Source organism: Aetokthonos hydrillicola CCALA 1050 (assembly GCF_017591665.1).
In the GTDB taxonomy this organism is placed as follows: domain Bacteria; phylum Cyanobacteriota; class Cyanobacteriia; order Cyanobacteriales; family Nostocaceae; genus Aetokthonos; species Aetokthonos hydrillicola.
Window position 1 is genome coordinate 1 of sequence record NZ_JAAKGC010000049.1, and the last position, 57,671, is coordinate 57,671.

47 protein-coding genes, 3 tRNA genes and 1 pseudogene (1 of these 51 running past the window's edge) are annotated in these 57,671 nt (G+C 41.9%); 28 read left to right on the forward strand and 23 right to left on the reverse strand.

All coding sequences use genetic code 11. The features are described 5' to 3' along the window. Window positions 1–63: 63 nt before the first annotated feature. A complete protein-coding gene (locus G4P69_RS22215; protein ID WP_208339885.1) occupies window positions 64–882 on the reverse strand; it encodes a sulfurtransferase in 819 nt (272 codons plus the stop codon). Window positions 883–1,084: 202 nt separating this feature from the next. On the opposite strand from G4P69_RS22215, the pseudogene G4P69_RS22220 reads away from it, so the two are divergent. From G4P69_RS22220 to glmU, 3 genes and pseudogenes are all read left to right on the forward strand, one after another. Beyond that, window positions 1,085–1,645: pseudogene (locus G4P69_RS22220) on the forward strand (tRNA (5-methylaminomethyl-2-thiouridine)(34)-methyltransferase MnmD); the annotation flags it as partial. Between the two features lie 164 nt (window positions 1,646–1,809). Next, window positions 1,810–3,003, forward strand: coding sequence for a response regulator (locus G4P69_RS22225; protein WP_208339887.1), 1,194 nt, complete (start codon window positions 1,810–1,812; stop codon window positions 3,001–3,003). Window positions 3,004–3,188: 185 nt separating this feature from the next. Continuing rightward, window positions 3,189–4,553 (forward strand): bifunctional UDP-N-acetylglucosamine diphosphorylase/glucosamine-1-phosphate N-acetyltransferase GlmU, encoded by a 1,365-nt coding sequence (glmU, locus tag G4P69_RS22230; RefSeq protein WP_208339888.1) that lies wholly within the window; start codon window positions 3,189–3,191, stop codon window positions 4,551–4,553. A gap of 25 nt (window positions 4,554–4,578) precedes the next feature. Here glmU and G4P69_RS22235 read toward each other — a convergent pair whose 3' ends face one another. The 3 genes from G4P69_RS22235 to G4P69_RS22245 all read right to left on the reverse strand — a co-directional run bounded on the left by G4P69_RS22235 (window position 4,579) and on the right by G4P69_RS22245 (window position 8,820). Next, the gene (locus G4P69_RS22235) at window positions 4,579–5,538 is read right to left on the reverse strand and encodes an isoaspartyl peptidase/L-asparaginase (RefSeq protein ID WP_208339889.1); all 960 of its coding nucleotides are present in this window, start codon (window positions 5,536–5,538) and stop codon (window positions 4,579–4,581) included. Window positions 5,539–5,561: 23 nt separating this feature from the next. Next, window positions 5,562–5,732 (reverse strand): DUF2256 domain-containing protein, encoded by a 171-nt coding sequence (locus tag G4P69_RS22240; RefSeq protein WP_208339890.1) that lies wholly within the window; start codon window positions 5,730–5,732, stop codon window positions 5,562–5,564. A gap of 214 nt (window positions 5,733–5,946) precedes the next feature. After that, a complete protein-coding gene (locus G4P69_RS22245; RefSeq protein ID WP_208339891.1) occupies window positions 5,947–8,820 on the reverse strand; it encodes a GAF domain-containing protein in 2,874 nt (957 codons plus the stop codon). A 64-nt stretch (window positions 8,821–8,884) separates the two neighbouring features. Here G4P69_RS22245 and G4P69_RS22250 point away from each other — a divergent pair, with 64 nt between their 5' ends. Then, complete coding sequence (locus G4P69_RS22250) at window positions 8,885–10,024, forward strand: quinone-dependent dihydroorotate dehydrogenase (protein ID WP_390692849.1); 1,140 nt, start codon at window positions 8,885–8,887, stop codon at window positions 10,022–10,024. 117 nt (window positions 10,025–10,141) lie between these two features. Here G4P69_RS22250 and G4P69_RS22255 read toward each other — a convergent pair whose 3' ends face one another. From G4P69_RS22255 to G4P69_RS22265, 3 genes are all read right to left on the reverse strand, one after another. After that, window positions 10,142–10,882 (reverse strand): hypothetical protein, encoded by a 741-nt coding sequence (locus tag G4P69_RS22255; RefSeq protein WP_208339893.1) that lies wholly within the window; start codon window positions 10,880–10,882, stop codon window positions 10,142–10,144. Window positions 10,883–11,050: 168 nt separating this feature from the next. Beyond that, entirely contained in the window at window positions 11,051–11,401 is a 351-nt protein-coding gene (locus G4P69_RS22260) for a PIN domain-containing protein (protein WP_243903017.1), read from the reverse strand. Between the two features lie 97 nt (window positions 11,402–11,498). Further along, window positions 11,499–11,801 carry a hypothetical protein gene (locus tag G4P69_RS22265; protein ID WP_208339894.1) on the reverse strand — a complete coding sequence of 101 codons (303 nt, stop codon included), beginning with the start codon at window positions 11,799–11,801 and terminating at the stop codon, window positions 11,499–11,501. A gap of 98 nt (window positions 11,802–11,899) precedes the next feature. On the opposite strand from G4P69_RS22265, the gene G4P69_RS22270 reads away from it, so the two are divergent. The 4 genes from G4P69_RS22270 to G4P69_RS22285 all read left to right on the forward strand — a co-directional run bounded on the left by G4P69_RS22270 (window position 11,900) and on the right by G4P69_RS22285 (window position 15,339). Further along, on the forward strand, window positions 11,900–12,067 hold the full coding sequence (locus G4P69_RS22270) for a hypothetical protein (protein WP_208339895.1): 168 nt from the start codon (window positions 11,900–11,902) through the stop codon (window positions 12,065–12,067). Between the two features lie 314 nt (window positions 12,068–12,381). Next, window positions 12,382–12,510: transfer RNA gene (locus G4P69_RS22275), tRNA-OTHER, on the forward strand. A 200-nt stretch (window positions 12,511–12,710) separates the two neighbouring features. Beyond that, window positions 12,711–12,831 (forward strand) — tRNA-OTHER (locus G4P69_RS22280). Window positions 12,832–12,975: 144 nt separating this feature from the next. Next, window positions 12,976–15,339: a hybrid sensor histidine kinase/response regulator gene (locus tag G4P69_RS22285; RefSeq protein WP_208339896.1), complete on the forward strand. Its 2,364-nt coding sequence runs from the start codon at window positions 12,976–12,978 to the stop codon at window positions 15,337–15,339. 190 nt (window positions 15,340–15,529) lie between these two features. Here the strand turns inward: G4P69_RS22285 and G4P69_RS22290 are convergent, their stop codons facing one another. Next, a complete protein-coding gene (locus G4P69_RS22290) occupies window positions 15,530–16,657 on the reverse strand; it encodes an SPFH domain-containing protein (RefSeq protein WP_208339897.1) in 1,128 nt (375 codons plus the stop codon). Between the two features lie 602 nt (window positions 16,658–17,259). Between G4P69_RS22290 and G4P69_RS22295 the strand changes: the two genes are divergently transcribed. The 5 genes from G4P69_RS22295 (at window position 17,260) to G4P69_RS22315 (ending at window position 23,766) form a co-directional block, all read left to right on the forward strand. Further along, a complete protein-coding gene (locus G4P69_RS22295) occupies window positions 17,260–18,672 on the forward strand; it encodes a sugar porter family MFS transporter (protein WP_208339898.1) in 1,413 nt (470 codons plus the stop codon). 160 nt (window positions 18,673–18,832) lie between these two features. Beyond that, entirely contained in the window at window positions 18,833–20,185 is a 1,353-nt protein-coding gene (gene gorA / locus G4P69_RS22300) for a glutathione-disulfide reductase (protein WP_208339899.1), read from the forward strand. Between the two features lie 186 nt (window positions 20,186–20,371). After that, on the forward strand, window positions 20,372–21,751 hold the full coding sequence (gene gor / locus G4P69_RS22305; protein ID WP_208339900.1) for a glutathione-disulfide reductase: 1,380 nt from the start codon (window positions 20,372–20,374) through the stop codon (window positions 21,749–21,751). A 17-nt stretch (window positions 21,752–21,768) separates the two neighbouring features. Continuing rightward, window positions 21,769–22,404, forward strand: a complete 636-nt coding sequence (locus G4P69_RS22310; RefSeq protein WP_208339901.1) for a YqiA/YcfP family alpha/beta fold hydrolase — start codon at window positions 21,769–21,771, stop codon at window positions 22,402–22,404. Between the two features lie 204 nt (window positions 22,405–22,608). Beyond that, the gene (locus tag G4P69_RS22315) at window positions 22,609–23,766 is read left to right on the forward strand and encodes a histidinol-phosphate transaminase (protein WP_208339902.1); all 1,158 of its coding nucleotides are present in this window, start codon (window positions 22,609–22,611) and stop codon (window positions 23,764–23,766) included. A 2-nt stretch (window positions 23,767–23,768) separates the two neighbouring features. On the opposite strand, the gene G4P69_RS22320 is transcribed toward G4P69_RS22315, so the two are convergent. Together G4P69_RS22320 and G4P69_RS22325 are read right to left on the reverse strand one after the other, a co-directional pair. Next, complete coding sequence (locus tag G4P69_RS22320) at window positions 23,769–24,323, reverse strand: hypothetical protein (RefSeq protein WP_208339903.1); 555 nt, start codon at window positions 24,321–24,323, stop codon at window positions 23,769–23,771. Between the two features lie 656 nt (window positions 24,324–24,979). Further along, the gene (locus G4P69_RS22325; protein ID WP_243902195.1) at window positions 24,980–25,618 is read right to left on the reverse strand and encodes a GNAT family N-acetyltransferase; all 639 of its coding nucleotides are present in this window, start codon (window positions 25,616–25,618) and stop codon (window positions 24,980–24,982) included. Window positions 25,619–26,060: 442 nt separating this feature from the next. Between G4P69_RS22325 and G4P69_RS22330 the strand changes: the two genes are divergently transcribed. The 4 genes from G4P69_RS22330 to G4P69_RS22345 all read left to right on the forward strand — a co-directional run bounded on the left by G4P69_RS22330 (window position 26,061) and on the right by G4P69_RS22345 (window position 31,760). Next, window positions 26,061–26,390, forward strand: coding sequence for a hypothetical protein (locus G4P69_RS22330; protein WP_208339904.1), 330 nt, complete (start codon window positions 26,061–26,063; stop codon window positions 26,388–26,390). Window positions 26,391–27,024: 634 nt separating this feature from the next. Then, on the forward strand, window positions 27,025–30,450 hold the full coding sequence (locus G4P69_RS22335) for a response regulator (RefSeq protein WP_208339905.1): 3,426 nt from the start codon (window positions 27,025–27,027) through the stop codon (window positions 30,448–30,450). Then, window positions 30,443–31,642, forward strand: a complete 1,200-nt coding sequence (locus G4P69_RS22340; RefSeq protein WP_208339906.1) for a hypothetical protein — start codon at window positions 30,443–30,445, stop codon at window positions 31,640–31,642. The genes G4P69_RS22335 and G4P69_RS22340 overlap by 8 nt, the downstream gene beginning before the upstream one ends. A gap of 47 nt (window positions 31,643–31,689) precedes the next feature. Next, window positions 31,690–31,760 (forward strand) — tRNA-Gly (locus G4P69_RS22345). Between the two features lie 111 nt (window positions 31,761–31,871). Here the strand turns inward: G4P69_RS22345 and pstB are convergent. From pstB to pstS, 4 genes are all read right to left on the reverse strand, one after another. Continuing rightward, window positions 31,872–32,678 (reverse strand): phosphate ABC transporter ATP-binding protein PstB, encoded by an 807-nt coding sequence (gene pstB, locus G4P69_RS22350; RefSeq protein ID WP_208339907.1) that lies wholly within the window; start codon window positions 32,676–32,678, stop codon window positions 31,872–31,874. A gap of 32 nt (window positions 32,679–32,710) precedes the next feature. Continuing rightward, window positions 32,711–33,610: a phosphate ABC transporter permease PstA gene (gene pstA / locus G4P69_RS22355; protein ID WP_208339908.1), complete on the reverse strand. Its 900-nt coding sequence runs from the start codon at window positions 33,608–33,610 to the stop codon at window positions 32,711–32,713. A 15-nt stretch (window positions 33,611–33,625) separates the two neighbouring features. Continuing rightward, window positions 33,626–34,576: a phosphate ABC transporter permease subunit PstC gene (gene pstC / locus G4P69_RS22360; RefSeq protein WP_208339909.1), complete on the reverse strand. Its 951-nt coding sequence runs from the start codon at window positions 34,574–34,576 to the stop codon at window positions 33,626–33,628. A 74-nt stretch (window positions 34,577–34,650) separates the two neighbouring features. Next, the gene (pstS, locus tag G4P69_RS22365; protein ID WP_208351274.1) at window positions 34,651–35,850 is read right to left on the reverse strand and encodes a phosphate ABC transporter substrate-binding protein PstS; all 1,200 of its coding nucleotides are present in this window, start codon (window positions 35,848–35,850) and stop codon (window positions 34,651–34,653) included. 402 nt (window positions 35,851–36,252) lie between these two features. Between pstS and G4P69_RS22370 the strand changes: the two genes are divergently transcribed. Together G4P69_RS22370 and lspA are read left to right on the forward strand one after the other, a co-directional pair. Continuing rightward, the gene (locus tag G4P69_RS22370; protein WP_208345677.1) at window positions 36,253–36,840 is read left to right on the forward strand and encodes a biotin transporter BioY; all 588 of its coding nucleotides are present in this window, start codon (window positions 36,253–36,255) and stop codon (window positions 36,838–36,840) included. A gap of 245 nt (window positions 36,841–37,085) precedes the next feature. Then, window positions 37,086–37,559 (forward strand): signal peptidase II, encoded by a 474-nt coding sequence (gene lspA / locus G4P69_RS22375; protein WP_208345676.1) that lies wholly within the window; start codon window positions 37,086–37,088, stop codon window positions 37,557–37,559. A 72-nt stretch (window positions 37,560–37,631) separates the two neighbouring features. Here lspA and G4P69_RS22380 read toward each other — a convergent pair whose 3' ends face one another. Then, window positions 37,632–38,288 (reverse strand): hypothetical protein, encoded by a 657-nt coding sequence (locus tag G4P69_RS22380; protein ID WP_208345674.1) that lies wholly within the window; start codon window positions 38,286–38,288, stop codon window positions 37,632–37,634. Window positions 38,289–38,782: 494 nt separating this feature from the next. On the opposite strand from G4P69_RS22380, the gene G4P69_RS22385 reads away from it, so the two are divergent. Then, window positions 38,783–41,053, forward strand: a complete 2,271-nt coding sequence (locus G4P69_RS22385; protein ID WP_208344362.1) for a transglycosylase domain-containing protein — start codon at window positions 38,783–38,785, stop codon at window positions 41,051–41,053. Between the two features lie 118 nt (window positions 41,054–41,171). On the opposite strand, the gene G4P69_RS22390 is transcribed toward G4P69_RS22385, so the two are convergent. Together G4P69_RS22390 and G4P69_RS22395 are read right to left on the reverse strand one after the other, a co-directional pair. Continuing rightward, complete coding sequence (locus G4P69_RS22390) at window positions 41,172–42,674, reverse strand: DUF4335 domain-containing protein (RefSeq protein ID WP_208344363.1); 1,503 nt, start codon at window positions 42,672–42,674, stop codon at window positions 41,172–41,174. Then, on the reverse strand, window positions 42,674–43,300 hold the full coding sequence (locus G4P69_RS22395; RefSeq protein WP_208344364.1) for a DUF3038 domain-containing protein: 627 nt from the start codon (window positions 43,298–43,300) through the stop codon (window positions 42,674–42,676). The genes G4P69_RS22390 and G4P69_RS22395 overlap by 1 nt, the downstream gene beginning before the upstream one ends. A gap of 381 nt (window positions 43,301–43,681) precedes the next feature. Between G4P69_RS22395 and G4P69_RS22400 the strand changes: the two genes are divergently transcribed. The 3 genes from G4P69_RS22400 (at window position 43,682) to G4P69_RS22410 (ending at window position 45,805) form a co-directional block, all read left to right on the forward strand. Next, entirely contained in the window at window positions 43,682–44,194 is a 513-nt protein-coding gene (locus G4P69_RS22400) for an adenine phosphoribosyltransferase (protein WP_208344365.1), read from the forward strand. Window positions 44,195–44,322: 128 nt separating this feature from the next. Continuing rightward, window positions 44,323–45,375, forward strand: a complete 1,053-nt coding sequence (locus G4P69_RS22405) for an ABC transporter permease (protein WP_208344366.1) — start codon at window positions 44,323–44,325, stop codon at window positions 45,373–45,375. 148 nt (window positions 45,376–45,523) lie between these two features. Next, window positions 45,524–45,805 carry a hypothetical protein gene (locus tag G4P69_RS22410; protein ID WP_208344367.1) on the forward strand — a complete coding sequence of 94 codons (282 nt, stop codon included), beginning with the start codon at window positions 45,524–45,526 and terminating at the stop codon, window positions 45,803–45,805. A gap of 129 nt (window positions 45,806–45,934) precedes the next feature. Here G4P69_RS22410 and purF read toward each other — a convergent pair whose 3' ends face one another. The 3 genes from purF to G4P69_RS22425 all read right to left on the reverse strand — a co-directional run bounded on the left by purF (window position 45,935) and on the right by G4P69_RS22425 (window position 51,711). Then, window positions 45,935–47,443, reverse strand: coding sequence for an amidophosphoribosyltransferase (gene purF / locus G4P69_RS22415; protein WP_208344368.1), 1,509 nt, complete (start codon window positions 47,441–47,443; stop codon window positions 45,935–45,937). Between the two features lie 141 nt (window positions 47,444–47,584). Continuing rightward, entirely contained in the window at window positions 47,585–49,951 is a 2,367-nt protein-coding gene (gene purL / locus G4P69_RS22420) for a phosphoribosylformylglycinamidine synthase subunit PurL (protein ID WP_208344369.1), read from the reverse strand. A 1,274-nt stretch (window positions 49,952–51,225) separates the two neighbouring features. Then, window positions 51,226–51,711, reverse strand: a complete 486-nt coding sequence (locus G4P69_RS22425) for an allophycocyanin subunit alpha-B (RefSeq protein WP_208344370.1) — start codon at window positions 51,709–51,711, stop codon at window positions 51,226–51,228. A 169-nt stretch (window positions 51,712–51,880) separates the two neighbouring features. On the opposite strand from G4P69_RS22425, the gene rlmD reads away from it, so the two are divergent. Next, complete coding sequence (gene rlmD, locus G4P69_RS22430; RefSeq protein ID WP_208344371.1) at window positions 51,881–53,248, forward strand: 23S rRNA (uracil(1939)-C(5))-methyltransferase RlmD; 1,368 nt, start codon at window positions 51,881–51,883, stop codon at window positions 53,246–53,248. A 431-nt stretch (window positions 53,249–53,679) separates the two neighbouring features. Next, window positions 53,680–54,129 carry an ATP-binding protein gene (locus tag G4P69_RS22435; protein WP_208344373.1) on the forward strand — a complete coding sequence of 150 codons (450 nt, stop codon included), beginning with the start codon at window positions 53,680–53,682 and terminating at the stop codon, window positions 54,127–54,129. Window positions 54,130–54,157: 28 nt separating this feature from the next. Here G4P69_RS22435 and G4P69_RS22440 read toward each other — a convergent pair whose 3' ends face one another. Next, on the reverse strand, window positions 54,158–54,436 hold the full coding sequence (locus tag G4P69_RS22440) for a DUF6439 family protein (protein WP_208344372.1): 279 nt from the start codon (window positions 54,434–54,436) through the stop codon (window positions 54,158–54,160). Between the two features lie 126 nt (window positions 54,437–54,562). On the opposite strand from G4P69_RS22440, the gene G4P69_RS22445 reads away from it, so the two are divergent. Beyond that, entirely contained in the window at window positions 54,563–54,925 is a 363-nt protein-coding gene (locus G4P69_RS22445) for a hypothetical protein (RefSeq protein WP_208351283.1), read from the forward strand. A gap of 1 nt (window position 54,926) precedes the next feature. After that, window positions 54,927–56,318: an asparagine--tRNA ligase gene (gene asnS, locus G4P69_RS22450; RefSeq protein WP_208343156.1), complete on the forward strand. Its 1,392-nt coding sequence runs from the start codon at window positions 54,927–54,929 to the stop codon at window positions 56,316–56,318. Between the two features lie 54 nt (window positions 56,319–56,372). Here asnS and G4P69_RS40490 read toward each other — a convergent pair whose 3' ends face one another. Next, entirely contained in the window at window positions 56,373–56,516 is a 144-nt protein-coding gene (locus G4P69_RS40490) for a ribbon-helix-helix protein, CopG family (protein ID WP_208343153.1), read from the reverse strand. Between the two features lie 528 nt (window positions 56,517–57,044). Between G4P69_RS40490 and G4P69_RS22460 the strand changes: the two genes are divergently transcribed. Continuing rightward, window positions 57,045–57,356: an NIL domain-containing protein gene (locus G4P69_RS22460; RefSeq protein ID WP_208343145.1), complete on the forward strand. Its 312-nt coding sequence runs from the start codon at window positions 57,045–57,047 to the stop codon at window positions 57,354–57,356. A 115-nt stretch (window positions 57,357–57,471) separates the two neighbouring features. Here the strand turns inward: G4P69_RS22460 and G4P69_RS22465 are convergent, their stop codons facing one another. Then, on the reverse strand, window positions 57,472–57,671 hold the final stretch of the coding sequence (locus G4P69_RS22465; protein ID WP_208343142.1) for a response regulator transcription factor. The gene runs 478 nt beyond the window's last position; 200 of the gene's 678 nt are visible here — the last part of the coding sequence; the start codon falls outside the window, past its right edge; its stop codon occupies window positions 57,472–57,474.

Genomic DNA, 57,671 nt, shown 5'->3' on the forward strand with positions numbered 1-57,671 from the left:
CATGCCCCATGCCCCATGCCCCATGCCCTATGCCCCATGCCCTATGCCCCATATCCAATCCCTTCAATAGCTAATCCAATCACTCCAGCTACCAGCATAAAGCTTAGCCTTATGAATCCCAGCTATTTCTAAAGATAGTAAATTTACACAAGCAGTCACACCAGAACCACAATAAACAAAAATCTCTTCTGCATTTTTTAGCTCAGACCAATGATGGCGTTGTTCTTCTGGTGAACGTAGAGAGCCAGTAGCATCTGTAACTTCTAACCAAGGGTAATTTACAGCACCAGGGATATGACCAGCTATTTTATCAATGGGTTCTCTTATACCTAGGTAGCGATCGCTTTCACGTGAATCTACCAAAACTACTCCAGGATTATCTTTGCGACTTTTTACTGCGGTAATATCCACCACCATGTCCGTTTGTAGCTGAGGCACAAAGGTGGCTTTCCGAGATTTAGGAATTATGTCCGTGACGGGATATCCGGCGCTTTGCCATTCCTTAAAACCTCCATCTAGTACCGCCACTTGCTCATGTCCAAAATAACGTAATAACCACCATAAACGAGAGGCAAAGGCAAAACGAGAATCATCGTAAGCCACAACCAAAGTTTTTTGAAAATCAACCCCAATATCTGACAACTTATCAGCTAACCTAGCAGGATCAGGTAAAGGGTGTCTACCGCCGTGCTCAGTGATCGGACTAGAAAGATCCTCATTTAAGTTTAAATAGTAAGCTCCAGTTATATGGCCTAGTTGGTACTGTTGTTGTCCTAGTTGTGGCTCGGCAAGGGAAAAGCGACAATCCACAATAACTAATTGAGGATCCTCAAGGTGTTCAAACAGCCATTTAGTAGAGACAACATAAGGAATTTCAGTCATAGAAAAGAATTCAGAACTTAGGAGTCAGGAGTCAGGAGTCAGAAGTCAGAAGTCAGAAATTTTTCGTCTAGCCTCTAGACAAAAGCATTGTACTTCAGTTGCTGGGCGTGTGTTGTAAGTTGTTAATTGTCAGTAGCGCAAAGCAAAATTAATTTTAGATGGTAGCTTCATTATTAGGCTCCCTGTTATCTCAACACTGTTTATGTCTAATATAGAAAGCTTTATCCCAAAAGCCACAGCAGATGGTTCTTTTACCTTCTTTTCCCAAGAATTCAATGAATTATTTCATAGCCATTATGGCGCACGACAGGAAAGTTTGCTCAAGTTTGTAGATTCTACACAACTGGCAAAAGTAGCCACTCAACCAATGTTACGACTTTTAGATGTTTGTTACGGGTTAGGATACAATACAGCAGCAGCTTTGCAAACTATTTGGGCAGTAAACCCTAACTGTTATGTAGAAGTCATTGGTTTGGAAATTAATCCAGCTGTGCCGCAAGCTGCAATTAAACATAACTTATTCAACAGTTGGGCAAGCGAGTGTGGCGAGATTTTGGCGCAGCTTGCTCATGAGCAGTACGTACAAACAGAAAGATGTACAGCAAAGTTAATAATTGGTGATGCCAGACAATCAATCCAGTTAGTGAACCAATCTAATTTTCGCTGTCACGCTATTTTTCTAGATCCCTTTTCACCACCCCAGTGTCCTCAATTATGGACTATTGAGTTTATTAAACAACTCTCGCTTTCGTTACATCAAGATTGTTATATTTTAGGAAAAAATAAAAAAACTATGCTATGTATGATAAAAACATTAAGCATAAATATACCTTTTCCTGGGGAAAACTCAGAATGAAATATAGTCTAGTACTAAACTAGATTTAAAACTGGACATTTTTAACTGTTTTTCAAAATTGGAGTACCTTTGTGGTGCAATTACAATCCAAGTATACAGGCTCTACCGAACAAGTTATTAATGGGTTTAACGAGCCTATAGTATTCAAAAATGCAGCGGGTTATGCCTCAGATTTATCTGAGCCGGGCTTAACTCTAGCAAGCGATGAAGCTTCATTTCCTTTAGCAAACCCATGTGTTAATTATAGAAAGACTTCCTTATTTGCTAGAACAGTGCAAGAGAATGGTTCTACAGTAAATGGCTTTGATCTAGATGCGCCAAGGGTTTTAGTGGTTGATGACCATACCACAAGTCGTATGACTGCTGTTGCTCTCTTAAAAATGGAGGGTTATGAAGTTATAGAGGCAGAAAGTGGTTACTCCGCTTTAGAATATGTTAGGCAAAAGCAATTGGATTTAATTTTATTGGATGTGATGATGCCCGGAATGAATGGGTTTGAAGTCTGCCAGTTACTCAAGCAGAATGAGCAGACTAGACTTATCCCCGTCATTATCATCACCGCTTTGAATGATAGGCGATCGCGTATTCGGGGAATTGAAATAGGCGCAGATGATTTTATTACTAAACCATTTGACCGTGTAGAACTAGCAGCTAGGGTAAAGTCCTTAGTACAACAGAAGCGTCTAAATGAAGATTTAGATCATGCTGAACAAGTCTTGTTTTCAATTGCGCAAGCAATTGAAAGTCGAGATTCAAATACTGGAGATCACTGCGAACGTTTGGTAAAACTCGGACGGGCTTTTGCGGAATACCTCAACTTTTCACGTTCTCAAATTAGAGATTTAATGTGGGGTGGTTATCTTCATGATATCGGTAAGGTAGGTATTCCTGATGAAGTGCTACTCAACAGAGGTAAACTAACCGCTCAAGAGTGGGAAATTATGAGAGCACATGTTTTGATTGGAGAAAAAATCTGCAAGCCATTGCGTACCATGCGTGGTGTGATTCCTATTATTCGCCATCATCACGAACGTTGGGATGGATCGGGCTATCCTGATGGACTTGTTGGAGATGAGATTCCTTACCTAGCACAAGTTTTTCAAATAATTGATATTTATGATGCCCTAACAAGTGAGCGACCATACAAAAGAGCTTTCACTAAAGACGAAGCAATTGCGGTTATGCAGGAAGAAACAAGCAAGGGTTGGCGCAATCCTACACTAATGAGACAATTTATCGAATTTATTAACTCTTATCAGAGCTAAACGCCGCCCGAAAATAAAAAATCCCCTACAACGTCTGAAAGAAGGGTCCGGTACGGCTAGGTTTATTCACGCCATGTTGTACTAGCTTTTATTGAGAGTTTTGAGGATGAACTGGTATCATTATGGGCCTAAACTCAAATAAGTCAGCACATTCATCGCAATTCACTCAAAGCCAATAGCTAAGTATGATAATTGTAGCAATTTTAGCGGCAGGACGCGGAACACGGATGAAGTCAAATCTACCCAAGGTTTTGCATTCTTTGGGTGGACAAACGCTAATCGAAAGAGTTCTTAACAATTCAAAATCACTTTTACCTTTAAAACAGATAGTGATTGTAGGATATCAGGCTCTTGAAGTGAAAGCAGCTATGCAGTCAATCCTAGACATTGAGTTTGTTGAACAGACTGAACAACTGGGAACAGGTCATGCTATTCAGCAATTACTTCCTCATCTAGAAAACTATACCGGTGATTTACTAGTATTATCCGGGGACGTCCCTCTGTTGCGTACACAAACCCTCGAAGAACTTGTAAAAGTTCATCAAACCCATCAAAATGCCGCAACACTCCTCACGGCTCAGCTGAGTGAGCCTAAAGGCTATGGGCGCGTTTTTTGTGATAGTGATAATATTGTCCAAAAAATTATCGAAGATAAAGATTGCACTCCTGAGCAAAGACAAAATTGCCGCATTAACGCTGGAATCTATTGCTTTAACTGGCCGAGTTTAGCAAAGGTTTTACCACATTTACAGCCAAACAATGCTCAAAAAGAGTATTACTTACCTGATGTTGTAAGCCAGATGGAACCAGTTATGGCTGTCGATGTCAAGGATTACCAAGAAATTCTTGGAATAAATGATCGCTTACAACTGGCGACAGCTTACGAAATTTTACAAAAGCGAGTCAAAGAAAAATGGATGGCAGCTGGTGTTACTTTGATTGACCCTACCAGTGTCACAATAGATGAAACAGTAGAATTACAACCCGATATCATTATTGAACCTCAAACTCACCTACGCGGGAATACATCGATTAAAACAGGAAGTCGTATTGGTCCTGGGAGTTTAGTAGAAAATAGTCAGTTAGGCGAAAATGTTACAGTGCAGTATTCGGTGGTGACAGATAGTATTGTGCAAGAAGGAACTCGGGTTGGTCCTTATGCCCATTTACGTGGTCATGTTGAAGTGGGTAACAGTTGCCGTATAGGTAATTTTGTAGAATTAAAAAACACAAAGCTGGGCGATCGCACTAACGTCGCTCATTTAGCTTATCTAGGCGATACCACTGCTGGAAATCGTGTAAATATCGGCGCAGGCACAATCACTGCAAACTATGATGGTGTGAAAAAACATCGTACCATCTTAGGCAATCATACTAGTACAGGCTCCAATAGCGTTTTAATTGCTCCCTTAACTTTGGGGAATAACGTTTATGTAGCAGCTGGTTCCACAATTTCAAAAGATGTTCCTGATGATTGTCTAGTCATTGCTCGTGCCCGTCAAGTTGTGAAACCAGGTTGGAGCAAAAAGGATAAAACGAAGGAAAGTTGAGTTGGTTGTTGGTCATTTACAACCATTAATCATTGATACAGCCGACTTCTGTCCCAACAACAAGTTCCAAGGTATCACCTATTTTGTTACCGTTATGATAAGCGGCGAGGAGAGCTTGACTGGTTTTCCCCCAAGCGATCGCACCTTGTGCGTCAAGGGCGATCGCGCCAAAATCCCGATGATGTTTACTTGCTTCTGTAAACGTGCGCTCCATCGCCTCTTGGAGGGACATACCGTCAGTGACACGGACCACAATTCGTGCTGCTAAACACTCGTCAATAATGTCCTCTCCAATTCCCGTACAGCTCACAGCTGCGTACTCTGTAGCATAGTTTCCTGCTGGCATGGCAGAATCACTGACACGGCCAATTCGCTCAAATCCTTTGCCACCCGTAGAAGTACCAGAAGCAAGCTTTCCATTTGTATCTAAAGCAACAACACCGATAGTACCACGTCGCGCATTACTCGTTTCCAGTAACTCTTCTTCTGCGACCACTCCTGCCATAGTCCGTTTAAAATTGTCTTGACGCTCTTGTATCCACTCTTGCAATCGCAACTCAGTTAAACAGTTGTAGCTAGGAATTTGCAACTCACGAGCTAGTTCTGCTGCACCAAAATCTGACAAAACTCGATCAGGAGATGTTTGTAAAAATTGTGCTAAATCAATAGGATTTCTAACCCGCGATACATTAATCACACCACTAAAACTGCGAGAAACACCATCCATTAAAGAAGCACTCATACGGACTTGACCGTCTGATTGAAGCACTGAACCAGTACCAGCATTAAAGCAGGGGTCATCTTCTAACAATTGACAACCCCGTACAACAGCCTGTGTGGCACTTAATCCCGATAGTAGTAAAGAATACACTTCTTCAATAATTGGATAAAGTGAACGGCGCACTACCTCAACGCCTCCTTTACTTTTTAGGGAACTACCAGCCCCGCCATGAATAATTAATTTAGGTTGCACTTGTAAAGCCATTTCCCCTTGATATTGTTTGTGTATTAATCAGGATTTGTCTCATTTTTAGCTTCAGAACGTCTCCTTCGGCAACGTTCTGAGCAATATTTCACGTCGTTCCAACAATCTTCCCATTTCTTGCGCCACCTAAAAGGGCGTTGACATACCGGACAGATTTTTGTTGGTAGATCAGATTTAGAACGAACACGTCCCATGGTAATTGCAAATTAGGATTTTATTTCTGTAGTGTAGATAACAGTTACATCTGATACTCTTCAGCATAAAAATCTTACCAAAGAAGAATTTAGGATTTAGGATTCAATGCTGACTCCTGAATCCTGACTCATTTTCATGCTTTTCTAATAGTAGCTTTACTTAAGGCTGAAAACTTAGGCTGGTTTTAGCATACTTGTATGCTCCTATTCCTTGCTATACTTGAACTGCTAATGGTAGTAGCAATAAGCTGACAACTCGACCATCTGGTAACTGATAGAAATGTAATGATCCTCCAATTTGTTGCATGAGTCTTTGGCAAATTAGTAAATGTAGTCCTAGCGATTGCTCGAAAACGGAAGGAGTAAGCATATCTTGAAATGTTTGTTGCTGTAGCTGAGATAGTAGCTGCGGCTCAATCACGCCGTTGTCTGTAATTGACATTTCCAGTGAACGCTCATCGGCTCTGCGGCACCAAATATCAATTCTGCCTCCGACAGTGGAACGTTCACAAGCAGTTTCCAATAATTCATAGAGTATTAGTTCTATTTTGATGACATCCCCGGAGATAGCCAGCGCTTGGTATCTGGAATTTTCAGGTGAAGATGGCTTTTGTATATAGGTTTTTTCTGATACCTGATCTAGGGATTGTTGTCCCAAACCATGAACACCAACCCATAATTTTTTCTGTTGCAGTAAGTTCTCAACTCTTTCCAGTACTCGCTTAATTAAACTCCTAATTGGCATTATTTCCTGGTTAATACGAAACTGCCATTGCTCAAGTTTCATCAAGGTACTCATTGCGGCGGTTGTATTGTCTAATTGCCGTCGCAGTTGTTGGTAATGGACATAAGTCAGTTCTTTATCACGGATTCCCAAATTATGTATTTGTTCTACTAACAATGTTACCTTTGTTTCAAGATTCTCTAAACGACGGTGCTTGTACCAATTCAGTTGTTGTAATTCTTCAGTTTTTGACTGGAGAATTTGGGTAATTTGTAAATTACGGCGGAACCACGCTAGTTGAGTTACTAATGTTTCTATAGCTGTAAAACTTTGTTGTGGCCACTGACGTTCTAAATGGTCTGCTATTAGGATTAAACCAGTAGGTTCATAATTAGCAGCAGTACGTAATACCATAACCAAAATTTGACCAATACTTTGCCCACTCAGCCATTTTTTTGTATTGGGAGGTAAATCATTTATTGTTAGAGGTAATAAACCATCCGTGCTAAGTGTTCGCTGAATCAATACTTCACTTTTCAGTGGGATAGGTGTATCAGAAACAATAGTAAACTGATTATTCGAGATAACTCCAGGTATAATCTCAGCTACATCGTCTCCAGGCATCCAAGATAGCAGTACTACCAAAGGACAGTTAAGAACAGATGCTATTTGTTCCATCGTTGTGCATTCCAAGTGCCGTATAGGCTTGGTATTTGCACTTTGTGCGTGTTTAAGACTACTAAGGTTTTTGTGAAAGCTCAGCAAAATTTTCTGCTGCTGCTGATTGTGCTGGTGAAGTTGCCATTGACGGATAGTTACACCAATCTGCCTACTGATAACTTGTAGTAGTTGCTTTTCTAGCGTTGTCCAACAACGATTGACATCATTTCCAATCAGCAAAAGTGCTTCTGGTACTGGAATATAAGTTTGACCACAGTTACTAATCAGAAGCGATCGCACACCCTTTTCCAGCAAAGGAGAACGCCAGTTAAAAAACTGTAAATCTTCTTCTAAGTTTTCAATACTGACTGCTTCTTTTGTTTGTTGCAAAAGTTCACAATCTACTTGCTTTATCTCGTCGAAAGCAAATGTCAGAGGCTTTTTATTATACGGTTGAGTCTGGTAAAAAATGTCATACTTATTTTGTTGGTGATTGTACTGTAATAGTAAAAACCGTGTAGCGCTAAATCGCTCTAAAACTTTTGCTGCACAATTGCGTAAAACTTCTTCAAGGTCATGCTCATTATAAATAGCCTGAGCAATTTGACTAGTTAATTGAGCATCTTGCTTAATTTTTTTGATAGTGGTTTCCATTCCTTCACCAGGAATGGCTAAAGAGACTAACCCAGCAGCACCTTTGACAAAGTTTTTGTCAGCTTCAGTCCAAATCCTAGGTTCTTTAGATTCCATAGCAAGAAAACCAAGCAAGTCCTTTTGCCAAATGATGGGCGCTACTAAAATTGATCGCACTCGTAGGCGTTCTAAAAGCTTGCCTGTGAAATAACTTTTGAGAGAACTACGCCCTTCCCCAATTGAAACAATTTGATTAACTGATAAAGCATAATAAAAGTCGCTCAACTCCTGCACCGTCATTCCTGGTACTGCTTGTTGATTGTTGCTTCCCAATACCAAATTAGGAAGCTGATTACTTACTCGCAACCAAAAGTAGCGCTTTTGTGGCTCAAACCAGTAAATATTTGTACGGGTAGGTAGCACAAATTTATGAGTGGCTTGTACTACTGCTTCTAATTTTTGAGTTAGGTTCGGTAAAGTACGTAAATTTTCTAGTAACTCCAGTAACGGCTCATCAGCACGCCTAGTCTGCTGATGATGCAACTCTATTTCAATCCGGTAAAGGGCTGCTCCCAGTTCACCCAAAACCATCATTAGTCGTGCCTTTGCTTCACCAGCTAGTAGGTAGCCCCAGCGCCTCGAACCTAGCAGCACTAATCCTAAACAGCGGTCTTTATAGCGGATTGGTAAAATAATCGTGCCCTGAATATTAAACTTGTGTGCGAGATCTAGCCATTCTTGTGCACGCTTTTCGGTTCTTAAATCCGCTAATCCCAAAGGATTTTGGGATATAACCACTTGCTCTAATAGATCACCTGGACTAAGAACCAATCTTTGTTGTAAAACAGCGGTGTCCTTACTAGGTGTGATACCACCTTTCCCAATTAGTATGTGGTTGAGGCGATCATATAAAGCAATCCAAATGAGGCTGTAGTTAAAGTGTTCCTTGAGATAAGAAATAGTAGTTTCAATCAGAACGTCAACATGATCTTCTTCTCGCAAGCTTTGGAGAACACGTGCTAATGGAAGGATCTGTTGCTCGGCGGCGTCTCGCTTTTTTGGCTGCCCCATCTGATTATCGGTTAGGTTAACTTGTTACTATATAAGATGCCCAAAATAAACGAAATTGAATAATCTGTATCAACTTTTAGTTCGTCCACTTTTATTCTCTGTACTCAAAACAGATCCAGAGTGGTTACATCAGCAGACAATTCGTAGTTTAAGCTGGCTCGGACAGACGTCCTATCGTCCACCTGTTAGTTCGATCAAAAGCAGCTTACAGCGATCTTTATGTCTACGTGATTCGCGTTTGGAACAAAATCTTTTTGGCTTACACTTTCCTAATCCTGTAGGTTTAGCAGCTGGGTTTGACAAAGATGGTGTAGCAACTCCAATTTGGTCAAGTCTTGGTTTTGGTTTTGCAGAAGTAGGAACTGTCACTTCTCTAGCACAGCCAGGAAACCCTCGTCCTAGATTGTTTCGCTTACCTTCCGACAAGGCAGCACTTAACCGTATGGGTTTTAATAACGGTGGAGCCAATGCAATGGCAGAAAGGTTAGCACAGGTTAATAAGGAGTTAACCCTATCAATACCTATAGGGATAAATTTAGGTAAATCAAAGGTGACACCCCTAGAAGAAGCTGGAAAGGATTATCTGAGTAGTTTTCGCTTACTTAAAAATTATGGGGATTATTTTGTTGTTAATGTATCTTCCCCAAATACCCCAGGTTTGCGATCGCTCCAAGATGCGGCTATGTTAAGTTCTATCTTGAACGCTATACAAGAGGAAAATGATTCACACAAACCTCTATTTGTCAAGATAGCTCCAGATTTGGAATGGGAAGCGATCGCTGACATTCTAACCCTGGCTAAAAATTATCAACTAGCTGGCATTATTGCTACTAACACCACCATTCGCCGGGATGGACTGTTAACCCAAACAATAACTCAAACCGGTAAACCCGTCCAAGAAGAAGCTGGTGGTATTAGTGGTGCGCCGTTACGCGATCGCTCTACACAAGTCATTCGGTTTATTTGGGAGCAGACTCAAGGACAAATCCCAATTATTGGTGTTGGCGGTATTTTTACCCCTGAAGATGCTTGGGAGAAGATTACTGCTGGCGCTTGCTTAATCCAAGTTTACACAGGGTGGATTTATGAAGGTCCTCTCATGGTACGCCATATTCTTAAAGGTCTAATCTCTTTATTAGAACAAAGTGGGTTAAATTCTATTTCTGAGGCTGTAGGTATAAAAAATAAAACCAATATCGGTTAACCTTTTTGCTTTTAAGATTGGGAGAACGATAGAGTCGGATTGTTTACATAATCCGACTCTATCTCGGTATTTAGGGCTTTGTGCCATCTTTATGGAGTTGATAGCTGGGTTTGCCTTCTAACTTTTTTTGTCTTCTTGCGGAAAAAACTCCTTAGTTTTTCTAGAGTATGCCCAAGCAATGCCGTCTGGATCTTTACCTCGACTCCACTCCGGAAAATCTGGATCTTCTCTACGCTTATAAACTGTGCTTGAATAAACATTTAACCGTTTAGCAAGCTCAGATTGAATCAGAGAGCCAAAAACCAACTGTTTTTCCAGTGGTTGTTTTACTTCCTCGTAAGTTGTCTGTGGTGGTGGTGATTCTGTTTCTTGTTCTTGCTCTTGTTCCTGCTCGTGCTTAAGCTCTGGTGGTTCTAAAAGTGGTAAAACGCTAGCTACTGGATGAGGAGGAAGTTCTTTAGGCGGCTCACTACTATCAAGTATGCTGCCCAAAGCACTAGCAGTCATAAAGTAGTACACTTGACCGTCATTTTCAGAGCCAAGAGCGCTTGCGCCAAACTCCCTTGCCTTATTCAGTAGGTAACGTTTTGCTTTCTCTCCAGAAAAATTTCCCTTGATTGCCAAGTCAATTGGTGTAATCTTCCCTTGGTTTTCCCGAACCAGTTGGTTAAAGATCGGGTTAACTTCGACACACCATTTTTGCCATTTATAGTACTGCCAGAGGTTGAAAAATAAGACTAGTAGGATTCCCGCTAGCCAAATTTTCCAAGTGGCAACAAGGAAAATGATTAAAAACGAGATTGGCAAAAGTAGAACGAGAAAACCCTTGCCGTAGCTTTCTATTGTTTTTTCACTCATGCCGATTTTTGCCAAAAGGCTTCTCGGAAAATTATAATATCATCTTGGCAAAAATTGGCGCTCTTGTTTACAGCTTGTGATTTTTTGCCGAAATTTTCCTGGCAAACTTCCCAATCTGGAGTTTGGACTAAAAGCTTAGCTAATCAGCTAGAAGCCCGACGTCTCATCTTAGACGATGGATTGCCAGTCCAACGCTGTAACAAGGCGAGACAGATGAGACACGTTCGTTGTCGCAACAATCACTTCTTTTGCCTCATTGCATAGAAGGCGAGTCTGAGCAGAGAGAATTACATCCCCATCTAACGCTTTGGGATCTGCGGTGGGCTGTCCCGTTTTCCTCACCTGTGCCCACAATTCAGCCGCCAAAAGCATAGTCTCTGTTTGAATTGGGATGTAATCGAGCGTTTGCTTCAATTTGTCAAGCCTCCGCAAACTTGGCAACAGACCTGCGCGGAGAAGTTCACGACGAACTTCATAATCTGAAATCTCAGGAATAGCAACCCGCTCTCCCCGCCGCAAGAGGGATTTTAGCCATAGTTGGCAATCGAGGGGAAGCCTTTAGCTTTGGGATTCGTTACCATTCCGAGTGGTCCAGCATCCAGCAAAATCAAACGATTCATGGGAATAGGGGGCGATCAGATAATCGATCTTCGTCGAGAGCAGTTTTCAAAAAATCCCAAGCTTGCTGATGTTCAGATGCATCCTCATCTTCATCCAGCCAAGAATCTAGAAGATCGATTGCAGCTTGATTTTTCCGTGCTTGCTCAATATTGATCACAGGTGGGGCGGTTGATGTAATCTTTTGTCGAAACTGGCGCAAAGTATCTAGTAAATCTCCCCAGTACTCTCTAGGAGTTGCCTCAATTTCATGAAGCAGCAATTCAAAAGATGCTGGAGGTGAACTAGAACGATCTGCCATAGATGAGAATCACCGGTCTTATTTACAGCCTAATTTTAACGCATCATTATCGTGTCCGGTTGAATGCCCATAGTTAAGACCGACGCACACCTTAGAGGGTGATACGCTCACGCGAGCGCCTCAAAGTTGCTTACGTACTCCTGAGCCATGAGTCAAAAATCCCAACAGCCATGAAAGAACAGATAAAACCGACACCACGAACGGGCAACACAGCCAAGCCAACAGCATTTGGTGTGATTCGGCTGTTGCCCAGCAGCTTTCGCTAATTGACGAGAGCCGCAGCCCTCTCTGAGGATGACGTGCTTTTGCAGATTTGTAGCTTTACACATTTATATGTAGTGGGGAAGATGGAGCGGCATAATAGGCTATCTCGATCTATAATTTCCCACCCACTTGACACCAGGTAGTCTTATAATACATAATGTATTATAAGAAGGATATCAAGACTGAAATGCCTTAAGACTCGCTGCTTCATAGAACAGAGAGTGTCAAAAAGCATTAACTATCTTGCTTAATTCTTCATCAAAACATTAGTAAAAACCCTTTGGTCAAAAGCTAAACTTACGGATCAAACTTGTATGTGGCAAATAGCTCAACGGTAGAGCGCCGTTTGCCTGAAAAGGACGAAAGAATTGAGGGTTATCGCTTTTAACGATTACCCCCCTTGATTCGCTGGAGATGCGGGTTCAAATCCCGCTTTGCTACACCAAAATCAATTAAAAAAGAATTCAGAAGTCAGAATTCAGGAGTCAGAATCCATTGGTGATTCAGATCTCCATTAATTGTAGACAACGTATAGACGATCGGGATTTAAACCCCTTTACTCATAAGCCAGTCTTACTTAGGTAAATTCTGGCTCCTGACTACTGACTCCTGAGTTCTTTGTGTTAAAAGTTTTTAATTCTCATGTGGTGGGTAGCTCAATTGGCAGAGCGCTACATCTTTGTTCACCCCTTGCCTGTAAAGGACGAAGAATGAAGGTTATCGATTAGGGTTCGAGAGGTTGCGGGTTCGAGTCCCGCTCCACCACTATTCAGTGAACAGTAAACAGTTATCAGTAATCAAGGTATATGGTGCAGTGTTAATAGATAGCTGCTGCTGCTCCTAATAACTGATAACTGATAACTGATTCGCCACCTTCCTTTTTTGCCCGCAAGGGCTGGGAGTTTCACAAATGAACTACAAATTCTTCACGCAAAAAAAGACACCACAATCCCAGCCAATTCCTGGACGAGAAGCAGAAATGATCCAGGGACGCTCTGGGGGTTGGATGTTTGATGCTGGTATTTGGAAGATGCTGCGGCGCTGTTTACTTATTGGTACAGCACACATAGGACTAGATGGACAATGGTTACTAGTCAACCAAAATCTTTGTGACATTTTAGGTTATACGCCTGAAGAATTGAATCTGCTAACTTTCAAACAGATCATACATCCTGACAAGGGGAATCTAGATTGGAAGTCCGTTGTCCGAATATTGGCTAGTGAAAGCCAAACCTATTGTGTAGAAACACGTTATCTTCGTCGAGACAATACTCATATTTGGATTAATTTAAACTTCTCAGTAGTTCACTCTTCGTCGGGTGAACTAGAATATTTTATCTGTGTTTTTCAAGATATCACCGCTAGCAAACGAGAACAAGCCGCCTTGCTCGAAAGTGAGGAGCAGCGCAGGCTTGTTCTGGATTTGACCAACACTGGTCTTTGGGACTGGGATCTCACTACAGGTGAAATAACCTGGAACGTGAATCACTATCGTTTACTCGGTTTAATACCAAACTCTGTTCAACCCAGTTATCAGATCTGGCGCGATCGCGTTGATCCTCAAGACATTGACCAAGTTGAACAGGCAATTAACTATGCTCTGGCTAACCAGACGAAATACGAAATTGATTATCGTGTGGTTCATCCTGATGGTAGCAATCATTGGGTAATGGTTAGGGGTCGAGGACTTTATGACGAGTCTGGTCAAGCAGTGCGGATGATAGGGATGGTTTTTGATATCAGTGAGCGCAAATTAGCCCAGGAAAAAATCTATGAACAAGCTGCCTTAATTGATGTTGCTACCGATGCGATTTTTGTCCATGATTTAGAAAATTGCATTCTGTTTTGGAGTCGAGGCGCTGAGCGCTTGTACGGTTGGACAGCACAGGAAAGTTTTGGCAAAAAAGCTGACGAAATCTTCTCTAGAGAATCATTATCGCAACTAAAAGTAGGACTTGAGACTACTATCGGACAAGGTTCTTGGCAAGGTGAGTTAGAGCAAGTCACCAAAACTGGTAGAGAAATTATCGTGGAAAGTCGTTGGGCGCTGGTGCGCGATGAAGTGGGACAACCGAAAGCTATTCTGGTCGTAAGTACAGATATTACCCAAAAGAAACAACTGGAAGCTCAGTTTTTGCGGGTTCAACGACTAGAAAGTGTGGGTATCCTCGCCAGTGGTATTGCTCACGACCTTAACAACATCTTTACACCGATTATAACAGTTGCACAACTGCTACCACGGAAATTTCCCAACACAGATGAACGCACTAATCAAATGCTGCGCATCCTTAACAGTAGTGCTAGTCGGGGCGCCGATTTAGTTCAGCAGATTCTGTCTTTTGGACGCGGGAACGAGGGGCGAAAAATGAGCCTGCAAATCGGGCACTTGGTGCTTGAAGTAGCGAAGATCGCGCTTGAAACGTTTCCCAAAGAGATCCTCATTCACTCGGACGTTTCAACGAGAGATTTGTGGACGGTGGTTGGTGACGCGACTCAACTTCATCAGGTATTCATGAACCTGTGCGTTAATGCCCGCGATGCCATGCCGAACGGCGGAACTTTGAACCTGGTGGCTTCTAATTGTGTGATCGATTCGACCTATACCCAAATGGATCTAGAAGCTCAAGTTGGTGACTACGTTGTGGTGACAATTTCGGATACGGGAACGGGAATACCAAAAGAAATCCTTGAGCGAATTTTTGATCCGTTCTTCACTACCAAAGAACTAGGAAAAGGTACTGGGCTGGGACTGTCTACTGTGCGTGGTATTGTTAAAAACCACGGCGGCTGGGTGAATGTTTACAGTGAGGTGGTCAAAGGCACAGCTTTTAAGGTTTATTTACCAGCCCAAACAGATCAATTGAAGATTGAATCAACTGAAGCAAAACAGCTACATATGGGGCAAGGGGAGTTAGTTTTGGTTGTGGATGATGAAAAGTTAATTCAACAATCGATGAAAAGCACATTGTCAGAATACAATTACAAAACCCTCATAGCTTTCGATGGAATCGATGCGATCGCCCTTTATGCCCAACATGGTGATGAAATTGATGTGGTGCTGATGGATATGATGATGCCAACGATGGATGGACTAACGGCAATCCGTACGTTAAAGCAACTGAATCCTGCTGTCAAAATTATCGCCACAAGCGGATTAATTTCAAATCTCCAGTACATGGAAACCCCACAAACCAAAGTCGCAGCTTTTTTACCGAAGCCTTATACCGTCCACGAATTGTTGATCATCTTGCACCAAGTTTTGCATGAACACTAGTACCGCTTCGCGAAAGTCAAAAGTCAAAAGTCAAAAGTCAAAATTGTTATATATCAAGGCTTTTGGCTATTTGAAATGGTCTACTTATTTCTGCCGAGGTGTACTAGTTCTTGAATCGACAGCGTAAGCCCCTACTGGTTCATGCCGAATATTCTTTGAATCTCTATAAAGACTTGGTTTGGTTGCGCTTTCAACTCTTTTGGTGATCAACTTCAAACGTCCATATCTGACTACCAATTTTGATGATGTTTCCCGGATTTAGGGAAACTGGTTGTTTTGGGACTAGTCGCTGTCCATCTACAAAAGTGCCATTAGAACTGCCTAGATCAATCAGTTCGTATTTAGTTGTACCTTTATCGATGACTTTAAGAATTTGGGCATGATGGCGAGAAGAAAGATTGTCATCAAGAACGAGTGTGTTGACAGGTTCTCGCCCTATGGTAAAAGGGCTATTTGACAAAATAGCGATCGCGCCCGAAGAGTTATTGACTAACCGTGCTATTGGATCTGGTTTAGAATGTGGGTCAATAACTGTTGGAGGAAGCGTATAGCTATCTCTCGTTGGAAGACTGGGCTGAGTATATGCTTGACCTTCAATAGCAGCATTTTTCCCTTCTAAAATCGCATTGATAGCAGGGTCAATAGAGTTAGGTTTTTGACCAGAAAAAATATTGATTTGTTGTCCAGGCGGTGATATAATGTCAGGCCTACCTGCTTGAGCTATCTGAGCTTGTAAAGCTGCTTGATGTTCAGCTTGTTGTCGAGCGCTCATACCCTCGACTTGACGAATGATACCAGTACCTTGAGGGAAGCTAATATCATTTACCCGCACATCTTCTAGAGAAAAGCCTAAAGAATAGGAAACTTCGGTATTTTCAAGGATAGATCTCCGGATATGGGCTCTCCCTTGAGCTATTAATTGTTCAACACTTAATTGGCCAATGGCTAGCCCCAGAGTATCTTTGACCGCACTTATAAGGGCTGCAATGGGCTCAGATAATTCTAAGGCCACCCTCTTAGGGTCAACCACCTGATACATTACATTAAGCGAAACGTTAATTAAATACTGGTCTTTTGATAAAAAATCTCCCTGAGACACAATGTCCAAGTTGCGGATTTTAGTGTCTACTAGCATCAGTTCACTTTCTTCTAGTAATGGTAAAGCAAAGGTAAAATGACGCCCTGGGAGCAATGTCCGCACGAGGCGACCATTTTTGACTAACAAGCCTGTATAACCTGCCCCAATAAACTCCATACTCCAACCGACTAAGCGGTCTGGGATAAACGTTTCTATCAAAGGAGTAGATTCAGTGGACATTAAACTGTACCTAGAAGAGTGGAGTGATAACTCTTTAGTCTAAGAGTAACAAACAATCTTAAAACTACGCTAGCAGCAGCCTCAAGACCGCTTTGCTAAGTTTTGTATCTGAATATATATTGTAACTTAAAGTAACTGTTTTTTGCTTTCTGTACAAAATTAAGATAAAATCATATGCCCTATTTATGTATAGCTAACCATCATAAGCATAGGTGTGCTTCAACTGCTATCCACATGATTTTATAAATATACCTATCTAGTTAGATGTGGTCTATTAAGAACTAATATTAATTTTATGAAAGATAACCATAACTCGATGAAGTAATATTTCGTCTGAGATATGTGATCATTTTTGAACTAATTTGATTTGTTCAAAAAAATGCTCGAATTAAATTCGTTTCTGTCATCAATGCTTCAGGCTAGGAAACGAGACAGTCAGTTGTGAAATCAAGCAGCCTCTTAGAAGTAAGAGGTGTATTTTGATTTTTGAACAGGTTAAATAGCTAGCTTTTGTTGCTTTGTTTACAAGTGTAAACAAAGAATAACTTTTTTGCAACTTCATTTAGTTTTAATCAAATAATAATTACTACAGAAAGGAAAAAATGACATTAAGAGAACCAGCTATTAGAAGCAGAAAAAATGTTTCTTTTGTTATTACAATTTCTGGCGCTGCCGCACTAGGTGGCTTTTTGTTCGGTTTCGATACAGCGGTGATTAACGGTGCCGTTACGGCTTTGTCAAAGGCGTTTAATGCCAATAGTGTAATGACAGGTTTTGCCGTATCCTGTGCGTTACTAGGGTCTGCTGTGGGGGCATTTATAGCAGGACCACTTGCAGATAGACAAGGTCGCATCAGAACAATGTTAGCTGCTGCGGTGTTATTCACAGTGGGCGGTTTTGGTTCTGGAATTGCCTTTGGTATTTGGGACTTTATTTTTTGGCGGACATTGGGGGGAATTGCTGTTGGGATGGCGAGTGTCATTGCGCCTGCTTATATTGCGGAGGTTGCACCAGCGGATTTACGCGGGAGACTGGGTTCATTACAGCAGCTAGCAATTGTTATAGGAATTTTTCTAGCTCTACTTAGTGACTACTTTATTGCCTTGATTTCAGGGGGTTCAGCAGAAGGAACTCTGTTGTTTGGAATTCCTGCATGGCGTTGGATGTTATGGACGGAAGTTCCTCCTGCAGTTGTGTATGGAGTTTCTGCTTTGATGATTCCTGAATCACCTAGATACTTAGTTGCACAAAAAAGGTATGACGAAGCGGCTAAAGTTTTAGGAGAAATCGAAGGCGGTGATATCAGAGCAAAAGTAGAAGAGATTCGCCAAACTGTTTTGACAGAAAGGAAGCCCAAGTTCTCAGATCTGTTGAGTCGAAGCGGAGGATTGCTACCAATCGTTTGGATTGGGATGGGGCTGTCTATTCTCCAGCAGTTCGTGGGTATCAATGTGATTTTCTACTACAGCAGTGTTTTGTGGCAAGCAGTTGGATTCTCAGAAAAAAATTCCTTGCTAATTACCGCGATTACTGGAGTTGTCAATATTTTAACGACCTTAATTGCGATCGCCTTCGTTGACAAAGCCGGTCGTAAGCCTCTACTCATAGTTGGTTCAATCGGGATGACCATAACTTTGGGAACCTTAGCGTATGTATTTGGGCACGCTGCGATTAATCCCGCTACAGGCAATCCTACTCTACCCGGTTCGTCAGGAATTATTGCTCTTGTGGCTGCAAACTTGTACGTTGTTTGTTTTGGGTTTTCTTGGGGACCAATGGTTTGGGTGTTGTTGGGCGAGATATTTAACAATAAAATTCGCGCCGCAGCCCTTTCTCTCGCAGCAGCAGTTCAGTGGATTGCTAACTTTATTGTTTCCACTACATTTCCACCCTTACTCAAGTCCTTTGGATTAGGCTCTGCTTATGCTATTTATACAGTCGCATCAGCAATTTCTATCTTTTTTGTAGCTTTTTTGGTCAGGGAAACAAAAGGGAAGGAATTAGAGGAAATGTAAGGTCAAGGGAAGCAGGGAGCAGGGGAAGAATTAAACCCAGTACCCAATTCCCAATCCCCAATCCGATATAAAAAATTAAAGTCTAGATAGATGCTGGTGTCACGGGAAACAGCGAGAATAGAAGAATATTATCCTTCGCTCTTCATTCTTCCCAAAAGCCATGACATTTGATTATGACCTGTTTGTCATCGGTGCTGGTCCTGGAGGGCTAGCAGCAGCCAAAAAAGCAGCTAGCTACGGTGCACGTGTTGCTATTGCCGAAAAAGAAGCCCTTGGGGGTACTTGTGTAAATCGCGGATGCGTTCCCAAAAAACTTATTGTCCACGCAGCTGATGTCGCCTTACAAAATCAAATGGCGTATAGCTACGGGTGGAGTGATTCTCAAACTACGTTTGACTGGACGAAATTCATCAAGTCAGTGCATCAGCATATCGAAAGTATTCACCGCTCATCTGATGAGCAGTTGCAAAAAGCTGGAATTGAACTCATTCGGGGTCAAGCAACTTTTAGTGATCCTCACACTATTAAGGTTAACGAAAACAAAGTAACAGCCGACAAGATTTTAATTGCTGTAGGTGCACAACCTATCCAGCCAAAAATCCCAGGCATAGAGTACTCTATAACCTCTCGTGAAATGTTTCATTTACCGTATCTGCCCAAACGGTTGGCAATTATTGGGGGTGGCTATGTTGGTGTAGAATTCTCCAGTATGATGAAGGCTTTCGGTTGTCAGGTCACAATTATTGAGCAAGATGAAATGGTTCTATCAGGGTTTGATGAGGATCTCCGTCGCGGTGTTCAAGAAGGTTTAACCAAACGCTCGATCCGCTTTATTGGCAACAGTAATGCGAAACAAATCAAATACGCAGAAGAGTCTTTCTTGTTAACTCTTGCTGGTAGCTCCCAGCAAATAGTAACAGCAGATACCATCCTTGTTGCTACAGGTCGTGCGCCAAACACCAAAGATCTGGGTTTGGAAAACGCAGGAGTTGAACTAGGCGAAAAAGGCGCAATCAAAGTAGATGAGTACAACTGCACAACTCAGGAAAATATTTTTGCAGTTGGTGATTGTACCAATCGCTTGCCATTGACCCCAGTTGCTAGGTCAGAAGGTGTTGCTTTTGCCAATAGAGTATTTGGCAAAAAACCACAAAAATTGAATTATGATTATGTTCCAAGTGCTGTTTTTGCACGTCCAGAAGCAGCAAGTGTGGGACTAACAGAAGCAAAAGCGCGGGAAAAATTTGGTGACTCTGTTAAATGTTACCGAGATCGCTTTCAACCACTTTTTTCGCAACTGACGAAAGATGGAGAGCAAGCTACGATCAAGTTAGTAGTTGAGGGCGAATCCGAGCGCGTCTTAGGCGCTCATATGGTTGGTGAACATGCAGCAGATATCATTCAAACTTTGACTGTCGCTATCCGCAAGGGTATCACCAAGCAAGACCTAGATCAAACAATTGGGATCCATCCGACAACGGCTGAGGAGTTTTATCTCATTGATTGTCAATAACAGATTGGTCAGTCTTGCTTGAATAGCCTTTGAAAAGAAGAATTCAGGAGGAGCCAGTACTCAACTAGGGTTTCCCGGCATAAAGCATCTGGCGTTCAGGATTCAGGATTCAGCCTTTATTCTGACTCCTGAATTCTGACTTCTGACTTCTTCTTCAAAATTTCTTTCACAAGGAACACCTGAGTTATGAGCTATGATTACGACCTGTTTGTTATTGGTGCTGGTTCTGGGGGTTTAGCAGCTTCTAAACGCGCGGCTAGCTACGGAGCAAAAGTAGCGATCGCGGAACAAGACTTAGTCGGTGGTACTTGTGTGATTCGTGGCTGTATTCCCAAAAAACTTATGGTCTATGGCTCTGACTTTCCTGCGTTGTTTCGTAACGCGGCGGGCTATGGCTGGAAAGTTGGTGACACTCAATTAGACTGGGAATATCTTATAACAGCTATAGATAAAGAAGTTAGGCGACTGTCGCAATTGCATATAACCTTCTTAGAAAAAGCAGGGGTTGAACTCATAAAGAGCCGCGCCACAATATTTGACTCCCATACCGTAGAGGTTGATGGACGCAAAGTGACAGCAGAGAAAATTTTAATTGCTGTTGGGGGACGCCCTGCCAAACCAGATATTCCCGGTAATGAATATGCTATTACCTCTAACGAAATGTTTAACCTAAAAACTCAGCCAAAGCACATTATCATTATTGGTGCTGGTTATATCGGGACTGAGTTTGCTGGTATCATGCATGGCTTGGGTAGTGAAGTCACACAAATTCTTCGTAAAGAGGTGATTTTGAAAGGCTTTGATGAAGATATTAGCTCTGGAGTCCAGGAAGCGATGATCAATCATGGCATTCGGCTCATCCCCAATTCGGAAATGAAAGCCATTGAACCTGTACCTGAAGGTTTGAAGCTAACGTTGTCTGGAGAACAAGAAGAATCAGTAACCGCCGATGTGATCCTTATGGCAACTGGTCGAATTCCTGATGTACAAGGATTGGGTCTGGAAAACGCAGGAGTAGAGGTTGTCGCTAGTTCTATGGAAGGTCACGGATACGGCACTATGAACGCGATCGCTGTTAACGAATATAGTCAAACATCTCAGGAAAGTATTTTTGCTGTAGGTGATGTCACTGATAGAATGAACTTAACTCCTGTAGCAATAGGCGAAGGTCGTGCTTTTGCGGACAGCGAATTTGGTAACAACCGCCGGATTTTTAGTCACAGTGATGTACCCACAGCTATATTTTCTAATCCTGAAGCCTCTACGGTTGGGTTGACAGAAGCTGAAGCTAGAAGCACTCTTGGTGATGATCGAGTAAAAATCTATCGCTCTCGTTTTCGTCCCTTATTCCATAACCTGACAGGTGAGCAAGAAAAAACCATGATGAAGTTGGTTGTAGATACCAACACCGATAAAGTACTAGGTGCTCACATGGTTGGAGAAAACGCAGCTGAAATTATGCAAGGTGTGGCGATCGCGGTGAAAATGGGTGCTACTAAAAAAGACTTTGACTCGACTGTTGGTATCCATCCCTCAGCAGCAGAAGAATTTGTAACTATGCGTTAAGAAAAGTTGTTAATCCCTTGCAGTACATATACTTACACGGCTTTGCATCCAGTCCGAATTCTGCTAAAGCTCAGTATTTAAGCGATCGCTTTGCAGAAATTCATAAAAAGATAAAAATTCCCGATTTGAATGCAGGGGATTTTTTTCACTTAACAATTACCCGCCAGATAACTCAAATTGCATCACAAATTGGTGATGACGCTACCCCAGTTACCCTCATCGGCTCTAGTTTAGGAGGTTTAATAGCTGCTCACTTAGGACAGCAATACCCGCAAGTAGAACGCCTTGTCTTGCTAGCACCCGCTTTCGGGTTTCTTGGTCACTGGATGGGTAAGTTAGGAAATGAACAGTTAGTTAGTTGGGAACAAGAAAAATCGTTGATGGTTTATCACTACGGGGAGGGAAAATATCTTCCCCTTTGTTATGATTTCGTGACGGATGCTGGTCGTTACATAGAAAACGTGTTACAGCGTCCTATTCCTACATTGATCATACACGGACGAGAAGATCAAGTTATTCCTATTCAAGCTAGTCAAGATTTCGCCAAGTCACGTTCTTGGGTGAAGTTGATAGAACTTGAAAGCGATCACGCATTGTCTAATGTATTACCTGTAATCTGGCAGGAAACTTGCTTGTTTTGCCAGATACCTTAAGGTTGTATAATTTATCGAATAGAATTCAGGAGTCAGGAGTCAGGAGTCAGAATATAAGTCTGAATTCTGTACATCTGGCAGGTGATAATGGGAGTTTAAATGTCCTTGTCTATACAATGTCTACAATAATGGACCGGAGTCGCGCACTACCATCCAACTGATTCTGACTCCTGCATTCTGACTACTGACTCCTTCTTAATATTTATGTTTCCATTTATCCGCAAAGACTTAATTAAATTTACTGCCTACAAACCTCACCCTAGTAGTACTTCCAGCGAACCAGTTGCGTCATCTACCCAGCTTGATCGCTTAGATACAAATGAAAGCCCCTATGACTTACCACTTCAGCTAAAACAAAAATTAGCCTGGATGTATCAGGATGTCATTGAAACAAACCGTTATCCTGATGGTGGACATGAAGCACTTAAGAATGCGATCGCTGAGTATGTTAATGAATCTGCTCAAAACTCAGAATCTCTAGTCACTGCCGCCAATATTTCTGTAGGTAATGGTTCAGATGAGCTTATTCGTTCGCTATTAATTGCTAGCTGCCTAGGAGAAGGTTCTGTTCTAGTAGCTCAACCCACTTTTTCCATGTACGCAATCATCGCGCAAACTCTTGGCATTCCAGTAGTGACGGTGGGTAGAAATGAAAATAATTTTGAAATTGATTTGCAAGCAGCACAATTAGCTATAGAACAAACTCAAAATCCCCCCATTCGTGCTGTTTTTGTAGTTCATCCCAATTCCCCAACAGGTAACCTTTTAACTGAGGCGGAGTTAGCATGGTTAAAAGGACTTCCATCAGACATTTTAGTAGTCATCGATGAAGCTTACTTTGAATTTAGTCAGACTACCTTGGTAAGTGAATTACCGCTAGCTAGTAACTGGGTATTGCTACGCACATTTTCTAAAGCTTTCCGGTTGGCTGCATTACGTGTTGGATATTGCGTTGCTCATCCTGAATTAATCGCTATTTTAGAGAAAGTCCGCTTACCATACAATCTGCCTACCTTCTCTATTTCTGGAGCGTTAGTTGCTCTGCAAAACCGTAAACTTTTATTGGAGTCAATTCCCGAAACGCTAGCTGAACGGGAAAAACTGACCCAGGCTTTATCTCAAAATCCAGGAGTTGAAATCACACCAAGCGCTGCTAACTTTATTTTCTTGCGACTCAAACCAAAAGCTAGTAATGATAAAGACGCTACCCTAAAAATTCTTCACCAACAACTCAAAAGTTCTGGCACTCTAGTACGAGAAACAAGTGGAGGATTAAGAATTACTGTAGGAACGATTGACGAAAATTTACGGACATTAAATCATTTCGATCAATACTACCGCAATGGAGAATTAAAACTTTAAACCTAATAATCAAATCTACCATCTAGCTCATCACCTAGGCGACGGACTAAACCTACTGTTTGGGGTAGAACACCGACTAGAAGAGCAAATGCTTCATCTGGTAGCTTAGCTACTATTTCTGGCGGAAAGTACTGTTCAAATTGATCGAGAATTTTTTGAACTCGTTGTCTGGGTACTGGATTTTCCGTGATTTGTTTAATCAACCTAATCCACTGTCGTCTAATTAAATAGGCTTTCTGACGCTCCTCATGAGATTCAGGAGTTAATAGCGAGAGGTTCCCTATAGGTAAAACCCCTATACAATTTTTATCGTAATCACCGCCTACCGCCGCTCCTGGTCCAGCAAACTCTGCATGGTAATGCTTAAACAGTATTAACCCATTCCGTCTACGACTGTTAACTATAAAAACTTCTCCACTGAGCAGTGTTGTCAGGAGGTCCGAGCAACAAGGACGCCCAGTTGTATCTGGCATGACAAAATAGTCAAAAAAACTGGTTTCAGGGTAGCAAGTTGAGATCATCGCAGTTTGATAGCGTCCGAGCTTTTCGCTATCCATGTTTTGTAAGACTTTTGATGGATTGGGAACTAGTTTGCACTGGAGTTGAGAATTTGCTGTGAAATCAACTTTTAGATTTTCTCTGATTATCAAGCCAATAACTCTAGCTTTGTTTAACTTAATCGTAAAGATAAATAAGCATAGAGAGTAACTAATTAAGTAATCATATTGTATGAAATTTCATTTCATTTGTCTTCTAATATATAGGTGTTTTTCTTAAAGTTTTTATAAAGATCAAGATCTGTAATGCAAAGTTATTGTAAGGGATTGATATATCAATTAACGTAATTCTACTGAATGCTGATTTGAATTTCAAAATTTAAAGATTAAAATAAATTTCTAAAATTTATGCTTTAAAATGACTGAAATTAGACCTTAATTAAATTTTTTTCTTAAAAAGAGAAATTTCGTTTCAATATTAGCAAATAGAAACTTTCTTTAATAAAACTTCATAAAGATATCTTTACAAAACTATAAGAGACAAACACTTCAATTCTTCTCCTAATTATCTTTTTGTTCCGAAATGACAATTGATTATCCGGTTATTTTTTCCTTTAAAAACCCTTTATATCCGTAGTTTTCCTAGTAATTATGAAGTTTAATTAAACTAGCTTGCCACAATATCGGCTCTTTCAAATTAGAAAATAACCCCTAGTTCAATCACAGCGTATACGCTTATGTAGGAATATTTGACGCGAGCGTTTTAAAAGGAAAATATTCCAGTGAGATTCGACAAAATGCACCTGATAGCCCAACTTAAAATAAAGCTCCCGTGCTTGATGGTTATCTTCCAAAACATGGAGGTATAAGTCATGGAATCCCCACGAAAGAGCAACTTTTTCACAAGCTGCAAGCAACTCTGAAGCAGCACCCTGCCTACGATACTTCGGATGAACAGCTAGATTAGACAAGTAAGGAAAAGTTTTCCCACCCTGTGTCCAAGTATCACTAAAACGTACACCTAGTTCTACAGTTCCAACTAAATTATCTCCTTCATGACTTGTAGTATCGACGGCAACTAAACATACCTGGTGAGGTGCAGGTAAGGCGAAACGGTGTTTTAAATCTTCGTAAATACCTAGACGTATTAAAGGAAAAGTCCATGCCCATATACCATTTTGGGAGTGAAAGCTTTCAGCAATAATTTGAGCAACACCAATTAAGTCAGCAGATGTAGCCGGACGCATTTGGAATTGGCAAGAAGCCTGATTAACAGCATCTGCGACTGACTCTTGGTGAGAAGGGGGAAAATACCAGGGTATCAAGGTTAGCTTAGTGTTGATTTTATACAACAAAAAATTTTCTGAGATATGTTTGAACAGTGCTAGCTGTCAAAAAAGATACTAAATCGTATCGAGATAGCGACTTTAAGGTTCGCTTATGCTAAGCATATAGCAGTTAATAGAGCAATTTTGGAGGACTGTTGCTGAGAGAGGTTTGAGTTGAAAACTCCTGGGAAAGTCAAAGGAGTAGGGGAATGTGTTCATATTTAACCATGTATGTATACCTTTGTTGAATTTGCTTACCAATTTAATATAAAAGGTCATCAGTCAACTCAGGTTCAGAACTTAGGGAGTTTTCTATCGAATTTTATGGGACGGGGATAGATATCCCTTTTAGGGTTATGAGAGACGAATTTGAAGAGTGGTGTTGAAAAGTTAATAAAATAATTTATTTTTGGGAGTTCTGTTACATTCACTCACCTAGGCTTGTAGTAACCGCTTTTTAGGTGCTTAATTGCTGTTTTTTGATTGGATACTAACAGTTCGCAAGAATAAAACTACTATTCAAACTGAAGTCATTGGAGAGGCTGCGCCAACCGTAGCTTGCTTAAGCGCAGGGGTACAGGTGACGCTCCTGCGGCGCTATCGCGTTGAAGACCGCCAGTCGCCTACAGAGGGAGGATCCTCCTACAGCGCTGGTTTCACCAGGTGCTATACGCATGAAGCCGCCCTCTGGGCGTCTATATGCCAGGAAACCCTTTCAGCAGTCGCTAAACAGCCCTCCTTCACCACCGCACTAGTTTCTTCTTTAAGGGTTACTAGGTTAGGTGATGTTGTTAGATAAACACAATCGGCTATTGAATTAAGTGTGTTAAATGACAAAAACTTTGTTCCAAGAAATTGATAATTCCGAAACGGATCTGGAAAAGTGCACGAACTTTCTCGGATTGATAAGCCGATAGCTGGATAGTGAACTGATTGCAAGCTGAATTTTTTAATTGCTAAATTGGAAATAGTTAATTGTCTAATAGTATACTTTCTCCATAAATTTGAATTATTATGTTATTCCTCACTCTACCATGACTACGATAAATAAAATTTATCTACCAGTGTTAGCACCAGTGCTGTAATGGGAAAACTTAATATGCAGATCCACCCAACCGGATGTTTTGCCAGCCTTAAGTGCTGTAAAAATTAAGTAGAAGTTTCTTAGTGGAGGTGAACCAAGATTTGGCAACCACGCATCTTTTCTGTAACACTACAACTTATCATGAACCTTATTGGGGTGCGCTAGAGCAGATGGTACACATGACAACCTATCGAGGTTAAGTGTCTCGGGGTAAACGCTCTTGCATTCACGGATGGTATAGACAAACATCTTAATCACCCGAAATGCTCTGCTCTTAACTGACAAGAGAAAATCTTTCCCTGATCAGATTATTCTTTATCCAACTGCCATTGCAGCACAAAAGCGGTGCATGAAATCCCAAGCAAACAGTAAGCCTAAAATTTTGGTTGTCGATGACGAACTCGACAATCTCGACTTGCTATATCGAACCTTTTATCGCGATTATAAGGTGTTGAAAGCAACTTCTGGTCCAGATGCACTAGATTTGCTAGCAAAAGAGCAAGATATATCAATCATCATCTCCGACCAGCGGATGCCAATGATGAGTGGTACAGAATTTTTAAGCCTAACAGCAACGCAATATCCAGATATTATCCGGATTATGTTGACTGGTTACACTGATGTTGAAGATCTAGTGGAAGCCATCAACGCTGGTAAGGTGTTTAAATATGTCACCAAACCATGGGAAGCTGAGGACTTAAAAACAGTAGTACGCCAAGCGTTGGATACCCACAACGTCCTTAAGGCTCGTACTCGCGAACTAACCCGCACGCTTCGTCAAGAATCGCTGCTAAACACTATTACCAATACCATTCGTAGCGCTTTAGACTATCGATTAATTCTCCAAACAATAGTGGATACTGTTGGTCATATGCTGGAGGTTGATGTTTGTCTTTTGCGCCCCTTTCAAGACGATCGCTTGGTAGATGAAGGATTTATTTATCAGAAGATTGTTGTACCAGGAGACGAAAACGATAGTAAAGCCACTAGAGATGTTCCCTTGTCGTCCCTACTAGCGCAAACGATGTGGGAAACTCGGGAAGTCGAAGTGATTAATGATGTAACACAGGATACTCGTACTTCTGAGATGAATGATCGCTCTGCTGCTTTTGCCGCAGTTAATATCCGTTCAAGCTTAGTAGTACCACTCATTAGTAGGCAAGAACTAATGGCTATCCTGGCTTTACACCAGTGTAACCAATCACGTCTTTGGGAAGAAGATGACGTGCAACTGGTGATGATGGTAGCAGATCAGGCGTCGTTGGCTCTGTCTCAAGCCCGTGCTTATGAGCAAGTACAAGCTCTTGCTAAGCGAGAAGCTTTAATTAATACAATTACTAGTGCTATCCGCTCGAGTTTAGATCCTCAAAATATATTTGCTGCTATAACCCAACAATTAGGACAGGCGCTACAAGTCGATGGCTGTGTTCTATCTTTATGGAAAGATGAAGATGAGTTTGTCCAATGTGTTGGCTTGTATAATTCTGAAAATAAAGAAACCGTAAATAACGCTGTCTTTCCCTCTTTTAGTATCACTCTACCCCAATCTTTAGGACTGATTCAGGGAAACTCTATATTAGAAGAAATATTAAAAACACAGCAGCCGGTAGCAATTACTGATATAAGCTCTGCTTCTATAGAAATTAATGGATTTGATTTACCTTTAAATAATCCAGTGCGATCGCTGATGGTCGTTCCTTTAGTAACGGATGGGAAAATCATTGGTAGTATTACCCTAAGTCAAGCAACTAGCATACGTCAATGGCTGCCATCGGAAATAGAATTGGCTAAAGCAGTAGCAGATCAAGCTGCGATCGCAGTGCAGCAATCTCACCTGTACCAAAAAACCCGTGAACAAGCGGAACGCCTGCTCGAGTTAGATAAACAAAAAACAGAATTTTTCCAAAATATTTCCCATGAGTTTCGTACTCCTATAACCTTAATTCAAGGTCCATTAGAGTCAGCAGTAGCCTCAAAGGAGGGCTTGTCTTACTTCCAGTCGATGATTGCTTTACGCAATTCCCGTCGTCTGCTGCGGCTCGTCAATCAACTACTAGATTTGCAACGCTTAGATGCTGGTAGAATGCAGCCTAGTTTCTACTTATGCGATTTAGTAGAATTTGTTAGCCAGATTGTAGAGTCCTTTCGCCCGTACAGCGAAAGAAAGAAGCTGAATCTGCTTACCCACATGATTGAATGTCCGGCTGTATATTTGGACATGGAAAAATTTGACAAGGTGGTTTACAACCTGTTGTCAAATGCTATGAAATTCACTCCCGAGGGTGGTAGTATTAGCGTCAAAGTCCAACCATCTGGTGCCCATTGTATTGTTCAAATACAAGACAGCGGAATTGGCATTGTTCAAGAACAAATTCCTTACCTATTTGATCGATTCCGTCAAGCCGAAGGATCAGAGAACCGATCTTACGAAGGTAGCGGTTTGGGTTTAGCTCTAGTAAAAGAGTTAGTCGAACTGCACGGCGGTAGAGTTACGGTAGAATCTGCTTACGGTAACGGTACTACCTTTACAGTTTTTCTCCTCCCTGGAAATAGCCATCTACCTGCAGAGCAAATCAAGGAAGAATCTAGTGAGATAAATATAAATCGGGCTACCGTTGAATTAGCTGATTTAGAACTCGTAGAACCCCAAGAGCAGGAAATTAACGAGGAAATATTCTTATGTGAGCCTTCCACTTCATCCACTATCTTGGTGGTAGACGATAACCCAGATCTACGGGTTTATGTATCTGGAATTTTGCGTGCTAACGGTTACCGTGTACAAACAGCTTGCAATGGATCTGAGGGCTTCGACGTAGCTAAGAAAATTGTACCCAGCTTGATTGTCAGTGACTTAATGATGCCTATAGTCTCAGGCTTGGAGATGATCCGCTCAATCCGCCACGAGGAGATTTTAAAAGGAATACCAATCATCTTACTAACAGCAAAAGTTGATGAAGAAACCCGCATTGAAGGAACAGAACGTGGGGCAGATGCTTATTTAGCTAAGCCGTTTAATGATCGGGAACTTCTGGCTGAAGTACGGAATCTCTTAGCTCTGAAGGAAAATGAACGACGAGTTGTGGAGTTGAACAATTATCTAACAGAGTCAGTACTTAAGCGTTTTTTACCCCCGGCTTTGGTTCAAAAAGCAGCAGCAGGGGATTTGGTGTTGGATTTACAACCTGTCCCGCACTTAATTACTGTATTATTTAGTGACATCGTTGGTTTTACTCAACTAGCAAATACTCTTAGGTCTCGACGTGTGTCAGAATTACTAAATGAATATTTAGAAGAAATGTCACGAGCCGTATTTGATAATGGCGGTACGGTGGATAAGTTCATGGGGGATGCAATCTTAGCTTTATTTGGTGCACCGGAAGAACTGACGCCTAATGAACAAGTCCGCCGTGCCATTCGCACAGCTAGAGCAATGCTAAAATCGCTCAATAAATTAAACCAACGCTGGAAAGAAAAGGGAATTTTTGGCAGCGATGGACGCACCAGCGTACAGTTTAGGTGTGGTATTCACCAAGGTACTGCTGTTGTAGGAATGTTCGGTAGTGCTCAACGAGCTGATTATACAGCTATTGGTCCTAGTGTAAATATTGCAGCTAGATTACAACAAGCTGCCCAACCCGGTACTATACTGGTCTCAGCAGTAGTCGCAGATTATTTGCCAGAATCTGAAATTATTAAACGGAGTCCCTTAGAACTTAAAGGAGTCGATGAAACAGTTCTTACCTTTGCTGTTACCCCAGAGTCCGTAGATGATTGATTATCAAACTTCAATTCCAACTCGAACATGGAGGGAAAAGACAGATTCACCTACTTTATGGGTTTTTGTAATAACAAGCTCGATCGCTCTCCACTTAGCCGTGTTATCAGCGATAAACTTATCTAGTTTTGGTAAACAGCCGCAAAACTCTTCTGCTGTTCCAATTGAATTTTTTGAGACTTCCCCTTCATCGCCAGCAAAAGCAAGAACACAACAAAAATCACATCGGCAACGTGTAACTCGAAAGCCTGTGTCGGCTGCTTTGCCAAAAAAAGCTACTCTCAAGAATTCTGCAGCAAAATCTCCTCAAAATTTTAAAGATACGGGTGCGATCGCGCTGAGTAATCCCAAACAAGTGCCGTTTTTTGACTCTCCTCAACCTAAGACTCCAGCAATCGCCAAAAAAACTACTGTTGCACAAAAAACATTACCCCCGAAGAGCAAATCTATATATAACCGAGATCTCGCAGCTTTTCAAAGTACTCCTGAGTCGGAGACTCCGGCAACTTTACAATCGCCAAAAACCCCAAAAACCCCCAAAAAGAAGCAAGTTATTAAACAAGCGAGAACTATTCCTGTTCATAAAAACCCAGAGCCAACTTCCCCTCCAGAGACTCCCGTTGATACAGAACAACAAGACTTACCATTAACTCAACAACAGTCTTCTGCACCACTTAATGATATAGATCCAACACCCACTGCTGATTCCTCGCCAAATCCCTCACCTTCAATGGATACACAACAGGAGCTATCAACTGAGCTTCCTAAACAACCAGGGGGAGCAGTTAAAATTGGGGCGGAAACATCCTTAAACAAAAAAGGCGGAGGAATAGCGATCGCGACTTGGGAAGTCGAACCTGGTGGATTAAAGAAGGATTTACCAGACAACCCAGCTCAACCTAAAACACCTATTAGAGAAAAAATATTCAATTTACCTTCAATCAACCCAGGAAACGATTCTCAGCCCAAAGAAATACGAGCTTATCTGCTGATTAATAACGACACTGGTAGGGTCATTAGAGCAATGGTATACCCTGATGATCTAAAACTTATCCCAGAAGCACAAAAAAGCGAATACCAAAAATATGTAGAGGAAACTTTCAAAGATGTTGAATTTACTACCGCTTCTAGCAATGGACAGAAATCAAAATCTGCTGAACTAGTAGTTCGCATAAAAATTCAACGTCGATAGCTTGCTTTTTTTTGAGAGTCGTGTTATATTGTTTAAGTTGTTAATTCGCGGGCGTAGTTTAGTGGTAAAACTATAGCCTTCCAAGCTATTAATGCGGGTTCGATTCCCGCCGCCCGCTTAGATATTTCTTTTTTAAATACATGAGATAGGAAGGGCGTAGCCTCCGGCTTCTCGGAGAGTACGCCGTTCGCCCCTACGTCTGTATCGTAATTTATCTGTTTATACGAAATTAACCGAACTTTCCGCTCACGTACTGCTTTGTATCTTCCTGTTGAGGATCTTGGAAAATTCTTTCTGTGCGATCGTACTCAACTAAGTAGCCGGAGCGACCTCCCTTTTCGGAAGCTTGAACGTTAAAAAATGCTGTCATATCTGATACCCGCGATGCTTGCTGCATATTATGGGTAACGATGACAATTGTGTACTGTTCTTTAAGTTCGTGTATCAAATCTTCAACACGTAGGGTAGAAATTGGGTCGAGAGCGGAGCAGGGTTCATCCATTAAAATAACATCGGGCTGAGTGGCGATCGCACGAGCGATACACAGACGCTGTTGTTGACCACCTGATAGGGACAATCCACTTTGGCGTAGTTTGTCTTTAACTTCATCCCACAAAGCTGCTTGCTGAAGCGCTCTTTCTACCAACTCGTCCATATTACCTTTAAAGCCATTCAGCTTTGGCCCAAAAGCAACATTGTCATAAATTGATTTAGGAAATGGGTTTGGTTTTTGAAATACCATGCCAATTCGGCGGCGAACTTCTACAGGATCAACATGGGGTGCATATAAATTCTCATTGTTATAATGAACTTGCCCCTCTAATCTGAATGATTCAATGAGGTCATTAAGACGGTTGTAGCAACGTAGCAGAGTACTTTTGCCACATCCAGAGGGACCAATAAAAGCTGTTACGCGATTTCTGGCAATATTTAGCCAAATATCCCGTACTGCCAAAAAATTACCGTAGTAAATGTTGACGTTCTCGGTGCGTAGAACGTCCTGGGTTTGATTGGCATCCCTAATATCAGTTGTCATAAATTTTTTTTTGTTATCCTTCCACAATTTGTTTAAGCTGAATAAGCTTTGCGACTAGTTGCCCAGCGAGCAATAATACTGGTAAGCAGAACTAACAAAACCAGAATCAAAGCAGCTGCCCAAGCGAGAGACTGTTGATTTTTAAAAGGAGAAATAGCAAAGTTAAACACCAAAACAGCCAGAGAAGCCGTTGGTGCAAATAAGCTAGTTGGCCAAAACTGAGAAAATAAGGCGGTGAATAACAAAGGAGCTGTTTCTCCTGCTGCGCGTGCGATCGCCAAGGTTGCACCAGTGACAACAGCAGGTAAAGCTGCGGGTAAAACTACCTGACTCACAGTTTGAAAATTCGTTGCGCCTAAGCCAACAGAGGCTTGCCGTAAATCTTTCGATACCAATTGTAAAGCTTCGTCTGTGGTACGGACAATAATTGGTAACATCAGAATTGATAGCGCTACTCCCCCAGCCATAGCTGAGTATGTACGTGTAGTAGCAACAATAATCCCGTAAGCAAACACTCCAGCGATAATTGATGGAACTCCGCTGAGAACATTAGTTGCAAAGCGAACCCCACGTGCTACGTTAGCAGTACTAAACTCTGTTAGATAGATTGCTGCTAAAACTCCTATAGGAATACTTACAAGAGCTCCGACGCCTACCATTATAAGTGTACCAACAATTGCATTAGCAAAACCACCCCCTTGTACTAATGGTGGTGGTGGCAATTCCGTAAATAAGCTTGGACTAAGACTGCTGAAGCCTTGAATAAGAACGTAAGAAAGCACCGCTAACAATGGTAGTAATGCCAGTATCCCACACACAAATGCCAAGATTGTCATCACCGTGCTAAACAGCGTTCGGGGGGACATGGAAGAACGAGCGAGACTACTACCGGTAGATCCATTTGACCGCTGGTTCGGAAAAGAAGAACTCATAACTATACCAAAATTTTACAGTCGTTTCACTCGCAGAACAATTAACTCAGCAAAAACGTTAACTAGCAGAGTTAAAATAAACAGAACTAAAGCTGAGTACATCAAAGCGCTCACTTGCAGACCACTTGCTTCTGAGAATTGGTTTGCCAATAGAGACGCGATGGTATTGGAAGGAGCAAACAGCGAACCACTAATGTTGTTAGAGTTACCAATCAACATTGTTACAGCCATTGTTTCTCCCATTGCCCGACCTAGAGCAAGCATGACAGCACTGACAATGCCAGAAAAGGCTGCTGGGATAATAACTTTAAAAATCGTTTCCCACCGAGTCGCACCTAACCCCACAGCTGCTTGACGCAGACTTGATGGTACTGCAATCAGTGCATCACGGGAAATGGCGGTGATAATTGGTAAAGTCATAATTGCCAGGATAACACCAGCAGGAAATAAACCTGGTCCTGTAGGCGGGGTACTAAAAATTGGCAAAAAGCCAAGGTAGGTGTTGAGCAATCTTCCTACTGGAGTGATTAAGGGAATCAAAACAAAAATTCCCCAGACTCCATAGACAACACTAGGAATCGCTGCAAGTAATTCTACCAAAAAGACTAATACCACGCGTACTGATTTTGGTAGTAAATTTTCGCTTAATAAAACAGCAGTGCCAACACCAACTGGTACAGCTATTAGTAGACCAATTAAAGCACTGACTAAAGTCCCATAAACTTGTGGAAGGACTCCGTAGTCGTTGTTGACTGGGTTCCAAGCACTTTTAGCTAAAAAGCCAGCGCCAAATTGCTGTAAAGCTGGTCCTGCTCCAATAGCAACCTGAAGTGCTATCCATAATAAAATGCCCGCGATCGCCAGTGCAAAAATCCGAGTTAGCAAAATAAAACCGCGATCCAGGGACTTTTCTGCTTGAGAGGGAGGTCTAACTATTGGTTGACGACTCTCGGCTTGTCTATTCATAAATGACTCTACCCATTAACAGTCAAAAAAGTGGGAGCGAACACAATTCAATTATTGGTTACTAGTCTTAACAATTACTTAGTGGTATTGCTTGCGCTAGCACCGCTATTGCCACCTACGGAGATTTTATACTCTGGGCTGATTGCATCTGCCGCAGTTGCAACTTTTGTAATTACGTTTTGGGGTAGAGGAACGTAGCCTAGTTGTGAGCTTACTTTTTGACCTTCAGTTAAGCCGTACTCAATCATTGCTTCAATTGCCTTAGCTTTTGCTTTATCAGGATATTGCTTGTAAACTAGAAGCCAAGTATATGTAACAATCGGATATGATCCTTCTCCTTCGGGGTCTGTGATGAAAGCTCGGAGATTTGCTGGCAGAGTTACAGATTCGAGAGTTTTGGAAGCTGATTCCTGACTTGCTGAGACGAATTTACCTGCTTTATTTTGTAAAGCAGCAAACTTGAGATTATTTTGCTTGGCGTAGCCGTACTCTACGTACCCAATCGAGCCTTGAGTTTGGGCAATTTGGGCGGTTACACCTTCGTTACCTTTAGCACCAACACCTGCAGGCCAGTTAACGGTTTTACCACTACCTACTTTAGTTTTCCACTGTGGATTAATAGCTGAAAGGTGTGCTGTAAAAACACCCGTAGTACCACTACCGTCAGAACGATGAACAACTGTGATTGGTTGGTTAGGAAGGTTAACGCCAGGGTTTGCAGCAGTAATTTTGGGGTCGTTCCAAGATTTGATGTTGCCTAGGAAGATGTTTGTATAAACGTCTCGTGGTAACTTGATCTCTTGCTGAACGCTAGGCAGGTTGTAAGACAACACAATCGAACCAGCAGTCATTGGCAATAGGATGACACCTCGTTGCACCTTCTGGATTTCATCATCTTTCATAGCAACGTCGCTGGCTCCAAAGTCTACAGTGCCTGCGGTAAACTGCTGAACACCGGCACCACTACCAACTGACTGGTAGTTAACTCGGAGACTAGGATATTTCTTGTTTAAACCTTGGAACCAAGTTTGGTATAAAGGTGCTGGGAAAGAAGCACCTGCACCAGTTAAAGCTACGTTTCCACCAAGGTCTAGTTTTCCTTCACTAGAAGTTGTCGTATTAGTAGCAGGACTAGAAGATCCTTCTGGAGCGCTAGTACTGGCATTATTCCCAGTTTGCCCGCCACCACAAGCAGCCAAACTAAGACTAAGTGCAAGTACGGAAATTGCTCTTGTTAATTGAGCAGAATTAGTTACAGACGAACGAAAAAACATGATTATGAATTTTTGGTAGTTCTCCAGCTAAGCGTATATACTATACAACTTAATAGTAAAGGGAAGGTTAACATCGTCTTACTAAGAGTCTTTTCTTAGCTTAAAATTACAGAAAATTAAATTTTTTATGGTAGCGACAAAAAATATAGTCCCTCAGTGAATTTGTGATATCTATTATACATGTAGTACATGTGTATTGAAAAGATCGGCAAAAACGGATCTGTGCTTAATTACTTTAATTGGTTAAAAATAGAAAAATGCGAGCATACCGAATTTAATAGTGGGAACACTTTGCGGAGTTCTCATAACACAGCAAAAATGCCTACACTAGAATTTAAAAAATTGGGATTCTCTCTAACAAATAGAATTCAGCACTTCAATATGGTAGAACTATCATTGTAAATGTTAGCCGCATCCAATCAATTACTATGGTCTATGATTGGCTTACTGCTAACTATGGGTGGAACCTTCTTAGAAGCCTATATCACCACCTTGCCTTGGAGTTGGAGTAAGCTTGGAATTCATACTTTGTCACTAGGTGTCACCTATCAAATTGGCGCGGTGCTGCTAGTTGGCTGTTTAGGTGGCAAAAGTGCAGGTGCACTCTCACAAATTGCCTACTTAGTTATGGGTTTAACCTTGTTACCCGTATTTGCTGATGGCGGAGGTGTAGGTTATATCAAGCTTTCCCAATTTGGCTACTTGTTAGGCTTCGTTCCTGGTGCATGGATTTGTGGTTTTTTTGCCTTTAAAGCTAGACCAAAACTCGAAACTTTAGCGTTTAGCGGTTTTTGTGGTTTGTTAACCGTCCATAGCTGTGGTATTACTTACTTAATGCTAAGTTATTTTTTTCAGTGGAAAGGTACAGAAACGATCCCCTTAATGCAAGCAATTATCAAATATTCCTGGCTCGCGCTACCAGGGCAACTAGCTGTACTTTGTGCTGTTAGTGTAATAGCATACGTGCTAAGACATCTCATGTTTTATTGAACAGGAGTCAGGAGAGAGAATTCAGGAGGAGCCAGTGCGTTGGGCGGCTGTGCCCACTTGTAGCATCTGGCGTTCAGAATGATTATTGGTTTAAAACCTCATCTACTCGTTTCTAGGATAGGGCTTGAATTCAGTTATCAGTTACCAGTCATCAGTGTTCAAGTGATAACTGCTCACTGATAATGTGGGTAGTGTATTCTGACTCCTGACTCCTGACTCCTGAGTTCTGTTGGTAACAATTATTTATGCATTTAAAAAATCGCCTCTTCTGGTTAGGTGCTTTAATCGCTATCGTTTTAGATCGCCTGACGAAATATTGGGTTGTGCAAACCTTTCATCTAGGACAAACAAAACCATTGATTTCAGGGGTTTTTCACCTAACTTATGTCACGAACACAGGTGCAGCTTTTAGCTTGCTATCAGGAAAAGTAGAGTGGCTGCGCTGGTTATCTTTAGGAGTAAGTTTAATATTAATAGCACTGGCGTTATTCGGCCCAGTTTTAAATCGCTGGGATCAATTGGGTTATGGCTTAATTTTAGGTGGAGCTATTGGTAATGGGATAGATCGCTTTGTCTTAGGCTACGTTGTTGATTTTCTCGATTTTCGATTAATTAATTTTGCTGTATTTAACCTAGCAGATGCATTTATTAATATTGGTATCGTTTGCTTGCTAATTTCTACATTCCAAAAAACCCCCCATTCAACTCATAGGCGTTGAATGGGGGGTCGATAAAAAACTATTCCACCAAAAACCCCAGATTTAGCTAAAGCGAGTCTGGGGTCGTTCATTCTATCGGGGAGTTCCAGTTCCACTACCAGGAGTACCTGTATCTGATGGCGCTGTACCGGGTGTAGTACCAGAACCAGGTGGGGTTACTTGATTACTACCGCCTGGTGTTCCTGAAGGGTTGGTATTATCAGGGGTACCTGTGCCACTACCAGGAGCGCCTGTATCTGGTGTAGTACCAGAACCAGGCGGGGTTACTTGAGTACCACCACCTGGTGTTCCTGAAGGGTTAGTGTTGTCAGGAGTACCTGTGCTAGGTGGTGGGTTTAATGGAGCGGACTCTGGAGGAGTACCTGTGGTGCTACCAGGAGTGCCTGTATCTGATGGCGCTGTACCCGGTGTTGCTGTGCCTGGTGTAGTATCAGTTTTTTTCTTATCAGGTTTAGATTGTGATGTGCTACCACTTGAGTTTTCTGCTGTAGCACCTTGACAGCGAGAATTTTGTGGAAAGTCTTGACACAAAATTTTCAATACGTCAGGTCTCAGCTTACGTTCTGCTGCTGGCTTTTTATCAGAAGCACCAGCTTGACTAATAAGCTGGCTATTGGAATCTTTTATCGGTTGGATGCTGACCTTCTTACTTGCTTGGGCAACAGCAACCTTACTTGTTAGTGCCAGAGTTAGGGCTGTGCCGATCAGGCTCAAATATTTTCCCTTCATGTTTACGTGACCTCAACACCTCAACGAAGTACTCCGCCCATTAAATCAGACAAGAGTTGTTAGAAAATCTTCCCAAATGAAGATGTATTTTCACATTAAAGCATTTTATTGCTGTGAATGCTTCAAATGTTAATTCTTAATTTTATATCAAAATAATAAGAATTGTACAAAGAATGAGAACGTACAAAATTAAGACTCCTAGATATAATAATTAGTCCTCGGCTAGAATGGGGAACAATCCGTACTCGCTAATACCACAACTTAGGACTCACAAGCTCCTAGGGAACTTTTGTAGACCTCTTACCGTATTCTGGTGAAAGCGCCTTCGTAGTGTTGTTAACCTTCCTAGCGGTTTTATGGTTGTAGTTCCTCGCAGATTGCATTCTCAATTTTGCATTCTTGTTCAAAGCTTATAAGTACAATGGTGGAAGATTAGCATCTGTCGGAAAGCAGTTCGCCCAATTATTCAGTAATCACCGTGGTGTGAATAGCCGATGAGTTCCCCTCAACCTCCTCAAAAGCCACAGACTTTGCTTGGTCAGTTCACGCAAGCAGTACACACAATCCAAGCTAGGGTTGATTTTTCTAAGCTGGCGCTCAAACCTAATGCCAGAGTTCCAGAATTATGGGTACAGGATGCAGGGGCAGATAAGGCAGAGGTCTATCCGCTGTTGGGCGATCGCTACATATTAGGTCGCAGTTCCAAATCTTGTGACATCGTTGTTCGCAATCCAGTTGTCAGCCAGGTTCATTTGTCACTATCACGGGATTCGACTCAACGAAAACCCGTTTTTTTCATCAAAGATGAAAACTCAACCAATGGTATTTATCGTGGTAAGCGGCGTGTCCATTCCTTAGAATTACGTCATGGCGACGTTTTTACCCTCGGACCACCAGAACTTGCAGCTTCGGTACGACTTCAATACGTAGACCCACCACCAGCGTACGTTAAAGTAGGTACCTGGGCAGCTTATGGTGTTGGTGGTGTTGTTGCCTTGATAGCATTAGCGATTGGCGTTGAATCAACACGATTCTCAGTTAGACCTTTACCTGAAGCAAAGCGTTCTCCAGTTGTTGTTTATGCGCGTGACGGGGTGACGCCGTTACGAGAACCTAGAACCACTACCCACGAGGATAAGAAACGACTACAAGACTTTGGACCGTTTTTACCAGCAGCAGTGATTGCTTCAGAGGACAGTCGTTATTACTGGCACTTTGGTGTTGATCCTCTAGGAGTTTTACGAGCAGTGTTGATCAATACTAAGAGTGGCGATGTTCAACAAGGTGCTAGTACTGTCACGCAGCAAGTTGCCCGCAGTTTATTCCGTGATTATGTAGGTAGACAAGACTCTCTAGGTCGTAAGTTTCGAGAAGCAGTTGTTGCTTTGAAATTAGAAACTTTTTACAGCAAAGATGAGATCTTGCTGACTTACTTAAATCGTGTATTTATTGGAGCAGATACCTATGGGTTTGAAGATGCTTCTAGGTATTACTTTAATACCCCAGCCAAGGATTTAACTCTGGCTCAAGCGGCAACGTTAGTGGCAATTTTACCTGCTCCTAACAACTTCGATTTTTGTGGTGGAGATCACCAGAACAAACTAAAAACAATTGAATACCGCAATCGGGTTTTGCGGCGGATGTTGGAGATGGGCAAAATTAAACAAGATCAGTACAACCGTGCTAGGCGATCGCCCATCGATATCAGTCGTAAAGTTTGCGAACAGCAAGCAAAAACTATTGCTCCTTATTTTTACAGTTACGTTTTTACCGAACTTGAGTCGCTTTTGGGAAAGGATTTAGCACAAGAAGGCAATTTTATTATTGAAACTCAGCTAGATAAAACCATGCAAGCAGAGGCAGAAGAAGCCTTACGCCGTCAAGTTAAACAGGAGGGAAAAAATTATAAATTTTCTTCTGGGGCAGTTGTGACTCTTGACTCGAGTACTGGTGGTATTCTTGCTATGGTGGGTGGGTTGGATTATAAAACTAGCCAGTTCAATAGGGCTGTCCAAGCCCAAAGACAACCTGGTTCAACCTTCAAACTTTTTACTTACACTGCTGCTATGGAAGCAGGGATTTCGCCAGAAACGACATATTCCTGTGATTCTTTGAAATGGCAAGGCTTTACTTACAAACCCTGTCGTACAGGAGCAAGCGATTTAAGTATTGCTACAGGACTTGCACTGTCAGAAAACCCTATTGCTTTCCGTGTTGCTAAGCAAATAGGGCTTGATAGAGTTGCAGCAATGGCAAAGCGTTTGGGGATAAAGTCCCCTCTACAAGAAGTTCCTGGTTTGGTAATTGGTCAAAGTGTTGTAAATGTTTTGGAAATGACTGGTGCTTTTGGATCTGTTAGTAACAAAGGTATATGGAATCGTCCCCATGCCATTAGTCGAATTCTCGACAGCAGCGATTGCCGCGATCGTAATGATTTAAAGACTTGTCGTGTTATCTACTCTTTCGACCAAGATGCTGGAGCTAATAAGCGAGTGCTCAAAACTGACGTAGCCGACACTATGACTAGCTTACTACGTGGGGTAATCACAAATGGTACTGGTCGCAGCGCTGCTATTGGAGAAGGAGAAGCCGGTAAAACTGGTACAACTAATAACAACGTTGACTTGTGGTTTATCGGCTTTATTCCCACTCGAAGATTAGTAACCGGTATTTGGCTAGGTAATGATAACAATTCCCCTACAACTGGCAGTAGCGCCCAAGCTGCCGAATTATGGGGAAGTTATATGGGGAAGATTGCTAAATAGGGGATTGGGGATTGGGGATTGGGGATTGGGGATTGGGGATTGGGGATTGGGTACTTGGTTTAATTCTTCCCATGCTCCCATGCTCCCCTGCTCCCTGCTCCCTGCTAAGAGCTCCCTCTTACTTATATCCCTGCCAAGGATTTACTTCGAGAGTTCCATTTGGCTTAAATACTACTTGGAAGTGGGCGAGAGCTTCTTTGTTATTTGGTGCGGCTACATTCGAGCCGTAAACCGATTGAAACATCTTAGGAAGAGGTGTTTCCCGGAAATAGTCAAAGGCAACTTGGTTGAGTGGCTCGTAGTCTGCAATTATACCGTCTTTGTTGACTGCTACCCGGTATTTTAAATCTCGTTCAAAGCTGCGAGCGTTACCCCAATTTTGACGCAAGACATTAGAAAGGTTTTGATTTAAATTCTTAATCGTGTTTGCGTCTGTGATTTTTGAACCAACGACATCTGGTGTTCTGGTGTATCCTCGCCAAGGGCTAACTTCCAGCACACCTTTTTTGGTAAAAACTACTCTAAATTGAGCAATTGGTTCATTGGGAATGGAACTACGGCTAGCAGGATTATAAAGTAGATTGGGTAGAGGAGTGTTCTTAACAGCGTCGTTTGCTTGTGTGTTCACTGCTTTATAACCCACTACTGCTCCATCGGCAGCTACACCCAAACGATACACTAATTCATCGTTTAATCCTAAGCGGTTGCTCCAGACTGAGTTTATTTTGTTGTAAACTTGACGATTCAAAGCACGTAACTGTGATGCGTCGGTAATTTCGGAAACTGAGTTGCGTAACAGTGCTTCTAAATCTGTGGGAGCAGATGAAGCAATTGGTGTTTGAGTCGGGGTTGAAGAAGGAGTAAATGCGGAAGTAGGAGTAAATTCAGGAGTAGCACCAATTCGTTCATTACCGCTAGGAGATGATGTGGCGGTGAGAGCAGCAGGCGTAGAATTACTGATATTGCTAGTTGCAGGGCTAGCTTGTCCTTGCTCCTGTGTCTTTGGTTGTGGTGCACGTGTGTGAGGAACTGGAACAAAACTGAAGGCGATCGCTGCAACTGCTAAACTTGAAACTCCCACACTAGCTGGTAGTGCTTGTTTGAGTATGGCTTGATTAGGACCACCGTAGCGTGTGCCAACAGGTTGTAATTGTAGTGATAACTCTGGTAGAGTTTGGCTGTCTGCAAAAAATTGATCTATCGCTTCCACCAAATCAAATAGCTGCACAGTATTCAAATCGACTTGAATCGATGATGATCGGGTAGAGTTCCGACTAAATTCTGAATCTTGAGGTGCGCTATCTGAATTGACAACCAATCTGTGTCGGTTGCTGTTGATTTTCTGCAATTGCACTAACTCGGTTTCTTGATTGTGTGCTTGAGGATTTGGCACATTACTCAAGAATTCTTGGGCATAGGCACTAACTGCCCTCACCAGACTTTCAAAAAAGTCCCGTCCTCCCGCTAGGGGGTGATTATAACCTGATATGTAAAATTCTGCATTTACCAGTATAGATAGTTCCGGACGAAGTTCCTGAAAGTGCGCTGCTCTTGTAGCATCACTTAACCCTTCTAAAAGAAGCGTGCAATTTGGTAGACTGTATTTACGCTGAATATTCATTATTCTACTTCACCGTCAAAAAGGCTAATCCAGAAACGCTGCATGCCAGCTGTACCTGTACAAAATAGTAATTTCCCTAACAAATCTATAGCTAGTTCATCTAATTCTTGATCAGAACCCAAGCCCACTACGCTAGCACGCCGAGAATGCATTCGGCTTCTAAAATGTGCTCTAAATCGTTCCAAGTAATTAGATAATCTCAAATTCTGTTCTAGTGGAATTTGTTTTTCGCTCATTTGTTGATAGATTGCGAGCATCTGACGAATGACAACCGTTAAGCGTCTTGCCATGTAGCAACCAATCACCACCAAAGCTTTTGCTTCAGGAATAGACAAAGGGCGGCGTAGGTGTACCCGTCGTAGCGGGTTAGTACTACGCATTCTCCATAAATTTACCCGATTTTTGATGATTGCTTTTAAGTCCAACTCTTCAGCAAATGTCAGGATAGCCTCAGAACCGCCAAGCTCTAAAGCTTCTATAGCCAATAGAATTAGATCAACTTGTAAGCGGGTTTTCCGAGGGCATACCTGTCCCGGAGTTGCCGGATCGGGTAAAGTTTCTAAAAGCATTGGCGCTGACTCGGGCGTTGGAGTGTTAAACGGCGTTAAACTAGCAGAGACATTCATTATAAATACCTTAATACAGCTCTAATAGACTAGATAAAACTAATTTAAGTTGAGTAGTAACAGAAGAAGACGCAGTAGAATGCGAGTGTCTGACCTCTACATTACTTCCTGTTGGTACTCAAAAATTTCGGCATAATAAAATGATAGTTTTTCAACCGCCTGACTTGGTAGTGGTATTACCAAAAAGCGGGCTTGTAGCCAACAGCTTTAGAGATTTTAGCTTAAACGGACGAACTAAACGTCCTACTTTTTATTAAGTGCGGGGTTACGACACTATAGTGTACGATTTTTCAGGATCTATCCACTTTTCCAATGGTGAGCATTTTGATCTGCGATAATCGGACTTGATCTGATTCAGATTTTGAACTAAACTCAGCACCTATGGATTTAAAGTCTCTTATTCGTGATATTCCAGATTTTCCTAAACCTGGAATTTTATTCAGAGATATCACCACATTACTACGAGACGCAGAAGGACTCCGTTATATTACGGACCTATTTGCTGAAAAATGTGTTGATCTCCGACCAGAATTCGTAGTCGGAATGGAATCACGAGGCTTCATTTTTGGCTCGCTACTAGCTTATAAGTTAGGGGCTGGTTTTATCCCTGTTCGCAAAAAAGGAAAGTTACCAGGAGCAGTTTACTCCATCGAATATGCATTGGAGTATGGTAAAGATTGTTTGGAAATACATCAGGATGCTTTGCAGGCGGATAGTCGAGTTTTAATTGTAGACGACTTGATCGCAACAGGTGGAACAGCAACTGCAACAGCAGATCTGATAGTAAAAATAGGCTGCGAACTGGTCGGATTTGGGTTTATTATCGAACTACAGGATTTGCAGGGGCGTAAAAATCTGCCAGATGTGCCGATTATCTCTCTTGTACAATATTAGCGATTGGTTCGCTTTAAGTGTTTGTAGTTGCACTTCAGTGCACTAAAGTGAGCCAGTGCGTTGCGCGGGTTCCCCGCGTTGTAGCAACTGGCGTGCAACTACGAACCGGTTTCGGGCGAGGAATTTAGATGACTTCTACAACAACAAAAATTTCTTTAGAGTCTGGCAAGGATTGGCTAGTTAAGCTTGTCACAAGCGAGACGTTTGTTTATATAACTAAGCGACTCCTGCAAGCGCTGTTAACTTTGTTATTGGCGTCAGCACTATCCTTTCTTATTATTCAACTTGCTCCTGGAGATTATGTAAATACGTTACGACAAAACCCAAAAATTTCGCCAGAAAGAATTGAGGAACTAAAACGACAATTTGGTCTTGATCGCTCGTGGCAAGAGCAGTATGGACTGTGGTTATGGCGTATCGTGACAAAAGGAGATTTTGGGACGAGTTTTGTTTACCAACGTTCGGTGGCGTCTCTTTTATGGGAACGAGTGCCAGCCACGTTACTTTTAGCAATCACCTCTTTGTTTGTGACTTGGGCGATCGCTATTCCTTTAGGAATTGTTGCTGCCGTACAGCAAAACCGGTTTTTTGACCGAATTTTACAAGTCATTAGCTACGCCGGACAAGGATTTCCCAGCTTCATCACTGCCTTATTACTGTTAATTTTCGCCCAAAACACTTCACCTTTGTTTCCGGTAGGAGGTATGACGAGTATTAACCACAATGATTTGTCGTGGTTTGGTCAGATCCTCGATATTCTCTGGCATATGATTCTACCAACGCTCGCTTTAAGTATCACTAGTTTTGCTGGGTTACAGCGTTTCACTCGCGGTCAGTTATTAGATGTATTGCGTGAAGATTACATCCAAACAGCTCGTGCTAAAGGACTACCAGAAAATCGTGTGATCTATGTTCATGCTCTACGCAACGCAATCAATCCTTTGATTACTTTATTAGGTTTTGAGTTGGCAGGTTTGTTAAGCGGTGCTTTTATTGCCGAGTTTTTCTTCAATTGGCCAGGTTTAGCAAGGTTAACTATACAGGCGGTACAATCACAAGATCTGTATCTACTTATGGCAAGTCTAACAATGGGCGCAGTAATGCTAATTATTGGTAATTTGCTTGCAGACTTAATGTTAAAAGCCGCTGATCCTCGGATTAGTTTAGAAAGTCTGAATTAATTGAACAAGGAGTCAGGAGTCAGGAGTCAGAAGCCAGAATTCAATATGAATTTTGTATGTGACTAGTGGATGAGTAGGAGAGTTTGAATCTCCATCCGAATTTATTCTGACTCCTGAATTCTGGATTCTGAATTCTTTTGGTTCATTTATGTCCGAAATTTATTATTTGGTTCGTTCAAAAACTGACGGTCATTATCTAGCTGCTCACCCCAACCCTGACGAGGCTTCAGGTTACGTATTATTATTTCGCGAACAATTCGACGCCCTCAGTTACCTCAACACCCATGCAGGAGAATTAGCCAATCGCTTCAGTGTGGAATCTCTAGTGAGTTCCCAGCTAAAAGGCTTACTGAAGCGCTGGAGTTTCAAAGGCGTCGCCATTGTTACCGATCCATTATTGCCCAAAGTTGAATTTTTGCAGCAACAGTAGGGCATGGGAGCAGAGGAGCAGAGGAGCAGGGGAGCAGGGGAGCAGAGGAGCAGAAATGACACTCTTAAACGAGTAGATCTCAGTCCTTAATACCCTATGCCCCATGCCCATTGCCCTATGCCCATTGCCCTACCCCAGTACTACTGGTGCTTTTTCTAAAATTAGCTTAGAACGTTTGACCTGTTCAGGAATGGCAACGGGATAATCGCCAGTGAAGCAAGCAGAACAAAAGCTTTCAGGATCTTCTCTGGTTGCTTCAAGCATCCCTTGCCAACTTAGATAAGCAAGGGAATCTACTTCCAATAACTTGCTAATCTCTTCCACTGACTTGGTAGCTGCTATCAGCTGATCTTGATTATCAGTATCAATACCATAAAAGCAAGGGTGAGTTACTGGGGGTGAAGAAATTCGCATGTGAACTTCCACGGCACCTGCTTCACGCAAGGCTTTGACAAGTTTACGACTAGTCGTACCCCGAACAATAGAATCATCGACTATGACGACTCGTTTCCCATACAACACGTCCTTTAAAGGATTGAGTTTCATGCGTATACCTGACTCACGCATAGTTTGTGTTGGCTGAATAAAGGTACGCCCCACATACCGATTTTTTATCAACCCTTCTCTATAGGGAACGCCGGAACTTTGAGAAAAACCAATAGCAGCAGGAATACCAGAATCAGGAACCCCAAAAACAATATCAGCCTCAGTATAAGATTCTTGAGCTAGTCTTTGTCCTAAACGCATTCGATAGCTATACAAACTTTCTTCTTGCATAAGACTATCAGGACGAGCAAAGTAAATCATCTCGAAGATACACAACTTTCTCTGCTGCTTTTGACTCCATTGGTAAGAAGTCAAACCTTCTTCTGTGATCCACACTAATTCACCTGGTTCTACATCTCGGAGATATTCAGCACCAATGATGTCTAAACCACAAGTTTCTGACGCAAGAACGTAACGGACTGGATGCTCACCTAATGTCCCGATAACAAGAGGACGAATACCATTAGGATCTCGGACACCCATAACGCCCGAGGGAGTACCAACGACCAAGCTAAAGGCTCCTTGGCAACGTTGAAAAGCTTGACTCGCTCCTTCTATCCAGTTTGCACCTGCATCAATTTCTTGGGCAATAGCAAAAGCAATCATTTCTGAGTCAGTTGTTGTTATCAGGTTGTATTTCTGCTTTAACAACTCCTCTCTCAGGTGTACGGTATTGACTAAATTTCCATTATGTGCTAGAGCGAGTTTCCCTAGACGCGTTTCTACAAGAGCAGGCTGAGCATTTACTTTGCGGCTGGAACCTGTGGTTGAATAACGAGTGTGACCAACGGCTATACTACCAGTCAAAGTGCTTAAAATTGATTCACTAAAGACTTGGGATACTAACCCCATATCTTTATATAAATGTACGTGTGTACCTTCAAATGTGGCAATGCCAGCAGATTCTTGACCCCGATGCTGAAGAGCGTACAAGCCAAAGTAAGTTAATTTGGCTACGTCTTCTCCAGGTGCGTAAATGCCAAAAACACCACAAGCTTCTTCAGGCTTGTCACTAGACGTTTCATCTGCTGTAATCACGTCTTTAGCCTGCTCCTGGTGATTATCTGATATGGCGGGAGAATCGGGAATCATTGTAGATTTACTCCTGATGACGGTGTCAAGTCTCTTAAACTATGTAAATGGGTAGTTAAAAAAATCTTAACTAATTGTTAACACTTTAAATCAACTAAAAATCTATCCTACTAGTACAAGAGGATGAAAATTATATGATCTTTAGCTTGTGGGGCTCTTTAAGCGCCTTTCTATTGCCTGTGAGTAGCGATCGCTGATTTCCTTCATCGTAACGTTGATTACAGTTTGATTATCAGACGACCAAACCCGCAAACCAATTTCGGAATTCCGAACCTTACCAAGATTTTGCCAATCTTGAGCAAGAGACTCCTGTAGATATAGTTCCCAAACTTCTTGTTGTGCTTGCACCACAGAAACTAAAATGCGTGGACCACCCTCACCAAATAACACTTCATCCCAGCGTGATTCTGAGCTTTCTAAGGTGATTTCTGCACCCAAATGACTATTTACACAACATTCTGCCAAAGCCACTACTAAACCACCTTCAGCACAGTCGTGAGCAGAACGCACCAATCCTCGACGAATTCCTTCACGACAAACTTGCTGGACTTTACGTTCCAAATCAAAGTCTACTCGTGGTGGTTTTCCTGCAACAGTACTATGAATAACGGCTAAATATTCTGAACCACCTAAAGTGATATTGGATTGAGATGATCCTAAAAGATAGATAATATCATCTTCAGCTTGCCAAGCTTGACCACATATCTTGCTTAAATCTGGCACTAACCCCACCATACCTACAACTGGAGTAGGGTAGATTGCTTGAGGGTTGCCCTGAGAATCAAGAGTTTCATTGTATAGTGACACATTTCCACCAGTAACTGGTGTTGCTAATTCTCGACAACCTTCAGCCAAACCACGACACGCTTCAGCTAATTGCCAATAACCGATAGGTTTTTCGGGGGAACCAAAATTTAGGTTATCTGTCACCGCTAGAGGTTCTGCGCCTACACAACTAAGGTTACGAGCTGCTTCTGCCACTACTGCCTTAGCTCCCTCATAGGGATCAAGATAAACGTAACGAGAATTACAATCAACTGTAGCAGCAACACCAGATTGGGGCGTGGGGCATGGGGCATGGGGCATAGGTGATTTTTCCCGCACCTCCTTTTCTTGGGAACGCAAGCGGATAATAGCTGCATCCGCGCCACCAGGAAGCATAACAGTATTGTTCTGCACTTGATGGTCATATTGGCGATAAACCCAACGTTTAGAAGCAATGGTAGGAGTATCAAGTAAAGTCAACAGAATATCATTCCAACTGTGCAAGTTTTCTTGAATTTGGATACCAGAAATTGTGCTTTCAGGTAAAACATCAGGTGTCCATTCCCAAGCTTTACGAGCATATTCTGGGGGTTCTGGTAAAACTTCTCGGTGATACAAAGGCGTATTTTCCGCCAAAGCGTCTGTTGGGATTTCTGCTGCTACTTTACCTTTAAACAAGATTCGCACAATCGGTTCAGTAATGACGGTGCCAGCGACAACAGCATGCAGTCCCCAACGTTCAAAAATATCAATTAACTCTTGTTCACGTCCCTTTTGAGCAACAAATAACATCCGCTCCTGAGATTCAGAAAGCAGATACTCATAAGGAACCATTTCTGTTTCTCTGACAGGAATCTTGTCTAAATCCAGTTCAATTCCTACATTACCCTTAGCCGCCATTTCCGATGTTGAACAGGTGATACCGGCAGCGCCCATATCCTGTGCTGCGACAACAACGCCTGTTTTAAAAGCTTCTAAGCAGGCTTCAATTAACGACTTTTCTAAAAATGGATCACCCACTTGAACGGCTGGACGGTCATCAATTGACTCATCACTAAGTTCTGCGCTAGCAAAACTTGCGCCTCCCATACCATCTCGTCCCGTGGTAGAACCAACATATAGTACAGGATTTCCTATACCAGACGCTCCTGATTTAACAATTTCTGGGGTTTCCATCAACCCTAGCGCCATGACGTTTACTAAGGGGTTACCAGAGTAGGCGGAGTCAAAATAGACTTCGCCGCCCACTGTAGGCACACCAACGCAATTACCATAGTGAGCTATTCCAGCTACAACACCGTTAAAAAGCCGTTGGGTTTTGGCATCTTCTAATAAACCAAAGCGCAGAGAGTTTAAGACAGCAATAGGACGCGCACCCATTGTAAAGATATCTCGAAGAATACCGCCAACTCCTGTTGCTGCCCCTTGAAGGGGTTCGATGGCTGAGGGATGGTTGTGAGATTCTATCTTAAACGCAAGTTGGAGCCCATCTCCTAAATCTACAACACCCGCATTTTCACCTGGTCCTACTAGAATTCGAGGGCCTGTGGTAGGAAACTGTTTTAGTAAAGGTCGAGAATTCTTATAACAGCAATGCTCTGACCACATTACCCCGAACATTCCCAGCTCAGCTTTATTGGGATGACGCCCTAATCTTCGGACAATCTCTTCATATTCTTGTGGCTTCAAACCAACAGAGGCAATCTCTGCTGGGGAAAAGGGAGATTCGGATATGGAAACCATGAAATTAATGTGTCAAGGGAACAGAGCATTATTTTACAAAAAATAGGGTGTTGGGTGTAGGGGGCAGGGGGCAGCGAGCAAGGGAGGCAGGGGAGGCAGGGGAGGCAGGGGAAGCAGGGGAGGCAGGGGGAGAATAATGGCTCCTAACTTCTGGCTCCTGACTCCTGACTCCTGACTCCTGACTCCTTAGAAGATAAGTATTAATAGTTCGATTTTGGTAGAAGTTGGTGGGAAAATATCCGGAATCTTGCTTAAATATCTGAAGAAAGAAAATAGGTTAAATAAGAAGCATACCGCAATGTTTAAATTGTCTTGCTGGGCTCTTGGCTAGGTTATATAAATTGAACAGCATATTCCCATCACTCATATTTTTTCAAAGTCGTCATGCTTCAGTTAGAGGACATTGGGTGCCTAGAGTATTCTGAAGTTTTGATTTGCCAAATTCTTAACTGCCCTCATGATTTTGAGGAGGATTCCTTATGAGCAAAAATTCATCTTGAGTAAGATTATCTTAGCCAAGTATTAATAAGACTATATAGATACTATATGGCGTAAGCATAGCACTATTAAAAGGGCTAGTCTAGGTCTTAATTTAGGTATACCAGTGCTATACTTTCGTCAAAAAAACAACTGAACTGTACATCCTTCTTCCCTACAGCAAGAGTGCCATTCCCTGTTACTTATCTTAACTAGCGAGTTCTACAACTCGTTTAGGATTGCTGCGAACAAAAGCAATATTAATTTTTGAAATATACGTAGAGTGATTTAGCATTGGATAATACCGCATATGAAGTCCTTGGTCCTTTACTAGCTTCTCTCTTAATTAACCTGCAAATACTCAGGTCTTTTGGAAATTAGAGTTTGAGTTCTTATATAGTTTAGAAATATTTGATGGCCATACTAGTAAAAAATTTTGTAGTATAGATTTAAGTATGCTCGATTAGTGATAAGAATCACAAAATATATATGATCTAAATCCTATTCTTATAACCGTCAAATTGGAAGAATCACTAATAGCTGAACTCTAGCCGAGTCATTAACAGGGAACACACTAATTGCCGACAGCCTTGAAAAAGACTATCGGCTTTTTTGTATTTTTTTTAATACTTGTTGATTCTTGCTACTTTTTTGCATAAATTAAATTTCCCCACACCTTGTTGGTAACTTGACAGAAATTCTGCCATAGCCACTACCAGATGTGGGGAGAATGGAGCAAATTAGAGTGAATCGGCTTTGGGAAGTATCGAAATGTATGTAGCAAGCACTAGTTTGTACTAGGACATTGCTTGAATGATATAATCGAAATAAGGTGCTGTTTCAGAAGCGTCTTCTGCTGCGAGTAAGTTCAAAGCAGCTTTTTTCAGACTACTAATAGCCTCTACCATTCCAGGTACAGGTACTCCTAGAGAATTGTACATTTCCCGTACACCAATCAAACCTATGCTTTCGATTGGTCCTTTATCACCAGCAAGTACACCGTAAGTAATGAGGCGCAGGTACCAGCCAAAGTCACGGATACACAAAGCACGCTGACGTTCACCATAAGCGTTACCGCCAGGCGAAATAAAGTCAGGACGCTTCTGCCAAAGTTGTTTGGTTGCTTCTTGAACTATCTTTTTTTCATTTTCAGCTAGCGTAGTGGCAATCCGTACCCTTTGTTCGCCGGTTTGCAGAAAGTCTTTGATACTGCTGAGCTCGCCACTGCTAGGATAGCGCAGTTCGTCGTCAGCTTTGAGAATAACTTGGCTTACTACAGTCATGATTTTCCAATACATGAAATATTATTTGTTATTTGCTAGTTTAACGAGTCTTGTGAACACTAGTAAACTCCCTAGACTTTTTCCCTCAAGGTTCCTCTTCAACTGAAGTAGCGTAGAAATTGAAGGGCGTCATAAAAGATCTGCTCAACTAACAACTAATCTTTCACCAATGACTCAAACACTTTGGCAACAGGGTAAATTAATTGAACTTACAATCACAGACTTAAGCGACACTGGCGATGGGGTGGGGCGCTGGGATCAACGGGTGGTATTTGTACCTGATACTGTTCCAGGCGATCGCGTTGTTGTGCGCTTAACATATGTTAAACCTAAATACGCTCACGGTAACTTAACACAACTGTTACAATCTTCGCCTTACCGCGTCCAACCTAGTTGCATTGTGGCTGATAAATGTGGCGGCTGTCAGTGGCAACATATTAGTTATGAGTACCAGTTAGAAGCCAAGCGAAATCAAGTTATTCAAGCTTTACAACATATTGGTGGTTTCGTGCAACCACCAGTAGATAGAGTTTTGGCGGCTCCTTCGCCTTTGGGTTATCGGAACAAAGCGACTTATCCCTTAGATGTATCTCGAACGGGACAAGTACAAGCAGGTTATTACCAAAAACGTAGCCACCAATTAATTAATTTAAATCAATGTCCAGTCCAAGACTCGAGATTAAATCCACTCCTTGCAGAGGTTAAACAAGACATTCAAAAGCAGGGGTGGGAAATTTATAATGAACAGCGCCACAGCGGTTTCTTACGTCATCTAAGTTTACGGATTGGTCGTCGCACAGGGGAAATGTTACTAACTTTGGTAGTGAAGGATTGGAATTTGCCTGGAATTAAAAACATGGCAGATTTTTGGTTAAAGCGCCACCCCCATTTGGTAGGAGTTTGTTTAAACCGCAATCCATCTCGTACTAATGCGATTTTTGGGGATCAAACCCAATGTATTGCTGGAATTCCTTACCTGAGAGAACAATTTTCTGGATTAGAATTTCAGGTGCGCCCAGATACGTTTTTCCAAGTTTATACTGAGACAGCAGAAGCATTGTTAACAATTATTAAATCTGAACTCAATTTTCAGGGAAATGAAGTATTAGTTGACACCTACTGCGGGATTGGAACCTTAACTTTGCCTCTGGCACAACAAGTTTATCAAGCTACTGGGTTAGAAGTGCAACCAGAGGCGGTAGAACAAGCAAGATTTAATGCTCAGATTAATAATATTAATAATGTTAATTTTATGGCTGGTGCAGTCGAGAAATTACTTCCACATCTGGAAGTGACACCAGATGTGGTTTTGCTGGATCCGCCTCGTAAAGGGTGCGATCGCAGCGTTATCGAAACATTATTGCGTCTCAAGCCACCTCGTATAGTTTACGTTAGCTGTAAGCCAGCTACCCTCGCCCGTGACCTAAAATTACTTTGCCAAAATGGCGTATATACCATCACACGCGTACAACCGGCAGATTTTTTCCCCGAAACTGCTCATGTGGAAACAGTTGCCTTTATTAGGCTGTCATATTAAGGGAAAGGTAGTTACTTTTTGATCAAAACTAAAATTTCAAATTTATAGCCGATCTCATAGTAAAAATGCTAAACTCGAGTTAAGCTAAAGATCTAATCCATTTTGGGAACAAAGATCAAAGTGTTATGGGCTATTCATACACTTAAAATCGGTTGCTTATATTGTAGAGCGGCACATAAAAGAGTATGTAAATATTCTTTGCTATAAACAAACCATTTTTGTTTTACTTGATAACTGCTTGGGCGGTTTCATCTTCACCGTTTTACACGAAAAACCAATATTAAGATAGAGAGCCAATGCTCCCTAGCATTTTCAAAATTTAGTTGCAAAGACGCAAGTTTGAAGGCAACATGATCACCTCAGTTCTAATCAGGGTGCCTGTGACAACAAACTCATGTCTAGCTAACTCTGAAGGCTACGGGGTTATTCTTGTGATTACTATTTCGCTTCGTCCTGCGGGACGCAATTGGGGTACAATTAGTTTTGCCTCCACTCTATATCTTTGCCCAATATTAGATTTACTACTGGCAGAGATTCCAGGAAAATTGCAATCAGAACTGCGACTAGGACTTCAGGAAGCCTTGGTAAATGCAGCCAAACACGGCAATAACCTCGACCCTAGTAAAACTGTCGTTGTTCGTTTTTCCTTAATAGATAATCAATATTGGTGGATAATATCAGACCAAGGCGCAGGCTTTACTCCTTCAGCCTCTTGTGATGTCGATCCGGCTGAATATCTACCTCCCGAAGAGGCAGAAAGCGGTCGTGGTTTATCTATTCTTCATCAAATATTTGATCAAGTAGAATGGAATAGGAAAGGCACAGAGTTAAGGCTCTGTAAACAATTAGAAACTCGACCTCGACTCGCTATGCGGCGCTAATTAAAAATTAGTTACTTTTGATTTTTAGTTATTTTCCGCCGTGAGTTGGACAAGGTGGTGCAGAAATAGAATTATCTAACCAACCAGCTGCTTGCTGGAGTCTTTGCAACGCTTCTTGTGGTTCATCTTTAAGAAGAAACACAAGAGCTGCTGCTGCTTGTTCACGAGCACGAACTTTGCGGTTAGACTTAAGGCGATGCCAATCGTCAGAAGAAACGCTCAGCTTCTCCATTAAAGCTTGAGCAAGTTCTAGGGTGCTAAACTCATTCAGTTGACTCGTTTTAGGTGGTTGAGTTGACTGAGACATAACTATTGGTTTTCCTTTTATAAAGAAGAATTCAGAATTCAGGAGTCAGAACCCAGAATGAAGTTGTTGGTTTATTCTGGCTCCTGAATTCTGTCTCCTGACTCCTTCTTATTTTACTACTTGTCAATGAACCGCCCTCAACAACCGTCCGAATCATCCCAAAACGAAAATCACGAACAAGATTTTGCACAGGATTTATTAGAAGCAGAGCGATCGCTCATTGCATTAAAAGAACGTTACGCTCAAGTACAGGCGGACAAGTCTCTTCAAACAGAACTACAACAACGCCTGAAAAATATACGTCACAGCCACTTGCCTGAAATGAAAGCTGAGTTACGGCAAATTAAACAACAGTTAGAACTACTAGAAGTTAGTTTAGAAAGTCAGTTGTTTTCTTGGAGTAGCGTGAAAAAACCTTTTTGGCAAGCAGTCCGGTTTGGTGGATTGGGCGTTATCATAGGCTGGGTATTAAAGTCTATTGCTACATGATATGGTAAATCGACGGATTGCGGAAATATTGCGAAATGGTCAACCTGATGAGTCGCTGATAGTTCAAGGCTGGGTTCGGACAAAACGGGAGTTGAAAGAGTTTGCTTTTATCGAAGTTAACGACGGCTCATCCTTGGCTGGTTTGCAAGTAGTACTCAATCAGGATTTACCAGATTATGATAAAATTTTGAAAAAAATCAATACAGGCGCTGCTGTGGAAGTTGCCGGAATTTTGGTACCTTCTGTTGGTAAGGGACAGCGCATCGAATTGAAAGCAAAAGAAGTGAAAGTCCACGGGGAAGCTGATCCCGAGACTTACCCTCTACAAAAAAAACGTCATTCTTTTGAGTTTTTACGCACCATTGGGCATTTGCGATCGCGTACTAATTCCTTTGGTGCTGTTTTTCGTGTGAGAAATGCCTGCGCCTATGCTATTCACCAATTCTTCCAAGAAAAAGGCTTTTTATGGGTACATACTCCTATCATCACAGCAAGTGACTGTGAAGGAGCAGGAGAACTTTTTCGTGTCACCAGTTTAGATTTGACAAACGTTCCCCGTACAGAAAATAAATCTGTAGACTATAGTAAGGATTTTTTCGCTAGACCAACATACTTAACAGTGAGTGGTCAATTAGAAGCGGAAGTCATGGCGATGGCGTTTAGCAACGTCTATACTTTTGGTCCCACTTTCCGTGCTGAAAACTCCAATACCTCACGCCACTTAGCAGAATTTTGGATGGTTGAGCCAGAAATGGCTTTTTGTGATATCGAAGGAGATATGGACTTAGCTGAGGCTTTCCTTAAGCATGTCTTTAAGCATGTGATGGAAACTTGTCCAGAGGACATGGAATTTTTCAACCAGCGTATAGATAATACCGTTTTGGCAACGGCAGAGAATATTATCAACAATGAATTTGAGCGAATAACTTACACGCAAGCGATCGCCGCCTTAGAAAAAGCTGATGTTCAGTTTGAATACCCTGTAAGCTGGGGTTTAGATTTACAGTCAGAACACGAACGCTATCTTTGTGAACAATTGTTTCATAAGCCTGTCATCGTGACTCACTACCCGGCGCAAATCAAGGCATTCTACATGCGCTTGGACGAAGATGAAAAAACCGTCGCTGCTATGGATATTCTCGCACCAAAAATTGGTGAAATTATCGGTGGTTCTCAACGTGAAGAACGTTTAGATGTCTTAGAGCGCCGTATCCAAGCACAAGGTATGAAGTTAGAAGATTTATGGTGGTATCTGGATTTGCGTCGCTACGGTACTGTCCCTCATGCTGGCTTTGGCTTAGGTTTTGAGCGACTTGTACAATTTATGACTGGAATGGGAAATATCCGAGATGTAATTCCCTTCCCACGCACACCGGAAAGTGCCGAGTTTTAACAAATTCGCGGAATTCCCCATCCGCCGTGCGGTGGGGATGGATAGGGACAAAAATTAGAGGTTCGATGCCTCTAATTTTTGTAAATACTGCCTAACTGCCTCCCTGACAATATCATTGATTGAGCGTTCTAGGTTTTTGCTTGTTTGTTGTAAGTTTTCATGTTCTTTGTCAGAAAATCTAATATTTAGTGCTTTCATCGTTGACAACCAGTACTATTTTGATGCTATTATAGTACTGGTTGATGACCCACCTGATTGCATGGAACATAAAGGCTAACTTCAAAGTAGCGGTACGACGCTTGCCGCTATATACATCAAAGCTCAGGAAACGCAGTTGACCACTGACTCTTGAAGTTAAGCTAACTGCCGAACAGTGTTCGCTTGTCGGACTAGCGGAGGGAAGCCCGCTACTGCCTGTGGACGCCTTGTAAGACCTCCATCGTACTTGGTACGAACTTGTTCCAACAGAGGCAGGGCGGATGAAGCGGGAAGCCCTGTTAGACGAATAAAACCGTCCTTGTACTTAGCTTGATCTGGGGGAAGCCCCAGCTTCAGCCGAAGGCAAGCTGGGGTACTTCACTACCTATTAGTAGAATAATTGAGTTTACGAAAGGCAACTAATACCAAGTTGCCTTTTTGTGTTTAACAGTGTTAAATTAACATAATATACACTAATCCTAGTGTAAAACCGGTATTTAGAATCAAAGCTCTAAAGATAAAACTACTATGGCACTTTCTACGGAACAGGTTACATCTACCACTATCTTTAAAGATAACCGACGCACAGAAAAGCGCGTCAGAATATACATTCCGAAGAATTTACACGGTGAACCAGTTATTTCAAATATAATTTCTCGTTACCAAGTCACAATCAATATTCGTGCTGCTCAACTAGGGAGTCAGATCCCTCAAGAAGGCTACTTTGACTTGGAAATCCGAGGAAAAGCCTATCAGATTGAAAATGTATTAAGTTATTTAAATGGACTCCACGTAGAAATTGAGGATCAATTAACCACCGAAGAGCTAGATGGTTGGTGAGCAATTGTCAATTGTTCTGAGATATTAAACAACCTTCAGCAAGAAATGGCGTGCTAGGAGGTTTCCCTCCACAGCAAGCTTTTATAGAACGATTTGCGTTTTACCGCAAAACTGTCTATGCCATCTGGTTTTCAATCGCCCACCGTGCTAGTTCGGTACGGTTATGGAGACTGGTTTTACCCAACATGTTAGACACATGGCTTTCAACCGTGCGTTGACTGACATTTAGTTCTTCAGCAATTTCGCGGTTAGCTAGACCTCTAGCCACAAATTGCACTACTTTTAGTTCTGTTGGGGTTAATTGTACATCGAAGG

What these genes read in the sequence shown, in the direction of transcription:
- pstB (WP_208339907.1), bottom strand. Translation starts at nt 32,678, where the DNA reads ATGACAACTGATATTAGGGATGCCAATCAAACCCAGGACGTTCTACGC.
- G4P69_RS22255 (WP_208339893.1), bottom strand. Translation starts at nt 10,882, where the DNA reads ATGAGTGAAAAAACAATAGAAAGCTACGGCAAGGGTTTTCTCGTTCTA.
- G4P69_RS22335 (WP_208339905.1), top strand. Translation starts at nt 27,025, where the DNA reads ATGAAATCCCAAGCAAACAGTAAGCCTAAAATTTTGGTTGTCGATGAC.
- G4P69_RS22240 (WP_208339890.1), bottom strand. Translation starts at nt 5,732, where the DNA reads ATGGGACGTGTTCGTTCTAAATCTGATCTACCAACAAAAATCTGTCCG.
- purL (WP_208344369.1), bottom strand. Translation starts at nt 49,951, where the DNA reads ATGGTTTCCATATCCGAATCTCCCTTTTCCCCAGCAGAGATTGCCTCT.
- G4P69_RS22215 (WP_208339885.1), bottom strand. Translation starts at nt 882, where the DNA reads ATGACTGAAATTCCTTATGTTGTCTCTACTAAATGGCTGTTTGAACAC.
- G4P69_RS22290 (WP_208339897.1), bottom strand. Translation starts at nt 16,657, where the DNA reads ATGTCCACTGAATCTACTCCTTTGATAGAAACGTTTATCCCAGACCGC.
- G4P69_RS22390 (WP_208344363.1), bottom strand. Translation starts at nt 42,674, where the DNA reads ATGAATATTCAGCGTAAATACAGTCTACCAAATTGCACGCTTCTTTTA.
- glmU (WP_208339888.1), top strand. Translation starts at nt 3,189, where the DNA reads ATGATAATTGTAGCAATTTTAGCGGCAGGACGCGGAACACGGATGAAG.
- purF (WP_208344368.1), bottom strand. Translation starts at nt 47,443, where the DNA reads ATGATTCCCGATTCTCCCGCCATATCAGATAATCACCAGGAGCAGGCT.
- G4P69_RS22370 (WP_208345677.1), top strand. Translation starts at nt 36,253, where the DNA reads ATGTTAGCCGCATCCAATCAATTACTATGGTCTATGATTGGCTTACTG.
- G4P69_RS22445 (WP_208351283.1), top strand. Translation starts at nt 54,563, where the DNA reads ATGAACCGCCCTCAACAACCGTCCGAATCATCCCAAAACGAAAATCAC.
- G4P69_RS22320 (WP_208339903.1), bottom strand. Translation starts at nt 24,323, where the DNA reads ATGGATAGCGAAAAGCTCGGACGCTATCAAACTGCGATGATCTCAACT.
- G4P69_RS22380 (WP_208345674.1), bottom strand. Translation starts at nt 38,288, where the DNA reads ATGAAGGGAAAATATTTGAGCCTGATCGGCACAGCCCTAACTCTGGCA.
- G4P69_RS22400 (WP_208344365.1), top strand. Translation starts at nt 43,682, where the DNA reads ATGGATTTAAAGTCTCTTATTCGTGATATTCCAGATTTTCCTAAACCT.
- pstA (WP_208339908.1), bottom strand. Translation starts at nt 33,610, where the DNA reads ATGAGTTCTTCTTTTCCGAACCAGCGGTCAAATGGATCTACCGGTAGT.
- G4P69_RS22440 (WP_208344372.1), bottom strand. Translation starts at nt 54,436, where the DNA reads ATGTCTCAGTCAACTCAACCACCTAAAACGAGTCAACTGAATGAGTTT.
- gorA (WP_208339899.1), top strand. Translation starts at nt 18,833, where the DNA reads ATGACATTTGATTATGACCTGTTTGTCATCGGTGCTGGTCCTGGAGGG.
- pstC (WP_208339909.1), bottom strand. Translation starts at nt 34,576, where the DNA reads ATGAATAGACAAGCCGAGAGTCGTCAACCAATAGTTAGACCTCCCTCT.
- G4P69_RS22405 (WP_208344366.1), top strand. Translation starts at nt 44,323, where the DNA reads ATGACTTCTACAACAACAAAAATTTCTTTAGAGTCTGGCAAGGATTGG.
- G4P69_RS22425 (WP_208344370.1), bottom strand. Translation starts at nt 51,711, where the DNA reads ATGACTGTAGTAAGCCAAGTTATTCTCAAAGCTGACGACGAACTGCGC.
- G4P69_RS22315 (WP_208339902.1), top strand. Translation starts at nt 22,609, where the DNA reads ATGTTTCCATTTATCCGCAAAGACTTAATTAAATTTACTGCCTACAAA.
- G4P69_RS22340 (WP_208339906.1), top strand. Translation starts at nt 30,443, where the DNA reads ATGATTGATTATCAAACTTCAATTCCAACTCGAACATGGAGGGAAAAG.
- pstS (WP_208351274.1), bottom strand. Translation starts at nt 35,850, where the DNA reads ATGTTTTTTCGTTCGTCTGTAACTAATTCTGCTCAATTAACAAGAGCA.
- rlmD (WP_208344371.1), top strand. Translation starts at nt 51,881, where the DNA reads ATGACTCAAACACTTTGGCAACAGGGTAAATTAATTGAACTTACAATC.
- G4P69_RS22265 (WP_208339894.1), bottom strand. Translation starts at nt 11,801, where the DNA reads ATGGCAGATCGTTCTAGTTCACCTCCAGCATCTTTTGAATTGCTGCTT.
- G4P69_RS22410 (WP_208344367.1), top strand. Translation starts at nt 45,524, where the DNA reads ATGTCCGAAATTTATTATTTGGTTCGTTCAAAAACTGACGGTCATTAT.
- G4P69_RS22235 (WP_208339889.1), bottom strand. Translation starts at nt 5,538, where the DNA reads ATGGCTTTACAAGTGCAACCTAAATTAATTATTCATGGCGGGGCTGGT.
- G4P69_RS22385 (WP_208344362.1), top strand. Translation starts at nt 38,783, where the DNA reads ATGAGTTCCCCTCAACCTCCTCAAAAGCCACAGACTTTGCTTGGTCAG.
- gor (WP_208339900.1), top strand. Translation starts at nt 20,372, where the DNA reads ATGAGCTATGATTACGACCTGTTTGTTATTGGTGCTGGTTCTGGGGGT.
- lspA (WP_208345676.1), top strand. Translation starts at nt 37,086, where the DNA reads ATGCATTTAAAAAATCGCCTCTTCTGGTTAGGTGCTTTAATCGCTATC.
- asnS (WP_208343156.1), top strand. Translation starts at nt 54,927, where the DNA reads ATGGTAAATCGACGGATTGCGGAAATATTGCGAAATGGTCAACCTGAT.
- G4P69_RS22395 (WP_208344364.1), bottom strand. Translation starts at nt 43,300, where the DNA reads ATGAATGTCTCTGCTAGTTTAACGCCGTTTAACACTCCAACGCCCGAG.
- G4P69_RS22245 (WP_208339891.1), bottom strand. Translation starts at nt 8,820, where the DNA reads ATGGGGCAGCCAAAAAAGCGAGACGCCGCCGAGCAACAGATCCTTCCA.
- G4P69_RS22460 (WP_208343145.1), top strand. Translation starts at nt 57,045, where the DNA reads ATGGCACTTTCTACGGAACAGGTTACATCTACCACTATCTTTAAAGAT.
- G4P69_RS22285 (WP_208339896.1), top strand. Translation starts at nt 12,976, where the DNA reads ATGAACTACAAATTCTTCACGCAAAAAAAGACACCACAATCCCAGCCA.
- G4P69_RS22295 (WP_208339898.1), top strand. Translation starts at nt 17,260, where the DNA reads ATGACATTAAGAGAACCAGCTATTAGAAGCAGAAAAAATGTTTCTTTT.
- G4P69_RS40490 (WP_208343153.1), bottom strand. Translation starts at nt 56,516, where the DNA reads ATGAAAGCACTAAATATTAGATTTTCTGACAAAGAACATGAAAACTTA.